Source organism: Paeniglutamicibacter cryotolerans (genome assembly GCF_014190875.1).
In the GTDB taxonomy this organism is placed as follows: Bacteria; Actinomycetota; Actinomycetes; order Actinomycetales; family Micrococcaceae; genus Paeniglutamicibacter; species Paeniglutamicibacter cryotolerans.
Genome location: NZ_JACHVS010000001.1, coordinates 1202130 through 1259800 on the forward strand (window position 1 = coordinate 1202130; position 57671 = coordinate 1259800).

Sequence of the window (57671 nt, forward strand, 5' to 3'; positions counted from 1 at the left end):
CGGAGTGGTGCCGTCCTCCAACCGCACCAGCCGGGTGCCGGCGACAACCGCACCAGCCGGGTGCCGGCGACAAGCGCGCCGGGCGTGTGTCCGGCGAAGCACGCGAATCCGAGCAGCCAGGGCAATGGCCACGCCCCACCCCGCGGCAGTGCCGTGGTGCATCAGCGCCCACGCGATTGGCATCCAGTGCACCTGCATGCCTTCGCTCCTGTCGGCGAAGGTCGAGACAACCTGGGGCGGTATCTGGCCATCGGGGCCTCGTCGGCAGGCGTCGGCTTCTTCGATGTCGGTGCGGGAGCAAGCGGGGGCATGCCAGCAAGTCTTACCTGGTGCCCGAGCGACCCGCTACGAGGCATGGGGTCGGCTCCCGGGGGTCAGGGGCGCCAGGTTCCGTTACGCAGTGAGGCGGTGCGGCGCGGGTTGATGCTCACGTGGAACCTGCGGATCCAGCCCGTGTCGAAGGATCCGTTGATTGCTACGCTGACCATCCATAAGGCTGCGAGCGGGACCATGATGGTGCGTTGGAACATCAGCCATCCGCCCCGCCAGAATCCGGGGGCCCGGCCGTTGCCGATCCGCACCAGGCGGGTTCCGCAGATCAGCGATCCGGGCGTATATCCACTGAAGCACAGGAAACCCAGCAGCCAGGGAACGCTGAGACCGGTGAGGGCGAGGAGGAGCCAGGCTTCGTCGTTGCCTACGGCCTGGGACGAGCTGGCGGCCCCCAGCAGCGCGACGGCGATGCCGAAAACGATGAGGGTGTCCACAAGCCAGGCCAGCGTGATCCAACCCCAGTGGGGTTGGAAGCCCCAGCTGCCGTCGGCGAATTGTGTTGGTTCCCCGGGGTGGTAACCGGCCATGGGGATGGCGGCCTTCCTCGCCTTGGGCTGCTTCGTCGATGTCGATGTCGACGGTGGTGGTGGTGGTGGTGGAGCAGGAAGGGAAGTCACTCGTTAAGTTTCGCACGACGTGGAGGTCCGGACCCACCCGCAACCATTTAGTCGAATTGATATTTAAAATTCGACCGGGTCGACGCCCGGAGCTGGGCCGATGCGGAAACTGTAGGCTTGAAACCATGAAATCCCGTCTTTTGGCCCTGGTCCTCGCAGCGGTTGCGCTGGCCTTGGCCGGCTGCTCCACCGAGGCCCAATGCGGCACCGGAGCCTCCAGCCCCCAACGTGCGGCCACGGAACTGGTGGCCGCGGCCTTGGCCGGCAACCAGGCCGAGGTCTGCAAGCTGACCAGTCCAGGGGGGCCCGAAGAGGTTGCGGCCGAATTCGGCCGGCTCACCGCGGAACTGAAGTCGGCCGGTGCGGACCGGGACTTCACCTTGAAGCAGGTTCCCGGCTCGGAGAAGGGGCGCTGGTCGAAACTGGAACTGAGCGGCCCCGGCCCCGGATCACCGCTGTCATTCGACGTGTTCCGGAACGGCGAGAACTACACGATCGGCTGGTTGGAATACCGCCAGTTGCCTCTGCCCTCGGCCACGTAGTGGCCTCGGCTGATCGTCAGCCCAGCTTCTCTCGCAGGAACCGGATCATCGTGTCCATGAGGACGGTGCTGTTCCAAGCGGCCTTCGGCGAACCGTGGCCGGCGTTCGGCAGCACATAGCGGGTACTGGGTACCCCGGCGGCAAGCAGCGCATCTTGCAGGATCCGGGTCTGGCTAGGGGACACCGTCTTGTCCTTGGCCCCATGGAACATCAGGAACGGAGGGTCCCCGGCGCTCGCGTAGGTCAGTGGGCTGGCCGCGGCCGCCGCTGCCGGGTCCTCGGCCAGCGCCTTGGTGCTTCCCGGTCCGAACAGCCACAGGGCGTGGGGGCTACCGGCCGCGCCCTTGACCGCCCGGGTTGCGGCATCGAAGTCGGCTGCCACCCGGGGCAAATCCGATGTGCCGTAGACGTCGATGACGGCGTCCACGCTGCTGTCCTGGTCCAGGTTCCCGCCCGCTTCGAAGCGTTCGACCCCACCGGTGGTTCCGGCCATGGCGGCCATGTAACCGCCGGCGGATTCGCCCCACACGGCCACCCGTTCCGGGTCGATGGACAGCTCCGCAGCATGGGCGCGCAAATAGCGGATGGCGGCCTTCACGTCCCTCACGCCCTCGAGATAGGAGGCGCCATCGGTCACAGTACGGTATTTGACGCTTGCCACCACGAATCCGGCCTCGGCCAGATAGGTCCGCCGGGGCAGCGCCGCCGTCCTATTCGCGTAGAGGAAGCCGCCGCCGGGAAGGTACACGACCAGCGGCTTGGGCCCGGGCGAGTCGGGTACCAGCAGGTCAAATTCCAGGTCGAACCGGCCGGCGGCACCGATCCCGGGGGAGGAGTAGACGATGTCGGTAAAGCTGCGCACCGGTGTCCTGCCGCAGGGCAGCGATGCCTTGGCCGAGGTGTCCGGGCACTGGATGCCCGCGGGGAGTTCCGAAGCGGTGGCCAGGGCGCTGGCGCTCAGCGGCAGGCTCAGTGCCAGTGCCACGGCCAGTGCCGCGGCTAGATGCCGGCGGATTCGCGCTCCTCGGGATCGGCCCAGGACAGCAGCCGGGCGGCGGCCGGGCGGCAGGCCCATTCCTCCACCCAATGGGAGCGGACGACCGCCTTGGATACGGCTTGGGCGGTGATGCCCAGCTCCGCGGCGACCAGCTTCTGCTGTCCGCGCACGTTGGGGGTCAGCAGGTCGAGGACGGCCCATTCGGCGTCGGTGCGCGTGGCAACGATCTGCGCGATCAGCCGCAGCACGGCCTCGGCCTCCTCCGCTGCCTGCGCATGGTCACCGGCCACCGCCAGCGGGACGCGGTCCCCGGTGTGCTGGGCCCGGGTTACGGCCCGCCTGGCATGGACCAGGGCCCGGCCCTGGGCGAATTCGACCTCGGTGGGCAGTGGCAGGTGCAGCGGTCCGACGCCGATGCCGACGTTCCAACGCCGCTCCCGCAGGGCGATCAGCACTGCGTTCACGGCGTCCACCGACCGGTCCACTACCCCGATGGCCTCGTCGCCCACGGAGCGCTGGAAATGGAGCAGGGTGGGAACCGGCTCGAGCAGGCCGATCAGTTCATCGACCCTGTCCCCGTATTCGCGGGTGTCCCGCTGGTTGATGGTCAGAACATACATCCCACCATTATTCCCCGAAACAATCACATGTGGTTGATCTGCACTGGCGGGTGGGCGGTGTCGTCGGTGTCCGAGGCGAATCCATGGTGACGATGCAGCGGCGCAGGAAGAATTGGGTGAGCGGGCCGATGGCCAGTGCGTAGGCAACGGTGCCGAGTCCCACGACGCCGCCCAGCAGCCAGCCGATGCCCAGCACCAGCACCTCGACCGATGTGCGGGCCAGTCGCAGGCTCACTCCGGTGCGCGCATGCAAACCGGTCATCAGCCCGTCCCGCGGGCCGGGGCCCAGCTGGCTGCCGATGTACAGGCCGCCGCCCAGCGCGTTGATCAACAGCGCACCGGCGAAGACGGCCAGTTGAGCCGGGAGCCCGTGGATCTCGGGGATCAGGGCCAGGGCGATGTCGGCGCTGATTCCCAGCCACACCACGTTGGCGATGGTTCCAAGGCCCGGCAGCTGCCGCAGCGGTATCCATAGCAGCAGCACGATGAACCCGAAGACGATCACCACGGTGCCCAGGCTCAGCCCGGTGCGCAGCGCCACTCCGTAGTGCAGCACGTCCCAGGGGGCGGTGCCCAGGCCGGCGCGGATGAACCCGGCCATGGCCACGCCGAAAAGCGTGAGGCCGAGGAATAGCTGGACCAGGCGGTGTGGCAGCCGGCCAGCCCGCAGCTGGGCCAGCGGCGAAAGATTGCTCAGTTCGGTGGTGCGTTGCTTCTTCATGACTCCATTCTGCGGGGTAATTGGCTTTGGGAAAAAGAGCCAATTGCGTGAGACTGGACCTCATGGGACCACCGCTGGCTCAACTGACCGCCCCCGGGCTGCGCACCATGCTGGGCGAAAATACCGGTGCGCGTCCGGCCTACGCCTGGCTCAGCGAGTCGATCCGGACGTTAGTGTCCAACGGCCGTGTGCTGCACGGAACCCGGCTGCCCAGCGAACGCGAACTCGTGCACGCGCTGGGCCTGAGCCGCACGACGGTCAGCCGGGCCTATGCCGAATTGCGCGAGCGCGGCTTCGCCGAGGCCAGGCGGGGCTCCGGCACCCAAATACGCATCCCGGGCGGGAGCGTCGGCGGCGGAGCAGAACCACTGGTCCCCGGCGGAACCGATGCCGTAGCCGGCGTCCTCGATCTCACCTGCGCCGCTCCGCTGGCCCCGGTCGGCCTGGCCGGATACTTCGAACGCGCACTGGATGAATTGCCCGGCTACATCAATGGGATGGGCTACTACCCGAACGGGCTGCCGGTGCTGCGCGAGGCCATCGCCGAGGATTATCGCCGCCGCGGCCTGCCCACCGTCCCGGAACAGGTCATCGTCACGGCCGGCGCCCTAGCCGGCATTGCCATCACCTCCCGCGCCCTGCTGGGCCCCGGTGCCCGGGTCGCCGTGGAAACGCCCACCTATCCGAACTCGGTTGCCTCACTGCGCCAGCACGGCTCACGCATCATCCCGGTCTCGCAGGTAACCGAGGGCAGCGACCTGCCCGGCATCGAAAAGGTCCTGGGCTCCAGGCAGGTGGCGGCCATGCTCGCCCTGCCCGATTTCCACAACCCCACCGGGACCTTGCTCGATGCCCCGGGGCGCGAACGCTGGGCCGCTGCGCTGCGGCGGAACTCGGTGCAGGGGATAGTCGACGAGACGAACGCCGAACTCTGGCTCGATGCCGATCCGGAACTTGCCCCGATGGCCGCCTGGAACCGGGACATCGTCACCGTTTCCAGCGCCAGCAAGACCTATTGGGGCGGGTTGCGCCTAGGTTGGATCCGGGCCCCGCACCGGGTGGCCACCGCCTTGGCCCGCGCCAAGTCGACGCTCGACCTCGGGGCTCCGGTGCTTGAACAACTCGTGCTCGCTGCCATGCTCAGGGCGCGTCCCGGGCTCGACCAGTCCACCCGGACCGGGATGCGCGAGGGCCGGGACCTGCTGCTGGCCGGACTGGCGGCCCGGCTGCCGGACTGGGAGGTGCGCCGCCCCGCCGGGGGACTCTCGCTCTGGGCCAACCTGCCGCTGCCGGCCTCGACCGCGCTGTCCCGCGAGGCCGAGGCCCGCGGCCTGCGCCTGGCCCCGGGGTCGGCCTTCGCCGTCGAATCGCACGGGCTGGAACACTGGGTGCGCATCCCCTATGCGTTGCAGGGCCCCGACCTGGAGCGGGCGCTGCCGCTGTTGGAATCGGCGTGGGCGGCCGCGGCGGCCGGGGAGCCGGCGCGGGGCCGGCCCAGGGCCTAAGCGAAAGGCCCGGCTCCGGCCCCACGAGGGGGATGGAACCGGGCCCGCCAAGGGCATGAACCGGATTCAGGGACTAGCCCTGGGCCTTGTGGCGTTCGATCGAGCGAACCAGCTCGGCCTCGGCGGCCTCGCGGCCCTCCCAGCCCTCGGCCTTGACCCACTTGCCCGGTTCCAGGTCCTTGTAGTGAAGGAAGAAGTGCTCGATTTCCTTGATCAGCCAGCCGTCGATGTCCTCGAGTTCCTGGATGTGGTCGAAGCGCTTGTCCGCAGGTACGCAGATCAGCTTGGCATCTCCACCGCCGTCATCGGTCATGTTGAACATCCCGATCGGGCGGGCATCGACGACGACGCCGGGAACCAGATCGACGCCCGGGATCCAGACCAGTGCGTCCAATGGATCGCCGTCTTCGCCCAAGGTGTCATCGAAGTAGCCGTAGTGGGTCGGGTACTGCATGGAGGTGAACAACACACGGTCCAGACGCAGGCGGTGCGTCTCGTGGTCGATCTCGTACTTGACGCGGGATCCGGTCGGGATCTCGATGGTGACATCGTGGATCATGGAGTCTCCTCGACTCTCGGGGCGAGCAGCGTACGGAACGAGGGGCATCCGAACGCCGTCTAATGTTATGGGTGCTGCGCTTAAGGTTATACGGCGTCGGCACCCAACAACGATTTCGGGGAAGAGCAATGAAGAAGTTTCCACGCGGACTGGCCGCGGTGCTGGCCGTCGTTGCCATCGGTACCGTCTTGGGCCTGCTCGCGTTGAACTTGATCCCGGTCTGGTTTGCGCCGGCCCCCGCACCGGACCCGGCTCCCATCGCGCGCCCGGAAATAGCGGTGGCGAAACCGACAGCATTGCCTCACCTTGAGCCCGATGCGCCGGCCCCCGACCCGGCCCGGCTCAAGGCGCTGCTTGACCAGGTGCTAAGGAAACCCGACGGCACCTCCTTCAGCGCAACCGTCATTGACGTGCTTGACGGGGCCACGCTGTATGAGCACGGAGGGGATCGGCCCGGCATTCCGGCCTCGAGCCTGAAGATCCTCACCGCGGTCGCCGCCACCACTGAACTGGGGCTGGAAAAGACGTTCGACACTTCGGTGGTGATGCCGGATGCCGGAACGCTCGTGCTGGTCGGCGGTGGCGACGTGCTGCTGGGCACCGGGGAATCGAGGCCCGAATCCACCGTCGGCCACGCCGGGGTCGGCACCTTGGCCAAGAAGGTCGCGGCCAAGCTCACCGAGGCACACGCCACCGGTGGCATCGACGACACGCTCAAGCTCGTGCTCGATGACTCGCTGTTCACCGGTCCGGGGCTGAACCCCGCATGGGACCAGTCGCTGATGGACACCTCGAACATCTCCGCTGTCCAGCCGCTGGCACTCTACGGCGCCCGCCGCGATGCCGGGCCCTCCTCCACGCGCGTCGATGACCCGGCGATGACGGCGGCGCAGGCCTTCGCCGACGCGCTGCGCTCAGAATTGGCGGCCACCACCGGTGCCCCGCAGCTTGCGGCGGGGATCACGCGCGGACAGTCGGACGCCGGGGACACGACGCTTGCTTCCGTCTCCTCGGCGCCACTGGGCGACACGTTGAGCTTCATGCTCCAGGTCTCGGACAACTACGTCGCCGAGGTCATGGGCCGGCTCGTGGCCATCAAGGCCGATGAACCGGGCAGCTACACCGGCGGGGCAAACGCCGTACGGCGCAGCATCGGCCGGCTGGGCATCGACATCACCGGCATGGAACTGGTCGATACCTCCGGCCTGGCCGCTACGAACCGCGTCGCCCCGCGCCAGCTGGCCCAAACGCTGGTGCTGGCAGCGACATCGGGCGTCCCGGCACTGCGTGAACTGAGCTATCAGCTGCCCCTGGCCGGTGCCACCGGAACGCTCTCGCACCGGCTGGGCGCCACCTCCACCCGCGGTCTGGTCCGGGCCAAGACCGGATCGCTGCTGGAAGTCAGCTCGCTATCCGGGCTCGTGGTGGCGGACGACGGACGACTGCTTGCCTTCTCGGTCTTCGCCAAGTCCCCGCAGCAGGTGATCGCGCCGCACAAGGACGTGCTCGATTCCTTCGCCACGGTGCTGGCAGGCTGCGGCTGCCGCTAGCGAACCCGCTTTCACTGCTGACGAAATACCGGGAAGCGTCCAGTGAAGCGTGATGTGATGGATTCCATGGACACCACATCCGCAGCACTGCGACTGATCAACTGGGACCTCGCGGCGGGCACCGCGGCCAAACTGGCCGGGGCCGGGCCGAAACTCACGTCCACCCAGATCGCACAGGTCGTCGCCGACCTGCGCATCAAGGCCGATGCATCGGTGGAACACGTCTACCGGATCACCCACCTTGAAGCCGCCAGGGACCTGCGCGACTCGGAGGTGCTAGTCGTCGACCGGGCCGGCTGGGCCCACGCGAACGTCCAGGGCTTCGAGGCCATGCTGGGCCCGGCCCTGCGCCGGCTGGCCGAGATCAAGGGGGACAAGGCGGTCGAGTCGGTTTCTGCCCTCGGCAGGGCCGTCACCGGCACGGAAATGGGTGCGATCCTGGCATTCCTCGCTTCCAAGGTGCTGGGCCAGTACGACCCCTTTGCTCCGCTGCTGCGCCCCGGGATCCCCGCCGGGGGCCGGCTGCTGCTGGTGGCGCCGAACATCGTGGAAATCGAGCGCGAACTCGCGGTGGACGCGGACGACTTCAGGCTCTGGGTCTGCCTGCATGAACAGACTCACCGCGTGCAATTCGCGGCGGCACCGTGGCTGCGCGAACACCTGCGCGACAACGTCGCCGAGCTGGTCGCCTCGATGATGGGCGGGAACGATTCGGCCTCGCTACTCGAGCGGATCAGGGACGCGGCACGAAGCCTCGGCGAGGCGCCCTCGGTGGAGGGCTCCGGCCCCGGGGACACCGGCGGGCTGCTGGCCAAGATCCAGGGACCGGAGGAGAAGGCCATTCTCAGCCATGTCACTGCCGTGATGAGCCTGCTCGAGGGGCACGCAAACGTGGTCATGGACGGGATCGACGCCTCCGTCGTACCCACGGTGCGGACCATCAGGCAGCGCTTCGGTGGCCGCGGAAAATCCCGCGGTGCAATCGAGAAGTGGTTCAGGAAGCTGTTGGGGCTCGATGCCAAGATGCGCCAGTACTCCGACGGCCAGGCCTTCGTGAACCAGGTGGTTGCGGAGATCGGCATGGAGGGCTTCAACGCAGTCTGGGAGAAGGCCGAGAACCTTCCTACCGAACACGAGCTGCACCACCCCTCGGACTGGGTCCGGCGCATGTCCGGTGCACCGGCCGACGCCGGCCTCTAGGGGCAACGGGGATGGGAGGACACCTGCCGGCGGCCCTTGCTGCAGCCCGCAACGCGATCAGGTCCGCCGTTCCGCGCGGTGCCAGCGTGCTGGTCGCCTGTTCCGGGGGCGCAGATTCGTTGGCGCTGGCCACTTCGGCGGCCTTCCTGGCCCGCAAGGGTTACCTGGACGCCGGTGCAGTCATCGTGGATCACGGGCTGCAGGAACAAAGCGCCGCAACTGCTGCCCGGGCGGCAGCACAATGCCGGACGCTGGGACTTGACCCGGTGATCATCGAACGGGCAGGGGAATGCTCGGGGACCGAGGCAGAGGCCCGTTTCGAACGCTATCTGGCCTTCGAACGGGCCCTGGAAGCCACCGGGGCCGGGCATGTGCTGCTCGGACATACCCTGGACGACCAGGCCGAACAGGTGCTGCTGGGACTGGCCCGCGGGTCGGGCACGCGCTCGCTGGCCGGCATGCCGGCCGTACGCGGGCCCTACGTGCGCCCGCTGCTCGGGCTGCGCAGGGCAGACACGGAGGCCATCTGCCACCACGAGTCGCTCGAGTACTGGCAGGATCCCACCAACGCCGAACGCCTCGCGCTGCGCAATCGGATCCGGCTTGACCTGCTGCCTGCCATGGACGCGATGCTGGGCCCGGGTCTCGCCTCGGCGTTGGCCCGCACGGCCGACTTGGCGGGTACCGACGCCGATTACCTCGACGGGCTGGCGGCTGCCGAACTGGCGAAGCTGGCCGTCCAGACGGGTCCGGATGCGCTGGAACTGGAGCTGCCGGCGCTGCGCGCCGTGCCCGAGGCGCTGCTCGGCCGGGTGCTGCGCATGGCAGTGGCGTCGCTGGGAGCCGGAGCTCCCGGATTCGAACGCCTGCTGGCGCTGCGCCTGCTGGTCGCCGGATCCGATTCCGCCGGTCCGATCCAGCTGGCCGGACACGTCACGGCCACCCGGCTCGGGGCCGCTCGGGGCCGCAAGATCACCGTGCTGCACCTTGGGCGCACGCCCATTAAGACCCCCTCCGGTGAGAATTAGCTCACACTGGCTCCGGCGCAGCCCCGTGCTCACGCCCGAAAGCCGAACCGGGCTCCCCACAACCACCGCCGCTATGGCACTCTTGATCTGAGCAGGTAAACCCCCCTCCCGGCCCGGCCGGGACCTCGACACAGGAGCCCTTCGTGGATTCGAACGACGTCAGCGGCGATCTCGCACACGTTCTCTATACCAAGGAACAGATCCAGGACAAGATCAATGAGCTGGCAGCTCGGATCGATGCCGACTACGAGGGCCGGGACATCCTGGTTGTCGGCGTGCTCAAGGGAGCGGTGATGGTCATGGCAGACCTCGTCCGGGCCCTTCACTCCCACGTGAGCATGGACTGGATGGCAGTGTCATCCTACGGCTCGGGCACCCAGTCCTCCGGCGTCGTACGGATCCTCAAGGACCTCGACACCGATCTGCTGGGCAAGCACGTGCTGATCGTCGAGGACATCATCGACTCTGGCCTGACCCTTTCCTGGCTCAAGGCCAACCTCATGTCCCGCGGCCCGGCCTCGGTGGAAATATGCACGCTGCTGCGCAAGCCGGCAGCCGCCAAGGTCGAAATCGATGTGAAGTACGTCGGCATGGAGATCCCCAGCGAATTCGTGGTCGGCTACGGACTGGACTTCGACGAGAAGTACCGGAACCTGGACTTCATCGGAACCCTGGCCCCGCACGTCTACGCCTAGCGGCAAAGCGGCGGAACAATGCGGCGGCCGTGACAGGAGGACCCGAGTGGATTCCCCTGTCACGGCCGCCATTTCGATTTAACCCGGTTCCGGTCGCCGGCCAAGACCCTGCGCCTGCTGACTTACGCCTAAAGGGGAACTTATCTCCTTAACTGTGCGTGGGAACAGGTGGAGCGTGTACTTGTTAACGTGTAGAAAAGGTGGCGTCGCCCAGGCGCCCGGACGCTGAATTCGTCCAAAAAACAGGAGGGACGGGGACGGGACCCCACATCATGACTGTCAAGAAGATTTTCAACAGCTGGATTATTTGGGTTCTGCTCGGCGTTGCGGCGCTGCTCATTTTCCTGCCCTCCCTGTTGGGCGGAAACAACGGCCAGATCGATACCAGCGTCGGCATGGGCCTGCTCAAGGATGACAAGGTCGCCGAAGCGAAGATCTTCGACGGCGAGCAGCGCGTAGACCTGACGCTGAAGACCCCGCTCGTGCTCGACGGGTCCGACAAGGGCACCAGCGTCTCCTTCTACTACACCAGCGCCCGCGCCCTGCAGGTCGTTGACGCCGTGGATAGCGGACAGCTCACCGGCTACACCGACCAGCCGGTGCAGAACAACTGGCTGCTCTCGATGCTCGGCGTGCTGATCCCGTTCATCCTGATCGCCGCGCTGTTCTGGTTCATCCTCTCGCGCTCCCAGGGTGGTGGATCCAAGGTCATGCAGTTCGGCAAGTCCAAGGCCAAGCTGATCACCAAGGACATGCCGCAGGTGACCTTCGCCGATGTCGCGGGTGCCGAAGAAGCGGTCGAGGAACTCCACGAGATCAAGGAATTCCTGCAGGAGCCGGGCAAGTTCAAGGCCGTCGGCGCCAAGATCCCCAAGGGCGTGCTGCTCTACGGCCCCCCGGGCACCGGCAAGACGCTGCTCGCCAAGGCGGTCGCCGGCGAGGCCTCGGTCCCGTTCTACTCCATCTCCGGTTCGGACTTCGTTGAAATGTTCGTCGGCGTCGGCGCTTCCCGCGTGCGCGACCTCTTCGAACAGGCCAAGACCAACTCCCCGGCGATCATCTTCGTCGACGAGATCGATGCGGTGGGCCGCCACCGTGGTGCCGGCATCGGCGGTGGCAACGACGAACGCGAGCAGACGCTGAACCAGCTGCTCGTCGAGATGGACGGCTTCGACGCCACCACCAACGTCATCCTCATCGCCGCGACCAACCGTCCGGACGTGCTCGACCCGGCGCTGCTGCGCCCGGGCCGTTTCGACCGCCAGATCCCCGTCGAGGCACCGGACATGGTCGGCCGCGAGCAGATCCTCAAGGTCCACGCGCAGGGCAAGCCGATGGCATCCAACGTCGACCTCAAGGCGGTCGCCAAGAAGACCCCGGGCTACACCGGCGCCGACCTGGCCAACGTGCTCAACGAGGCGGCGCTGCTGACAGCCCGCTCCAACGCCCAGCTGATCGATGACCGCGCCCTGGACGAGGCCATCGACCGCGTCATGGCCGGCCCGCAGAAGCGCTCGCGCCTGATGAAGGAGCACGAGCGCAAGATCACCGCCTACCACGAGGGTGGACACGCCCTGGTGGCGGCCGCCATGCGCCAGACCGCCCCGGTCACCAAGGTCACCATCCTGCCCCGTGGCCGCGCACTGGGCTACACCATGGTGGTCCCCGAGGACGACAAGTACTCGGTGACCCGCAACGAGCTGCTGGACCAGATGGCCTACGCCATGGGTGGGCGCGTCGCCGAGGAAATCATTTTCCACGACCCGTCCACCGGCGCCTCGAACGACATCGAGAAGGCCACGGCCACGGCGCGCGCCATGGTCACCGACTACGGCATGTCCGAACGCATCGGCGCCGTGAAGCTGGGCTCCGGCGGCGGCGACGCCATGTACGGCCAGTCCGCGTCCCGGGACTACTCCGATGCGATGGCCAACGTCGTCGACGAGGAGGTCCGCGCGCTGATCGATGCCGCCCACGACGAGGCCTATGCAGCGCTGATCGAGAACCGCCACGTGCTGGACCGCCTCGCCTTGGCCCTGCTGGAGCACGAGACGCTGAACCAGGCGGAGATCGAGGCGATCTTCCACGACCTGGTCAAGCGCCCCGAGCGCAAGGTCTGGCTGTCCAAGGACTCGCGCCCGGTCATGGAGGAAGGTCCGGTGCTCTCCCCGAAGGAGCGCGCCGAGGCCGCCGCCGTCGCAGCCCCGTCACTGGAGAAGGCCGAGCCCGCCTCTACCGACGATCAGGGTTCGCAGCCCACAGGCTAGGATCGGAACCGTGACGGAATTCGACGATGACACTGCAAACCTGACCATTGCCAACAGCGGCGTTGACCTGCCACGGATCGAGCGCGCCGTGCGCGAGATCCTGGAGGCCATCGGCGAGGACCCGGACCGGGACGGCCTGGTGGAGACCCCCAAGCGCGTAGCGAAGGCCTATGGCGAGTTCTTCGCCGGACTCCATGAGGATCCTGCGGAATTGCTGGCCACGACCTTCGACATCGACCATGACGAGCTGGTGCTGGTCAAGGACATCCCGTTCTACTCGACCTGCGAGCACCACCTGGTGCCGTTCCACGGTTCGGCGCACGTGGGCTACATCCCCGGTCCCGAGGGCAAGGTGACGGGACTGAGCAAACTGGCCCGCCTGGTCGAGGTCTATGCCCGCCGCCCGCAGGTCCAGGAGCGGCTGACGACCCAGATCGTCGAGGCGCTCATGGAGCACCTGAGTCCCCGCGGGGCAATGGTTGTCATTGAATGTGAACACATGTGCATGTCCATGCGGGGCGTGCGCAAACCGGGTGCCAAGACGGTCACCAGTGCCGTGCGCGGCCAGCTGCGCGAACCGGCAACCCGGGCCGAGGCCATGAGCCTCATACTCGGAAAGTAGGTCAATATGTCCCTCGGAGCCATTCCCGGAACCGGTCCGGCCACCAACCCGATGCCCGTGATCCGCAAGGTCAAGGTCCGCACCCTGGCCGACCTGCCCACCGACCGCACCCTGGTCATGGGCATCCTCAATGTCACTGAGGACTCGTTCAGCGACGGTGGCAAGTACGCCAAGACCGACGACGCGATCCAGCACGGCCTGCGCATGTTCTACGGCGGCGCCGACATCATCGACGTCGGCGGGGAATCGACCCGTCCCGGCGCCGCGCCGGTGGACCCGGCCCAGGAGGCAGCCCGGATCGTCCCGGTCATCGCCACGCTGGTCAAGGCCGGAGCCGTGGTTTCCGTGGACACCATGCACACCTCCACGGCACGGGCCGCGCTCGATGCCGGCGCGCACCTGGTTAACGATGTCTCCGGGCTTACCCACGAGGCCGACATGCCGGCGCTGATCGCCGAACGCGGCGTCCCCTACGTGCTGATGCACCGACGCGGCGACGCGACATCCATGACCACCGAGGCGGACTACGCCGATGTGCTCACCGAGGTCAAGGCCGAACTGCTCGCGCTGCGGGAATGCTTCATCGCCGCCGGGGTCAAGCCCGAACAGCTGATCTTGGATCCGGGACTCGGTTTCGCCAAGGAAGCAGGGCACAACTGGGAGCTGCTGCGCGGATTACAGACATTCACCGAGCTGGGCCACCGCGTCCTCGTGGGCACCTCGCGCAAGCGCTTCCTGGGCTCGCTGCTGCGGGTCGACGGCAAGGATGCGGAGCCCACGGCCCGCGATGCGGCCACGGCGGCCACCTCGGCGTTGGCGGGCGCCGCCGGTGTCTGGTGCGTACGCGTGCACGACGTCGGATCGAACTTGGACGCCGTCAAGACGGCAACGGCCTGGACGACGGCCCGGAAACCGGTGAAGGCCGGGGCATGATCCGCCACGATACGATCTCGCTGCGCGGGATCACCGCCACCGGATACCACGGGGTGTTCGATCATGAGAAGCGCGACGGCCAGCCGTTCGTCGTGGATATCGTCCTGCACACTGACATCCGCCCCGCCGCGGCGAGCGATGACGTGCTCGACACCGCACACTACGGCGAACTCGCCGAACTGGTGCAGGCCGAGATCATGGCCGGCCCCTATGACCTGATTGAGAAGCTCGCCGAGGTGATCGCCGCCGCGGTGCTGCGCGAGTTCGCCGTGGCGGCCGTCGAGGTCACGGTACATAAGCCGCAGGCACCGATCCCGGTGCCGTTCGGCGACGTGAGCATCGGTATCTACCGGGAGCGGGCATGAGCACCCCGGTCCGCTCGGTGCTTGCCCTGGGGTCCAACCTGGGCGAGCGCGAGGGCATCCTCGAACAGGCGGTCGCAGACCTTTCGGCACACCCGTTGGTGCGCCTGGTGCGCAGTTCCCCGATCGTGGCGACCAAATCCGTGGGCGGGCCCGCCGATTCCCCCGACTACCTGAACATGGTCATTGAGGTCGAAACCGGACTCGAGCCGCTTGCCTTGCTGGCCCACTGCCAGGACATCGAACAGCGTCACGATCGGGTCCGCGTGGTCCGCTGGGGTCCGCGCACCCTGGACGTCGACGTGATCACCTATGGCGACACCACATCCGAGGACCCGGTGCTGACCCTGCCGCACCCGCGCGCTGCGGGCCGGGCCTTCGTGCTGCAGCCGTGGGCCTGGATGGATCCTCATGCCACGCTGGGCGGTGCCCCGGTGGCCGGTCTTGCCGCCGTCGCGGCGGATCTCGCCGGACTGCGCCGGTACGAACAGGACCCCCGGCCATGAGCGTCCTGCGGCCGCTGCAGTTGCTGCTGTTCTTCATCGCGGCGGTGGTGCTCGGCTGGGCGGGGCAGCAGCTGGTGGTATCCGCCGGCCGCAGCGTCCCGGTGCTCAACTGGACCGCGCTTCCCACCATGGCCGGGGTCTCGGCGCTGACCTTGATCATGGGAATCCGCGTCCGCCGCTACACCCAGGGCAAGCTGAAGTCCCGGCTGGACCCCATCGCCGCCGCCCGCACGCTGATCCTCGCGCAGGCCAGCGCGTATGCCGGAACGCTGATCGGCGGCTGGCACGTGGGCATCCTGATCGAGCTGCTGCGCGTCACCGGGTTCGGCTCGGTCGCCGTAAGATCCGCCCTTTTGATGATCGTTGCCGCAGCGGTGATGGTTATCGTTGGATGGATCGTTGAACAATTCTGCAAAGTGCCGCCCGATGACCCTTCGTCGCCGGAAGCCGGCCACGAAGGTAAGGATGACACCGGATATGCCGCAGGAACCAATTGACCCGGAGGGGATCGCGTGGACGCGCGTTTCCCCGAAGTATGCGGCGGTGCGCACGGTCGGCTGGCTCGTTGGCGCGCTGATTACGGTGGCCGTGCTCGGCGTTCCACTGGTGCTTCGGCAGACTGGGGTGTGGCCCGGCTACCCGCTCTGGCTGGGGATCAGCGTCCCGGCAGCCGTGCTGCTCGCCGAACTGATCCGACTGGCACTGATCCCGCGCCAGGTGCGCGCCATCGGCTATGCCGAACGCGATGACGACCTGCTGGTGCGCCACGGGCTGATGTTCCAAAAGCTGCTCGTGGTCCCCTACGGCAGGATGCAGTACGTCGACGTGGCCGTGGGGCCGATCGACCGGATGCTCGGGCTGTGCAAGGTCAAGCTGCATACCGCCGCCCCCAATGCCATCGCCGAGATCCCCGGACTGCCGTTGGCCGAGGGGGCCCGCCTGCGTGAACAGCTCGCCGCCCGCGGCGAAACCCGGCTGGCCGGGCTGTGAGCGGGCGGAATCCGGTGGCCGGCGACGGCAGCTGGCGCCGCGTCCACCCGGTGTCGCCGCTGGTGCGCGGCTGGATCGCCGTGGTGGCCATCGCCTTCGTCTACGGACAGAACGCCTTCAACGGACTGCTGAACCCCGGCATGGAAGCGGATCCGGGCGGTGCATGGCTGGCCGAACGCGGCCCGCTTGCCGTGCTCATCGGACTTGGCGTCCTACTGCTGGTGGTGCTCGGCTTCGTCGCCTCCTGGTGGTTCACCCGCTACCAGATCACCGAGCACCACGTGAACGTCAACTCCGGGATCATCTTCCGCCAACAACGCCAGGCCCGGATCGATCGGGTGCAGGCCGTCGACATCGCCCAGCCGCTGCTGGCGCGGATCTTCGGGCTCGCCGAACTGAAGTTCGACGTGGCGGATTCCGGTCAGAGCGCGATGAGCCTGTCCTACGTGAAGCTGGCCGAGGCCAAGGAACTGCGAAACGAGATTCTGTTCCTCGCCTCCGGGCTGAAGCCCACAACGGTTCCACCCGCGCGGGCAACCGATACAGCGACGTCCGAACAGGCCCGCATTCCCGCGCTGGAAGCCACTGAATTCGTCGTGGCCTCAGTACCTCCGGGCCGGCTCGTCGGCTCGCTTCTGCTTCATCCGCTGGGCATCTCACTTGCGGTGTCCGTCATCGTGATCGTCGTACTGATGCTGAAGATCGAGGGTTTCGGCCCGTTCGTGCTGCTGCCGACGTTCCTGGGCCTAGGCGGAGCCCTTTGGAACGGCTTCAACCAAGGCTGGAACTTCAAGGCGGCCACCGGCGATGACGGGCTGCGCGTGAGCTACGGACTGCTCGATACCCGGCACCAGACGGTCCCGCCCGGCCGGGTGCAGGCGATCCGGATCTCCAGCCCGTGGCTCTGGCGGGCGCTGGGCTGGTACCGGGTCACGGTGAACGTTGCGGGATTCGGCCAGAACACGGATACCGCACAACGCTCCACGTTGCTTCCGGTGGGCAGGTACGACGATGTCATGGCGGTGCTCTCCGTGGTGCTCCCCGATCCGGGGACCGCCGATCCGGTGGAACTCTTCCGCGCCGGCATTTCCGGTTCCGGTCCGGACCACGGATTCACCGGATCCCCGCGCTCGGTGCGCCCGCTCTCCCCGCTGGCCTGGCGCCGGCAGGGATACGCCGTCACCGGCACGGCGCTGCTGGCCCGGTCCGGCGTGCTGCACCGCACCCTGGTCGTGGTCCCGCATGAACGCAGCCAGGGGCTGCTGCTGACCCAGGGTCCGCTGGCCCGCCGCTGCCGGGTGGCAAACGTGCACCTGGCCACCACGCCGGGACCCGTATCGCCGGTGGTCAAGCAGCTGGCCCTCGGCGATGCGCGCACTCTGTTCCTTGAACAGGCGGACCGAGCCGCGGCTGCACGGGCGCTGCACGATGCCAACCACTGGATTCAACCAGCCGCACGACAAACGCCATCCGGCCCGGACGGGCAGCGCCCGCCGGAACCAGCAACCACGAAGGACCCCTCATGAGCGGCAAACCAGGACGCCTGGGCGTCGGCATCATCTCCGCCGGACGTGTCGGTGCCGTGTTGGGCGCCGCACTGCGTGCCGCCGAACACGGAATCGTCGGTGTCCATGCGGTCTCGGAGGCCTCCCGGGACCGGGCCGAACTGCTGTTGCCCGGCGTCCCGGTGCTCGAGATCCCCGACATCGTCAGGCGCGCCGAACTCGTGTTGCTTGCCGTCCCCGACGACGCGCTGCCCGATCTGGTGGCCGGCATCGCCGCTGCCGGGCACTGGCAGGCCGGACAGCTGGTCGCCCACACCGCCGGCCGTTTCGGCACCTCGGTTCTGGATCCGATTCGCGCGGCCGGCGCCATCCCGCTGGCCATCCACCCGGCGATGACGTTCACCGGGATGTCCTTGGACCTGGTGCGTATCCAGGATGCCGCGTTCGGGGTCAGCGCCGACAAGATGATGCTGCCGATCGCTCAGGCGCTGGTGGTGGAGATGGGCGCCGAACCGGTGGTCATTGCCGAGGCCGACCGTCCGGCCTATCATGCGGCACTGGCCCATGCCTCGAACCACCTGGTCACCATCGCCGGGCAGAGCGCCGGGCTGCTGGCATCGCTGGGCGTCGAGCACCCCGAACGCGTCCTGGGTCCGCTCATGCGCGCCTCGCTGGAAAACGCGCTCGCCTCCGGGGAGGGCGCGCTGACCGGGCCCGTCGCGCGCGGCGATGCTGGAACGGTCCAAGCCCACCGGGCCGCCCTGTCCACGGCGGGAATCCCCGCCGATACCCGTCAGGCCTACCTGGCGATGTCCCGGGCCACGGCGATGCGGGCCCACGCACGCAAGCTCATCGGCGACGAAGCACTGGCCCGGATCCTCGACACCCTTGCCTGATCGGCTGTTTCCCAGCCGGGGGTGGGGAACGGGGTTAAAATCGGAGCGTGATGAATTCAGCGCAAACCACCTGGGCCGATACCCCGGAACCGGGGCTCCCCGGGACACCCGCCACTGAACCGCTGCTGGTGCGAACCGTGGCTGGGTTGAAGGCAGCCGTCGCAGCGGCACTGACGGCGGTGCCCGGCCGTGGCAACGCACCGCGGACCCTGGCCCTGGTCCCCACAATGGGTGCGCTGCATGAGGGCCATGCCACGCTGATCCGGCATGCCCGCGAGGAAAGCGACGTCGTCGTGGTGACGATCTTCGTCAACGAGCTGCAATTCAACGACGCGCAGGACTATGCCCGCTACCCGCGCACGCTCGATGCCGACCTGAGGTTGCTGGGCGGGGTGGGCGCGGATATCGTCTTCGCCCCCGAGGCCTCGGAGGTCTATCCGGATGGGGTTCCACTGGTGGCGCTGCGCAGCGGCCCGCTGGGCGAGGCCTTCGAGGGGGCAGCCCGCCCCGGCCACTTCGACGGGATGCTTGCCGTGGTCGCCAAGCTGCTGCACTACGGACAGCCTCCGCTGAGCCTGGGCCTACCGGTGGAATATCGGGCCTACTTCGGGCAGAAGGACGCCCAGCAGGTGGTATTGATCCGGCGCATGGTCAAGGACCTCGCCTATGAGGTGGATATCCGCTCGGTTCCAATCGTGCGCAATGCCCAGGGGCTGGCGCTCTCCAGCCGCAACGCGTTCCTCACCGGCCCCGAGGCTAAGGCGGCACTGGTCCTGTATGAGGCGCTGAGCCTGATCCGGCGCCGGGCCGAAAAGCACGAACAGCTGTACCTGGAAGATGCCGTTGCACTGGTCGGCCTTCAACCGCTGGTCCGGCTCGACTACTTCGAGCTCGTGGATCCGGACACACTGGCGCCGCTGGCCTTCAACTGCCAGGACACCCCCTTTACCGGGGAGGGCCTGTTGCTGTTGGCGGCCCAGGTCGGCGCCGTCCGGCTGATCGACAACGTGCCGCTCGGCACCTGAGCCCGATGCCGGCTACCGCTCAGGCCGTCCAGCGTCCGCTGGCCGCAGCTAGATGGGCGCGGAAGCCGGCGAGATCGGCCATGATCGACGCGGCGGATTCCCCGGTGCCGGACAGGCCGGCGGACTGGCCCGCGTAGACGGGGGCCGTATCGAGGTCCGCGTTCCTGCGGGCGTCTTCCATGGAATCGGTGATGCCGTGATCCCCTTCCACCGCAGCCTCGAGCTCTCCGATGCGTTCGGTCCACTGCTCACTGAAGCCATTGCGCAGTGCCCGGCCGCCATAGTGCCTGGGCCAGGGAATCTCTTGGGCGATGTCGAATGCGCGCGTATAGAGGGTGTCGTCGATGGATGCCCGTCCGATGGCCTCCTTGACCCGTACATGGCTCAGCGATTCCTTGGCGGCGGCGAAGCGGGTTCCCACCCAGACGGCCTGCGCACCACTGCCCAAGATGGCGGCAATGCCCCGGGCCGTGGCAATGCCGCCGGCCCCGATGACCGGCTTGTCCGTCTTCTCCAGGGCCAGCTGCAATAGGGGGAGTGTGGTGACCTCGTTGCGGCCGTGCCCGCCACCCTCGCTTCCACGGCAGATCACGACATCGATGTCCTCTCCCAGCGCACGCTCGAGCTCAGCGGCGTTACCCACCTGCATGCCTACCAGTGCGCCGGCGGAATGGGCGAGTTCAGCCGCGGGTCCCGGTTCACCGAAGCTCACGCAGATGAACCCCGGGCGGTGCTCAAGCAGAACCTTGAGCGGGTCCATTGACTCCTCCAAGACCCAGGCCATCAGCCCCGCGCCCCATGCCCCGCCGGGAGCCGAAGCAAGGGATGCCTGTTCGTGCAACCAGCCGGCCTTTGATCCGCTGCCGATGCCCAGCATCCCCAGGCCGCCAGCGGATGATACTGCTGCGGCCAGCGCCCCACCTGCAGCACCAGCCATGGACGCATTGAGGATTGGCTGCTCAAGCCCGAAACGGGAAGCGAAGTCCAGAGGGCCCCGGGAGGCAGAGCAAGCAGCGGATTCAGGGGAGGCGTTCATGCAATCGAGTCTATTGCCGAAGGACGTGCCTTCGTGTGACGCAGCACTCAAAGGTTCGAATGCCAGGGGGGCGCCTCCGATGGCACGGAAAAGCCCGGAACCACGGGGCCTGGAGGCACTTCGCCGTAGGTGTCCGTCGATTTGCCAGGGCGTCCGAACGCCTGTATTGTTTTCTAAGTCGCCGCGGCCAACACAGCAAGAAAGCCGCTGAAACAGCCGCCCGGCGACCGAATCTTCTAACAAACTCCCTTCGCATGGTTTTCCTGTCGCTGTCAGCGCGGAAAACCGGGAGGGAGTTGCGCCCCGGATTGCTGGTCAGGCCTTGAACGGCCGATTTGCTTCCGGGTGGCGGACACGGTAAGTTAGATAAGTTGCTCCAGAGCGAAGCGCCGGTGTTCCGGGTCGTGGAGGTTGGAAGCGTCTGTTGTTTGAGAACTCAATAGTGTGCCAAATTTGTTAACACCGATTTTATTATGTAATTGGTGAATGGTTTCGGGCTCCGCACCCCCGTGTGGAGGCTCGAGGCAATTTGCCGGGATTTTTTTACTTGGTGCAACCCGGTCGGCTTTTTCCAGTCGGCGTGTTGGTTGTGTCTGTATTTTTTTACGGAGAGTTTGATCCTGGCTCAGGATGAACGCTGGCGGCGTGCTTAACACATGCAAGTCGAACGATGAGGGGAGCTTGCTCTCCGATTAGTGGCGAACGGGTGAGTAACACGTGAGTAACCTGCCCTAGACTCTGGGATAAGCCCGGGAAACTGGGTCTAATACCGGATATGCACCGTAAGCCGCATGGTTTTTGGTGGAAAGATTTATCGGTCTGGGATGGACTCGCGGCCTATCAGCTTGTTGGTGAGGTAATGGCTCACCAAGGCGACGACGGGTAGCCGGCCTGAGAGGGTGACCGGCCACACTGGGACTGAGACACGGCCCAGACTCCTACGGGAGGCAGCAGTGGGGAATATTGCACAATGGGCGAAAGCCTGATGCAGCGACGCCGCGTGAGGGATGACGGCCTTCGGGTTGTAAACCTCTTTCAGTAGGGAAGAAGCGAAAGTGACGGTACCTGCAGAAGAAGCGCCGGCTAACTACGTGCCAGCAGCCGCGGTAATACGTAGGGCGCAAGCGTTATCCGGAATTATTGGGCGTAAAGAGCTCGTAGGCGGTTTGTCGCGTCTGCCGTGAAAGTCCGGGGCTCAACTCCGGATCTGCGGTGGGTACGGGCAGACTAGAGTGATGTAGGGGAGACTGGAATTCCTGGTGTAGCGGTGAAATGCGCAGATATCAGGAGGAACACCGATGGCGAAGGCAGGTCTCTGGGCATTAACTGACGCTGAGGAGCGAAAGCATGGGGAGCGAACAGGATTAGATACCCTGGTAGTCCATGCCGTAAACGTTGGGCACTAGGTGTGGGGGACATTCCACGTTTTCCGCGCCGTAGCTAACGCATTAAGTGCCCCGCCTGGGGAGTACGGCCGCAAGGCTAAAACTCAAAGGAATTGACGGGGGCCCGCACAAGCGGCGGAGCATGCGGATTAATTCGATGCAACGCGAAGAACCTTACCAAGGCTTGACATGTTCCGGATCGCCGTGGAAACACGGTTTCCCCTTTGGGGTCGGTTCACAGGTGGTGCATGGTTGTCGTCAGCTCGTGTCGTGAGATGTTGGGTTAAGTCCCGCAACGAGCGCAACCCTCGTTCTATGTTGCCAGCGGATTATGCCGGGGACTCATAGGAGACTGCCGGGGTCAACTCGGAGGAAGGTGGGGACGACGTCAAATCATCATGCCCCTTATGTCTTGGGCTTCACGCATGCTACAATGGCCGGTACAATGGGTTGCGATACTGTGAGGTGGAGCTAATCCCAAAAAGCCGGTCTCAGTTCGGATTGGGGTCTGCAACTCGACCCCATGAAGTCGGAGTCGCTAGTAATCGCAGATCAGCAACGCTGCGGTGAATACGTTCCCGGGCCTTGTACACACCGCCCGTCAAGTCACGAAAGTTGGTAACACCCGAAGCCGGTGGCCTAACCCCTTGTGGGAGGGAGCCGTCGAAGGTGGGACCGGCGATTGGGACTAAGTCGTAACAAGGTAGCCGTACCGGAAGGTGCGGCTGGATCACCTCCTTTCTAAGGAGCAACTAGCAGGTACGGTTCATCCACAGTGGTGTTCACGGCTTGTTCAGTGCTGCCCGTTTCCACCACTTGTGTTGGTGGACGGGTGCTCATGGGTGGAATGTTAACAGGTAATGGCCGGGTTTCTTCCTGGTTGGTTTTCCTAGTACGCCGCACTTGTGTGGTGGGAACGGGGAGCTGGTCGGTGGGGGGTTCGGTCTCTTGGCACACTGTTGGGTCCTGAGGCAACAGGACATGCATGTTTACTTGCTCGTCTCTCACCGTTGTGGTGGGGGGTGAGTGGTGGTGTGTGTGGGCTGTTTGTTTCTGGTTGTCCCCGCGCATGGCCTAAGCCGCGCCGAATCATCCCGTGACGGGGTGGTGGTGCTGGTGGTGGGTGTGATGGGGTTGTTGTTTGGGAACTGCATAGTGGACGCGAGCATCTTGTATGCCACGTATCGTTGATCGCCTGCTTCTTCGGGAGGGGGTGTGAGAGGGTCGTGGAGCATGCAAAATAGCAATTTCTTTGATGATAGAAGACCCTGGACCGCACCTCGTGTGTGGTTCCGTTGGTTTTCTCGATATAAGTTAGTGTCTTTTTGATTTGACCTGTTTGTGGTCAAGTTTTTAAGGGCGCACGGTGAATGCCTTGGCATTGGGAGCCGAAGAAGGACGTGGGAATCTGCGATAAGCCTGGCGGAGTCGATAACCGGACGTTGATGCCAGGATTTCCGAATGGGGAAACCCCGTGCGGCGTCATGCCGCATGACCCGCAGCTGAACACATAGGCTGCGTGGAGGGAACGGGGGGAAGTGAAACATCTCAGTACCCCCAGGAAGAGAAAACAAAAGTGATTCCGTGAGTAGTGGCGAGCGAAAGCGGATGGGGCTAAACCGGTCCATGTGTGATAGCCGGCGGGCGTTGCATGGTCGGGGTTGTGGGACTATCCATGCCAGTGCTGCCGCACTGGCGGGGTGAGGTGCGAACATATAGGAGAACCTGTTTGAATGCAGGACCATAGGGGGTGAAAGTCCCGTATCCGTAATGTGTTTCGCCGCCCTGTGATGGTATCCCAAGTAGTACGGGGCCCGAGAAATCCCGTATGAATCTGTCAGGACCACCTGATAAGCCTAAATACTACCCAATGACCGATAGCGGAAAAGTACCGTGAGGGAAAGGTGAAAAGTACCCCGGGAGGGGAGTGAAATAGTACCTGAAACCGTGCGCTTACAATCCGTTGGAGCCTCCTTGTTGGGGTGACAGCGTGCCTTTTGAAGAATGAGCCTGCGAGTTAGTGTTACGTCGCGAGGTTAACCCGTGTGGGGAAGCCGTAGCGAAAGCGAGTCTGAATAGGGCGAGTTAGTGGCGTGATCTAGACCCGAAGCGAAGTGATCTACCCATGGCCAGGTTGAAGCGCGTGTAAGAGCGCGTGGAGGACCGAACCCACTTCAGTTGAAAATGGAGGGGATGAGCTGTGGGTAGGGGTGAAAGGCCAATCAAACTTCGTGATAGCTGGTTCTCCCCGAAATGCATTTAGGTGCAGCGTTGCGTGTTTCTTACCGGAGGTAGAGCTACTGGATGGCTAATGGGCCCTACAAGGTTACTGACGTCAGCCAAACTCCGAATGCCGGTAAGTGAGAGCGCAGCAGTGAGACTGTGGGGGATAAGCTTCATAGTCGAGAGGGAAACAGCCCAGAGCGCCAACTAAGGCCCCTAAGCGTGTGCTAAGTGGAAAAGGATGTGGAGTTGCGAAGACAACCAGGAGGTTGGCTTAGAAGCAGCCATCCTTGAAAGAGTGCGTAATAGCTCACTGGTCAAGTGATTCCGCGCCGACAATGTAGCGGGGCTCAAGCACACCGCCGAAGTTGCGTCATTCAGGTATGTGGTAGGCCTTCGTGGTCCAGCCGCCTGGATGGGTAGGGGAGCGTCGTGTGGGCAGTGAAGTCGCGGTGTAAACCAGCGGTGGAGCCCACACGAGTGAGAATGCAGGCATGAGTAGCGAAAGACGGGTGAGAAACCCGTCCGCCGAATGATCAAGGGTTCCAGGGTCAAGCTAATCTGCCCTGGGTAAGTCGGGACCTAAGGCGAGGCCGACAGGCGTAGTCGATGGACAACGGGTTGATATTCCCGTACCGGTAAAAAACCGCCCATACTAAGCCGGCGATGCTAACCGCCCCGAGCACCCACCAGATGACCTTCGGGTCATCTACCGGGTGTAAGGCGCGGGACCCGAGCCGGGGAGGTAAGCGTATTAACAGGTGTGACGCAGGAAGGTAGCCGAGCCAGGCAATGGAATTGACCTGGTCCAAGGATGTAGGGCGAGTCGTAGGCAAATCCGCGACTCATCTAAGCCTGAGACCCGATAGGCGCCCCCCTCGGGGGGTGATTCGGTGATCCTATGCTGCCAAGAAAAGCATCGACGCGAGGTTTTAGCCGCCCGTACCCCAAACCGACACAGGTGATCAGGTAGAGAATACTAAGGCGATCGAGAGAATCATGGTTAAGGAACTCGGCAAAATGCCCCCGTAACTTCGGGAGAAGGGGGGCCCCAACCTTGATGGAACTTCGCGTTCCGGAGGGGATCGGGGCCGCAGAGACCAGGGGGAAGCGACTGTTTACTAAAAACACAGGTCCGTGCGAAGTCGCAAGACGATGTATACGGACTGACTCCTGCCCGGTGCTGGAAGGTTAAGAGGACCGGTTAGCCGCAAGGCGAAGCTGAGAATTTAAGCCCCAGTAAACGGCGGTGGTAACTATAACCATCCTAAGGTAGCGAAATTCCTTGTCGGGTAAGTTCCGACCTGCACGAATGGAGTAACGACTTCCCCGCTGTCTCAACCATGAACTCGGCGAAATTGCACTACGAGTAAAGATGCTCGTTACGCGCAGCAGGACGGAAAGACCCCGAGACCTTTACTATAGTTTGGTATTGGTGTTCGGTGCAGCTTGTGTAGGATAGGTGGGAGACTGTGAAGCCGCAACGCTAGTTGTGGTGGAGTCATCGTTGAAATACCACTCTGGCTGTACCGGTCACCTAACTTCGGCCCATGATCTGGGTCAGGGACAGTGCCTGATGGGTAGTTTAACTGGGGCGGTTGCCTCCTAAAAAGTAACGGAGGCGCCCAAAGGTTCCCTCAGCCTGGTTGGCAATCAGGTGTCGAGTGTAAGTGCACAAGGGAGCTTGACTGTGAGAGCGACAGCTCGAGCAGGGACGAAAGTCGGGACTAGTGATCCGGCGGCACGTTGTGGAACGGCCGTCGCTCAACGGATAAAAGGTACCTCGGGGATAACAGGCTGATCTTGCCCAAGAGTCCATATCGACGGCATGGTTTGGCACCTCGATGTCGGCTCGTCGCATCCTGGGGCTGGAGTAGGTCCCAAGGGTTGGGCTGTTCGCCCATTAAAGCGGTACGCGAGCTGGGTTTAGAACGTCGTGAGACAGTTCGGTCCCTATCCGCTGCGCGCGCAGGAAATTTGAGAAGAGCTGTCCTTAGTACGAGAGGACCGGGACGGACGAACCTCTGGTGTGTCAGTTGTACTGCCAAGTGCACCGCTGATTGGCTACGTTCGGAAGGGATAACCGCTGAAAGCATCTAAGCGGGAAGCCCACTTCGAGATGAGATTTCCACGCACAATTTGTGTGAGAGGCCCCCAGCAGACCACTGGGTTGATAGGCGGGACGTGGAAGCGGGGACCAAAGACCCGTGAAGCCGACCCGTACTAATAGGCCGATGACTTACACCACAAACACCACCCTTCATGGGTGGCAAGATACGCTGCGTCCACTATGCGGTCCCGAGACAACAACCGTCTTGCAGGACTGAAAACACCGTACCGGTGCACACCCTCCCCTTCACGGGCAGGTGCGCACGCGGTATGAGCAACCACAGCATGACTGTGACCATGATTTTCCCCACCCGGGTCCCCCGGGTGCGTGGAGCACGGGTTACGGCGGTCATAGCGTGGGGGAAACGCCCGGTCCCATACCGAACCCGGAAGCTAAGCCCCACTGCGCCGATGGTACTGCACTCGGGAGGGTGTGGGAGAGTAGGACACCGCCGAACATCTTTTCAGAGCCCATCCCCGGACCACCAGGTCCGGGGATGGCGCCGTTTAACCAGAAAACCACACCCCGCGCCCCACCCCGGCCAAAAACACGAACCAGACTGCAGCCGCAGGCTATTCCAATGGATATTATCCTGGGCGTCGGGCCCGAACCGCCGAGCAGTTTTTGCTCTGGAAGCCGGTAACGGTGGGCTATTGGTCTAGAGCAACAAAACTGTTGACCCGTGGCTAACGCTGACCGGTCAGATTGGGTTAGTAGGCAGAACAAGGCAATTCAGATGTAGCTGGATTCCTATCGGATTGCCCTTTCGAGCTAGGCAGTCAAGCTTGTTTAGACGGAGCTTTTGGTAGCACGTGCGTAACGATCCGGTAGCACGCGTGTAAGCAACCGGTAGCGCTTCGGGACGTTCAAAGTCAGGATTGCTTTCACCCACGACACCAGGTCGGGGACAGTGAAAGGAAGACTGACGGTAATGGCTGACTACAGACACATCATGGCCCTGCTGGTGCAGGGCCATTCGTACCGACAGGTCCAAGGCAGGGCAGGCTGCTCGCACCGCACGATCGCCAAGGCCAGCCGGGTCCTTGCCGATCAAAAGCTGACCACCCGTGAGCAGATCGACGCGCTCACCGATGAGGACCTCGACCGGCTGTTCGACGACGGCCGCAAGGCCGTGAGCGGTGAGTTCGTCCCCGTCAATGTCGAGGCCGTGGTGAAGGCACGCATCGGTCGGAAGAAGCCACCGTTGAAAGTCTTGTGGGCCCGCTACCTGGACACCGCGCACACAGACTCCGCCCGGTTTTACGGCTATGAGCGGTTCTGCCAGATTATTGCCGAGCACGTCAAGGTCAACGACCTGACCAGCCCGCTGTCCCACGAACCCGGACACACGATGCAGGTCGACTGGGCCGGCACCAAGATGCAGCTGACCGATCCGATCACCCAGGAAACCACGAAGGTCTCGCTCTTCGTGGCGTCCTTACCGTATTCGGGAATGATCTTCGCCTACGGGTCCCTGGATGAGAAGCTTCCCGCCTGGTGCCAGCTGCACCGGAAGGCCTTTGAATACTTTGAGGGTGTCAGCCAGCTGGTCATTCCCGATAACGCCTCGACCGCATCGAACCAGATCAGCCGGTATGAAAAGGCCCGGGATGTGAACCAATCCTATGAGGCCTTCCTTGAGTACTATCAAACCGCGGCAGTCCCGACCGGCGCGTATAAGCCGCAGGAGAAAGGCAACGTCGAGGCGGGGGTTAAGGTCTCGACCAATTGGATCATCCACTACCTGCAGGGGCGGCGTTTCGCGGGTCTGGATGAGCTGAACGAGGCCGTGGCCGAACAGGTGGAGATGATCAATGACCGCACGCCCTTTCGCGGGGAGAACCGCTCCCGACGCGATTGGTTCCAGGATGCTGAACGCCACGAACTCATCGGCCTCCCGGCCGAGCCGTGGCAGCAGGTTTACTGGCGCAAGGCGAAAGTCTCCAGGGACTGGCACGTGCAGGTCGACACGGTTAAATATTCGGTTCCGCACCAGCTCGCCGGGCAGATCCTGGACGTGCGGATCGTGGGTGAGCAGGTCACCGTGCTTGCCGGTGGGCTCGTGGTTGCTTCGCACCGGCGTGGTGCGCAGCGTCATTCCTACGTCACCGATCCCGAACATGCGCCGCACGGGTATGAGGACATCTCACTGCTCTGGACCCGTGCCTATTTCATCCGGCAAGCAACAAAGGTCGGCCCCTACACGGTTCAGGCGCTGGCTCGGTTGCTGGATCGGAAAAAGATCGAAGCGCAGGGCTACCGCTCCTGCATGAACATCCTGGCACTGGGCAAGGGCAACAACCGCGCCCTGCTGGAGCAGGCCTGCCATGACCTCTGCGTGCAAGACGAGCGGAACCCTGTCAGTTATACCGCGCTCAAACATCGCATCACCGCCCTGCGGGCGGCCTACGCCGGGCGTCCGGGCGTGAGCGCACCGGCATCGCCGCAGTCCGGCGCGGGGCCGGTGACCGCGGGTGCCAGGGATACCAGCAGCGCCCATCTGGGCGGGATCTCGCAGTTCAGTCTCGAGGCCTTGAGAAGCACCGCCGCAACTGAGTATTTGACTCTTTGAGAGCCACCAATATTGCCGTTCAGAGCCACCCCGCCAAAAGACGAATATTCTCTTTCAGAGCCACCCATAGTGCGCTTGAGAGCCATCAAATAAGCTCCTCCCACCATGTGACAGAACATGGTAGAAGGAGCAAGACCAATGGTACGAAAAATCAATGCGAAGGTGATACTCCAGCTTCGTGCCGAGGGAATGTCCGGGCGCAATATTGCCACCACGCAAAGCATCTCCAGGAACAGCGTTTCCAACGTCCTTGATGCTGCATCAAACGCCGGAATCAGCTGGACGGATATCCAAGACAAAACAGAGAATGCTGTTTATGCTTTGGTGTTCCCCGGTCGCGGGGACCACCAAAGCGTTTTCGCCCAGCCAGACTGGGGCGTTGTCCATAAGCAACTGGCGAAAGTCGGAGTGACGCTCAAGCTCCTGCACGGCGAATACGTTGACGAAGAATCCGTCAAAGGCCAGGCCACCATGGGCTACGACAGGTTCTGCAAGACATATCACCGCTACGTCCTGGAACACAGCGCAACGTCCAGGGTCGAGCACAAGGCCGGGATGAGCGTCGAGGTCGACTGGTCCGGTCCAACCATGACCTTGCATGATCCAAACACCGGCACGAAGCAGACGGTCTATCTGTTTGTGGCGTGCCTGCCCTTTAGCCGGCTGGGCTTTGTCGAGGCCTGTCTGGATATGAAGCAAGCCAGTTGGCTGCGTGCCCACGTTTCCATGTTTGAGGCCTTGGGTGGTTCTGTTCCACGCATCATCCCGGACAACCTCAAAACCGGGGTCATCAAACATCCTGCCGAGGGCGAGATCGTGCTCAATGATTCTTACCGGCATCTGGCTGGCCACTATGTGGCAGCAGTGTTGCCTGGCCGTGTCCGGAAGCCAAAAGATAAATCTAGTGTAGAAAATACGGTGGGCCACGTGGCGACCTGGATCATTGCCGGACTGCGCGATACCCAGTTCACCTCGTTGCCTCAGCTTCGTACGGCGATCCGTGAACGGGTCCAGGCGTATAACGATGAGCCATTCCAGAAGCGGGCGGGCTCCCGGTTGAGCGTTTTTCGGGAAGAAGAGCAGCCGTTGCTTCGCCCCTTGCCGGCGGTGCCGTATGAAATCAGCGAGTGGGTCTATCGGCGTAAGGTCGCGAAGAACAGCTACGTGACGTGGAAGCGGAACTTCTACTCGGTTCCGCTGGTCAATGTCGGGGCAAGCGTTGACCTGCGCATCACGGAAACAATGCTTGAGGTCTACCGGAACCAGGAGCGGCTGACCAGCCATCAGTTACTTCCCGCCTCCGCGATCAATCAGTATCGCACCAATGATTCGGATATCCCGGCCGAACAGCAGTGGAAGCAGTGGGAACCGAAAAGGGTCAGGGGCTGGGCGAGTCGCATCGGACCAAACGCGGTGGAAGTCGTGGATCGGATCTTCGCGTCGGTTCCGCTCGCTGAGCAGGGCCTGAACGCAGCACTGGCGGTGTTGAGGCTGTCGAAGAGGTTCGGCCCGGAACGGCTGGAAGCGGCGTGCCTCCTGGCGCTGCAGAGCCAGGTACGTTCGCCGCGGTATGCGCATATCCGGCCGATCTTGGACACCGGTCAAGACCGGGCCAATACCTGGAATGATTCCCTTCCAGAGCCTGAACCGGGCGGATACGTGCGCGGCAGCGATTACTATTCTGGCGGTGCCCGATGACCTCGATGGATACGGAAACCAAAAGGAAATTGCGGGAAATGTCCGCCGGCGCCTTGCTCGAGGCCGTGGAGTCCCAGGACGAGGTCCTCAGCATGGGGCTGACGTTTGAGGAGCGTTTGCGGCTAGCCGTGGACCATGCGTACGCGTCCTTCACCCATTCGAAGGTCAGCGGTCTGATCAGGCGTGCTGGGTTGCGTTACCCCAACGCCGATCTGAGGCAGGTGGATCTGTTGGAGGAACGTGGGCTGAACAGGATGACACTTACTGAGCTGTCGAGCTGCGCCTTCGTTGACCAGTTCCACAATGTCGTCTTTCAGGGATTCACCGGATCGGGGAAGTCGTACCTGGGCTGCGCCCTGGCGAAGCAGGCATGTTTGAAGCTGATCCGCACGCATTACGTGCGCATGCCGGATCTGGAAGAGGAATGGCGGCAAGCCGAAGACAAACCCCTGGGGCAGAACAAGTTCCTGAAAAAGTATGGGTCCTTCAGCATGCTGGTCGTCGATGAGTGGTTGTTGGATCCTCCGAAGGGAGCGTTCTTGCGGATGTTGTTGGAGTTGATGGAGCGTCGGTACGGATCGACGGCAACGGTGTTCTGCACCCAGTACAAGCAGTCGGACTGGCATGCCAGGCTCGGGTCCGGGGTTCACGCGGACGCGATCATGGATCGGATCGTTCACAACACGATCTGGGTCGAGACCGGTAGCTACAACATGAGGGAGAAGACCGCGCTGGGGATGAGCTAAGAGATGTTGCTGAGAGCCGGTGGCTCCCGTCCGGGGAGGTACCGGCTCTCAACGGCAATATTGCTGGCTCTGAACGGCGATATCCGGTGGCTCCCAAACCTACGAATATTCAGCAACCGAGGAAACGAAGGAGGAGGACCATGCTTGATCATCATCTGACCGACGATGACATGGGGCTGTTTACCGGGTTGCGGATGACAGCGTTCGGCCAAAGCGTCATCGACATCGCCAACGACTCGGCCTATGACGAATGGACGTTTTCGCGCAAGGTCCGTCATGCACTGGATCAGGAGATCGCGGCCCGGGCCCAGCGTCGGGTGGTGAAGCTGCTCAAGGAATCGAAAACGCCGAACCCTGCTGCCTGTGTTGAAGACATCCACTACCTGCCGGACCGGAGCCTGAACCGGGAGGTCGTGGCACGGCTCGCGTCCTGCCAGTGGATCGAGCACACCACGAACCTGGTGATCCTGGGCAAATCAAGCGTCGGCAAATCGTATTTGGCCCAAGCCCTGGTCAACGCGGCCTGCCGGCACGACTACACGGCTCGCTACTTCCGACTTGATGACCTGGCGAACAAGCTCGCGGTTTATCGTCGGGGTGATGCCGAACGGCTGACGTTCCTGGGCAGCCTGCACGACTGCGATGTTCTGGTCCTGGATGACTTCTTGACCACGCCGATTAGCCCGGAGACCGCGAGCGAACTGCTCAATATCCTGGCGGGGCGCGAACACCGTGGCGCCACGGTGGTGACTTCTCAGTTCGATCCCGAGGACTGGTACAAGTCGCTGCATGATGCGGTGATCGCCGAATCGATCCTCAACCGCATCGTTTCCAGCAGTGAGTTGGTCCAGCTTGATGGGCCCAATATGCGTCGGCGTAAGCATACGGGTCCGGGAGATGAGCCGGTGAGCTGAAGCGATCGGTGCTGGCGCGAGGGCTCGGTGCTACCGGGTCCTCGCACCGGTGCTACCGTTTCGCTCCACATGCGCTACCGAAAGCTCCGTCTATACAGTCAAGCTTTCGGACACCGTGAAATTCGCTTCTGTTTTGTTTCGGATCTCCTCAAGACCCACACCCGGAGCTAGGCGGACCAGTACCAGCGGAGAAACACCGCTGCTGTTGGCCTTATCCAGATCGAATACGGCGAGATCTGTGACGATTCGATCCACTACTCGCACACCGGTAAGCGGCAAGGAGCATTCGGAAACAAGCTTGGGTGATCCGTCCTTGGCAACGTGCTCGGTGAGGACTATGACACGGGGCGTGCCGGCTACAAGGTCCATGGCCCCGCCCATTCCCTTGACCATTTTCCCCGGGATGGTCCAATTGGCGAGGTCTCCGGATTCCGATACCTGCATGGCACCCAGGATGGCGACCTTCACATGCCCACCGCGGATCATCCCGAAACTGGTGGCCGAGTCGAAAATGGATCCGCCGGGGAGCAGCGTGACGGTCTGCTTCCCAGCGTTGATTAGGTCGGCGTCTTCTTCGCCCTCGTATGGAAACGGGCCCATGCCCAGTATCCCGTTTTCACTCTGGAGCGTCACTCGGATGCCATCGGGGAGGTTGTTCGCCACCAGGGTGGGGATGCCAATGCCGAGGTTGACGTAGTCACCGTCGTTGAGCTCCATGGCGGCAATGGCCGCCATCTCGTCTCGTGTCCATGCCATGATTGTGCTCCTTGGGTTCAGTGGGCTTAGGCGACGACGGCGACCGGCTGTGGTCGGACCGACCGCTGTTCGATGTCCTTGATGCGGTTTGATGCCTGAACCAAGCGCTGTATGTAGACGCCTGGTGTCACCACGTGATTTGGGTCGATCTGACCAAGGCCGACGATGATCTCCGCCTCGGCGATGGTCACACGCCCTGCTGTGGCAACAACCGGGTTGAAGTTGCGGGCTGTGTACCGGTAAACGAGGTTGCCATCGGTGTCGGCTGTGTGGGCATGAACGAGGGACAGGTCCGCCACAATCGCACGTTCGCGAACATAGAGTTCGCCATCGAACTCTTCATGATCTTTTCCCTCCGCTATCAGGGTGCCTACCCCTGTCTTTGTGTAGAACGCGGGGATTCCGGACCCGCCGGCACGCAGTCGTTCCGCCAGGGTTCCCTGCGGGGTGAACTCTACCTCCAGTGCACCGGCGAGATACTGCTCTGCAAAGAGCTTGTTTTCACCGACGTATGAGGCGATGACCTTGCGGACTTGGCCGTTCTCGATGAGCACGCCCAGACCCTTGCCGTCCACGCCCATGTTGTTGGACACGATGGTCAAGTCTTTGACATTGGAATCACGAACTGCTTCGATCAGGTCGGCCGGGATGCCGCTGAGGCCGAAGCCTCCTACTGCGATCGTCATGCCGTCAGCGAGCACTCTATTGAGTGCTGCTGCGGGATCTGCGCTGAGCTTTGACATGTGGCCCATTCTCCTGAGGTTTCCGCCGGGGCAGGAAATCTGAAATTAAACAGTTTCGTCCACCTCATGGACAGGCGGAATAACTTGGACACTATCCGAGGGCTTGCGAGAGCGTCAATAGCCCTGATTTACTTATATTCATACTATGGACGAGCCTCATTCAGGTGTCCATATTGTGGAATATGGAGTTTTGAATGCAAAGCGAAACGCAAAATAAGGTGCAGGGGGCGCAAGTCGTTGGACGTGTTGCTGAGTTGTTGCGCATCGTTGGCCGTGCCCCCGACAGGGGCGCTGTGCTCTCTGAAATCGTGACGGCCTCCGGCCTCACCCGGCCCACGGTTTACCGGCTGCTGAATTCCTTGGCCATCGAGGGCCTGCTGGACCATGACAAGGCAACAAACACCTGGCATCTAGGCCCAGAGATGTATGTGATGGGTGCCGTGGCAGCGAACCGGTATGCGATCGAGGACATCGCGCGTCCGAGCCTGCGGCGCCTCGCCGAGGAGACTGGAGAAAGCGCCTTTCTTTCCATCCGCAGGGGAGCCGAGACTGTTTGTCTCATGCGGGTGGAAGGCAGCTTCCCCGTTCGTTCGTTCGTGTTGCACGAGGGCGTGCGGTTTCCACTGGGAGTCGCATCGGCGGGTTTGGCTATTCTGGCTTTCCTGCCGGCCTTGGAAATAGAGCGACTGCTTGACGGCGAGGAATCGCGAGCTCGGGCCTTTGGCTCAGGTCATACTTCGCGGGCAATTCTTGAGAACCTGCACAGCATCAGGGAAACCGGATATTCGGTGAATCCAGGATTGATTCTCGAGGGCAGCTGGGGAATGGGTGCGGCAGTATTCGATCCACGTGGAGACCCGGCGTGGGCACTGTCCCTGACTGGGATCGAGCAGCGCTTCCGGCCGGAGCGTCAGCAACAACTCGGGCGTCTATTACTCGAGGAGGCGCACCGGATAACCCGGGAACTAGGTGCCGGACCCCGTCGGCATGCGTTGGAGAAGTGACGGCAGCCCGGCTGATAGATGCGCTCGGACCACTGTCATTTCGAATCCAGCGCCGTGGCTGCAACGCGCTCAAAGCCAGGTGAACTGCATCCAAGGTTGCTAGTCCATCAACGGCATCGTCGGAGTCGTTGATGGCCATGGCACTCCGCTGGGTCCACCGAGGGCGTTGCTGAGTGTCGCTGTTCATTCAGGCAAAGGCGTTTCGCAGAACATGTCGCGCTCGTCAGAACGCTGAGATACGTATAGATCATCGCCGATGGTATCGCCGTAGTGATCCCAGATATAGGCCATGAGCCGGCTGGGCAGTCTAAATCGCGTCAGTATGGCTGATTTCACGGTGAGTGCATCCCGGTGTTCAACGGTGATGAGGTGATTGGCCTCAGCCTCGGCCGCACACATCGTTGGGGTAGGGCCGCGCAAGTCATACGCGTTGAGCGGATCAACCCCGAAAGCTCGGCCGCACGGGTTAATGGCACCGCCGATTCTGTTGCCACCATGCGATTCTTTACCGTGGGCATCTGGTTCAAGCTCAGTGATTACATCAGTGACAAGAAAGCCGTCAGGTGTTGCTACGTAGATCACCACAATGTCCTGGTCCTTTCGGCACCAGTGAATTTCCTCAAGCACGCCAGCTGGCAGGTGGATGACATCGATGATGCCTGACGTGGGGAGAATGCCATGTTGGAGAACAATCCCAAAAGTTATATTCAGGACCTTGGGCGCCACCACGCGGGGTTGAATTTCTTCTGGTAACTCAAGGCCGGCCGGCAACTTCCCCGAGCACTACTCTGACATGGCCTGTATTCCCGAAAGCGAAATCTGGAAGCCCGAAGTCTGCGAAGGCGCGCAGGGTCTGTTCAGCTGGCGCCGCCACGCTGCCACCGTCCCTGGAACTCGATGACCTAGCGGCACTCGTGACCAGCACCCACTCACCCTCGAATGCCTAGCAAGGCAGGAGAATGTTAGTGTGTCGCTTCCAGCTAGACGGTGCAGGCAGAAGAGCTTGCCCGCCAGCGTCCCGGATGCATCTACTGGCTCAAAGCGGCGATTGCCCGGGGCTGATTGAGGTAGCCGGCTCGAAGACCACCATGGAAAGCGGAATTCTATTGACAAATCAATTGGAGCTCGTTTCCTTGGAAGAGCCAGCTGGACCATGGTCGCTACCGTATCCACAACGTGGCAACGCACTTGATCGTGGAATTCGATGCCACGATGATCCGCTGTCGGCAAGAGGCTAGCTGCATGATTATCGAGGCGTCGACCCAACTCGCCGAAGGGCCTGCGAAAGCGCAAAGACGGGACGATGCGCTGCTGTGCAACGGGAATGCACCGACCTGTCCCGCTCAGCTGTGGCCCTATCCGGGGTGTTGAGCGGGGTAGGCCGGTGCCGCCGAAGTGGTCTGGCAAGGTAATCGGGGGCGAGACTTGCGCCAACAAGAACAAGAACAAGAACAAGTCAGTGTTCGGGCTCACATTAATGGTTTCGGGCGATGCGTGGTCCCGGGACGGTGGCAGGCCCGTCGTTTGCCCCGGCTTTCCGGGGTTTTTACCCGGTCCGAGCGGTGGGAGTGCCCCCGTTTGGACAATCACGCCAAATGCGCCTATAGTTATTTATCGCGCCGCACACCGGATCGCAGCCCGAAAGGGAGATGCGAACGGACGGCGCGAAGATTTTCTCCTTCTTCTCCCGGATCATCGATTTGACCGGGACAGGGATTGGGACTAAGCTAGAAAAGTTGCTCCAGAGCGAAGCGCCGGTGTTCCGGGTCGTGGAGGTTGGAAGCGTCTGTTGTTTGAGAACTCAATAGTGTGCCAAATTTGTTAACACCGATTTTATTATGTAATTGGTGAATGGTTTCGGGCTCCGCACCCCCGTGTGGAGGCTCGAGGCAATTTGCCGGGATTTTTTTACTTGGTGCAACCCGGTCGGCTTTTTCCAGTCGGCGTGTTGGTTGTGTCTGTATTTTTTTACGGAGAGTTTGATCCTGGCTCAGGATGAACGCTGGCGGCGTGCTTAACACATGCAAGTCGAACGATGAGGGGAGCTTGCTCTCCGATTAGTGGCGAACGGGTGAGTAACACGTGAGTAACCTGCCCTAGACTCTGGGATAAGCCCGGGAAACTGGGTCTAATACCGGATATGCACCGTAAGCCGCATGGTTTTTGGTGGAAAGATTTATCGGTCTGGGATGGACTCGCGGCCTATCAGCTTGTTGGTGAGGTAATGGCTCACCAAGGCGACGACGGGTAGCCGGCCTGAGAGGGTGACCGGCCACACTGGGACTGAGACACGGCCCAGACTCCTACGGGAGGCAGCAGTGGGGAATATTGCACAATGGGCGAAAGCCTGATGCAGCGACGCCGCGTGAGGGATGACGGCCTTCGGGTTGTAAACCTCTTTCAGTAGGGAAGAAGCGAAAGTGACGGTACCTGCAGAAGAAGCGCCGGCTAACTACGTGCCAGCAGCCGCGGTAATACGTAGGGCGCAAGCGTTATCCGGAATTATTGGGCGTAAAGAGCTCGTAGGCGGTTTGTCGCGTCTGCCGTGAAAGTCCGGGGCTCAACTCCGGATCTGCGGTGGGTACGGGCAGACTAGAGTGATGTAGGGGAGACTGGAATTCCTGGTGTAGCGGTGAAATGCGCAGATATCAGGAGGAACACCGATGGCGAAGGCAGGTCTCTGGGCATTAACTGACGCTGAGGAGCGAAAGCATGGGGAGCGAACAGGATTAGATACCCTGGTAGTCCATGCCGTAAACGTTGGGCACTAGGTGTGGGGGACATTCCACGTTTTCCGCGCCGTAGCTAACGCATTAAGTGCCCCGCCTGGGGAGTACGGCCGCAAGGCTAAAACTCAAAGGAATTGACGGGGGCCCGCACAAGCGGCGGAGCATGCGGATTAATTCGATGCAACGCGAAGAACCTTACCAAGGCTTGACATGTTCCGGATCGCCGTGGAAACACGGTTTCCCCTTTGGGGTCGGTTCACAGGTGGTGCATGGTTGTCGTCAGCTCGTGTCGTGAGATGTTGGGTTAAGTCCCGCAACGAGCGCAACCCTCGTTCTATGTTGCCAGCGGATTATGCCGGGGACTCATAGGAGACTGCCGGGGTCAACTCGGAGGAAGGTGGGGACGACGTCAAATCATCATGCCCCTTATGTCTTGGGCTTCACGCATGCTACAATGGCCGGTACAATGGGTTGCGATACTGTGAGGTGGAGCTAATCCCAAAAAGCCGGTCTCAGTTCGGATTGGGGTCTGCAACTCGACCCCATGAAGTCGGAGTCGCTAGTAATCGCAGATCAGCAACGCTGCGGTGAATACGTTCCCGGGCCTTGTACACACCGCCCGTCAAGTCACGAAAGTTGGTAACACCCGAAGCCGGTGGCCTAACCCCTTGTGGGAGGGAGCCGTCGAAGGTGGGACCGGCGATTGGGACTAAGTCGTAACAAGGTAGCCGTACCGGAAGGTGCGGCTGGATCACCTCCTTTCTAAGGAGCAACTAGCAGGTACGGTTCATCCACAGTGGTGTTCACGGCTTGTTCAGTGCTGCCCGTTTCCACCACTTGTGTTGGTGGACGGGTGCTCATGGGTGGAATGTTAACAGGTAATGGCCGGGTTTCTTCCTGGTTGGTTTTCCTAGTACGCCGCACTTGTGTGGTGGGAACGGGGAGCTGGTCGGTGGGGGGTTCGGTCTCTTGGCACACTGTTGGGTCCTGAGGCAACAGGACATGCATGTTTACTTGCTCGTCTCTCACCGTTGTGGTGGGGGGTGAGTGGTGGTGTGTGTGGGCTGTTTGTTTCTGGTTGTCCCCGCGCATGGCCTAAGCCGCGCCGAATCATCCCGTGACGGGGTGGTGGTGCTGGTGGTGGGTGTGATGGGGTTGTTGTTTGGGAACTGCATAGTGGACGCGAGCATCTTGTATGCCACGTATCGTTGATCGCCTGCTTCTTCGGGAGGGGGTGTGAGAGGGTCGTGGAGCATGCAAAATAGCAATTTCTTTGATGATAGAAGACCCTGGACCGCACCTCGTGTGTGGTTCCGTTGGTTTTCTCGATATAAGTTAGTGTCTTTTTGATTTGACCTGTTTGTGGTCAAGTTTTTAAGGGCGCACGGTGAATGCCTTGGCATTGGGAGCCGAAGAAGGACGTGGGAATCTGCGATAAGCCTGGCGGAGTCGATAACCGGACGTTGATGCCAGGATTTCCGAATGGGGAAACCCCGTGCGGCGTCATGCCGCATGACCCGCAGCTGAACACATAGGCTGCGTGGAGGGAACGGGGGGAAGTGAAACATCTCAGTACCCCCAGGAAGAGAAAACAAAAGTGATTCCGTGAGTAGTGGCGAGCGAAAGCGGATGGGGCTAAACCGGTCCATGTGTGATAGCCGGCGGGCGTTGCATGGTCGGGGTTGTGGGACTATCCATGCCAGTGCTGCCGCACTGGCGGGGTGAGGTGCGAACATATAGGAGAACCTGTTTGAATGCAGGACCATAGGGGGTGAAAGTCCCGTATCCGTAATGTGTTTCGCCGCCCTGTGATGGTATCCCAAGTAGTACGGGGCCCGAGAAATCCCGTATGAATCTGTCAGGACCACCTGATAAGCCTAAATACTACCCAATGACCGATAGCGGAAAAGTACCGTGAGGGAAAGGTGAAAAGTACCCCGGGAGGGGAGTGAAATAGTACCTGAAACCGTGCGCTTACAATCCGTTGGAGCCTCCTTGTTGGGGTGACAGCGTGCCTTTTGAAGAATGAGCCTGCGAGTTAGTGTTACGTCGCGAGGTTAACCCGTGTGGGGAAGCCGTAGCGAAAGCGAGTCTGAATAGGGCGAGTTAGTGGCGTGATCTAGACCCGAAGCGAAGTGATCTACCCATGGCCAGGTTGAAGCGCGTGTAAGAGCGCGTGGAGGACCGAACCCACTTCAGTTGAAAATGGAGGGGATGAGCTGTGGGTAGGGGTGAAAGGCCAATCAAACTTCGTGATAGCTGGTTCTCCCCGAAATGCATTTAGGTGCAGCGTTGCGTGTTTCTTACCGGAGGTAGAGCTACTGGATGGCTAATGGGCCCTACAAGGTTACTGACGTCAGCCAAACTCCGAATGCCGGTAAGTGAGAGCGCAGCAGTGAGACTGTGGGGGATAAGCTTCATAGTCGAGAGGGAAACAGCCCAGAGCGCCAACTAAGGCCCCTAAGCGTGTGCTAAGTGGAAAAGGATGTGGAGTTGCGAAGACAACCAGGAGGTTGGCTTAGAAGCAGCCATCCTTGAAAGAGTGCGTAATAGCTCACTGGTCAAGTGATTCCGCGCCGACAATGTAGCGGGGCTCAAGCACACCGCCGAAGTTGCGTCATTCAGGTATGTGGTAGGCCTTCGTGGTCCAGCCGCCTGGATGGGTAGGGGAGCGTCGTGTGGGCAGTGAAGTCGCGGTGTAAACCAGCGGTGGAGCCCACACGAGTGAGAATGCAGGCATGAGTAGCGAAAGACGGGTGAGAAACCCGTCCGCCGAATGATCAAGGGTTCCAGGGTCAAGCTAATCTGCCCTGGGTAAGTCGGGACCTAAGGCGAGGCCGACAGGCGTAGTCGATGGACAACGGGTTGATATTCCCGTACCGGTAAAAAACCGCCCATACTAAGCCGGCGATGCTAACCGCCCCGAGCACCCACCAGATGACCTTCGGGTCATCTACCGGGTGTAAGGCGCGGGACCCGAGCCGGGGAGGTAAGCGTATTAACAGGTGTGACGCAGGAAGGTAGCCGAGCCAGGCAATGGAATTGACCTGGTCCAAGGATGTAGGGCGAGTCGTAGGCAAATCCGCGACTCATCTAAGCCTGAGACCCGATAGGCGCCCCCCTCGGGGGGTGATTCGGTGATCCTATGCTGCCAAGAAAAGCATCGACGCGAGGTTTTAGCCGCCCGTACCCCAAACCGACACAGGTGATCAGGTAGAGAATACTAAGGCGATCGAGAGAATCATGGTTAAGGAACTCGGCAAAATGCCCCCGTAACTTCGGGAGAAGGGGGGCCCCAACCTTGATGGAACTTCGCGTTCCGGAGGGGATCGGGGCCGCAGAGACCAGGGGGAAGCGACTGTTTACTAAAAACACAGGTCCGTGCGAAGTCGCAAGACGATGTATACGGACTGACTCCTGCCCGGTGCTGGAAGGTTAAGAGGACCGGTTAGCCGCAAGGCGAAGCTGAGAATTTAAGCCCCAGTAAACGGCGGTGGTAACTATAACCATCCTAAGGTAGCGAAATTCCTTGTCGGGTAAGTTCCGACCTGCACGAATGGAGTAACGACTTCCCCGCTGTCTCAACCATGAACTCGGCGAAATTGCACTACGAGTAAAGATGCTCGTTACGCGCAGCAGGACGGAAAGACCCCGAGACCTTTACTATAGTTTGGTATTGGTGTTCGGTGCAGCTTGTGTAGGATAGGTGGGAGACTGTGAAGCCGCAACGCTAGTTGTGGTGGAGTCATCGTTGAAATACCACTCTGGCTGTACCGGTCACCTAACTTCGGCCCATGATCTGGGTCAGGGACAGTGCCTGATGGGTAGTTTAACTGGGGCGGTTGCCTCCTAAAAAGTAACGGAGGCGCCCAAAGGTTCCCTCAGCCTGGTTGGCAATCAGGTGTCGAGTGTAAGTGCACAAGGGAGCTTGACTGTGAGAGCGACAGCTCGAGCAGGGACGAAAGTCGGGACTAGTGATCCGGCGGCACGTTGTGGAACGGCCGTCGCTCAACGGATAAAAGGTACCTCGGGGATAACAGGCTGATCTTGCCCAAGAGTCCATATCGACGGCATGGTTTGGCACCTCGATGTCGGCTCGTCGCATCCTGGGGCTGGAGTAGGTCCCAAGGGTTGGGCTGTTCGCCCATTAAAGCGGTACGCGAGCTGGGTTTAGAACGTCGTGAGACAGTTCGGTCCCTATCCGCTGCGCGCGCAGGAAATTTGAGAAGAGCTGTCCTTAGTACGAGAGGACCGGGACGGACGAACCTCTGGTGTGTCAGTTGTACTGCCAAGTGCACCGCTGATTGGCTACGTTCGGAAGGGATAACCGCTGAAAGCATCTAAGCGGGAAGCCCACTTCGAGATGAGATTTCCACGCACAATTTGTGTGAGAGGCCCCCAGCAGACCACTGGGTTGATAGGCGGGACGTGGAAGCGGGGACCAAAGACCCGTGAAGCCGACCCGTACTAATAGGCCGATGACTTACACCACAAACACCACCCTTCATGGGTGGCAAGATACGCTGCGTCCACTATGCGGTCCCGAGACAACAACCGTCTCGCAGGACTGAAAACACCGTACCGGTGCACACCCTCCCCTTCACGGGCAGGTGCGCACGCGGTATGAGCAACCACAGCATGACTGTGACCATGATTTTCCCCACCCGGGTCCCCCGGGTGCGTGGAGCACGGGTTACGGCGGTCATAGCGTGGGGGAAACGCCCGGTCCCATACCGAACCCGGAAGCTAAGCCCCACTGCGCCGATGGTACTGCACTCGGGAGGGTGTGGGAGAGTAGGACACCGCCGAACATCTTTTCAGAGCCCATCCCCGGACCACCAGGTCCGGGGATGGCGCCGTTTAACCAGAAAACCACACCCCGCGCCCCACCCCGGCCAAAAACACGAACCGAAGTAGGCTCTGGCTTTCCATTGGGGTTCCGAGAGGCAGAAGATCTTTCCGTGAGAGTCTTGCAGGACATCCCCGGCGAATCGACTTATGTTCTGATGGTCTAACAGGGTTGCCCGGCGTCCATCAGTTTCTTGACTAAGGGCTCCGGGACGCCTTCCCAGGTTGCCGGCATCGTATCGAGATGAATGCGGTTCTCGCCCGGTGGGGAATCCTCGACGAGCTGGAAGGTTAGCTGAATCGGAAAACCGGGTCAGCACACGATGCCGAGGAAACCCTCGTTTTCCTGAGCTTCGCTTCCACTCAATTGCTCAACCTTCGGAGATGAACGCCCAAGGCATCGATCGTGTTGAAAGCTATGCCTCCCAAGGTCGGCTTATTGATGATCCTTTGGATTTGGTGGCGCGCGGCGGCGGCATCAGCATGACTCCATGGCCTCATCCCCCTGCCCGGTCAACCAGTTCGCGGTGAGAAGAACGGGGCACGGGGTACTGGGGACGGCCGGAGTTCAGGCGTACAGTAAGTGCTTCAGAGTGTCTTTCTCATCACTCCAACGCGCCTGTCGTTGGAACACACCAGAACACGGGGAGCCATGACCGTCGAATCCACTGCAGCCAACGCCCAGCCCACAAGGGCATCAAACGCTGCGAGTCACCGGGACGATTCCGTTCGACCTCAGGACGACCTCTACCGCAATGCAAATGGTGGATGGTTGCGCACCGCCCAGATCCCAGGTGATCAGGGAAGCTTCGGATCTTTCATGCAATTGCGCGATGATTCGGAAGCCGCGGTGTTTGCCATTATCAAGGCGGCACAAGCCGACCATCTGCTCCCTGACGGCACTCCAGACGATCGCAAGGTACGGATCGGCAACCTTTACACCAGCTTCATGGACGAAGAGGGCATCGAGGCTCGGGGCATGGACCCGATTCGCGCGGATCTTGCTGCCGTCTTTGCGACCACCAGCATTGCCGAGCTGGTCGCGCTGACCGGACGCTTCCAACGTCAGGGTGTTAGTGGTTTTGTCTCGGTGGGAGTCAGCAGCGATGCAGGACAGCCGGACCGGAACCTGCTGACCTTCCTGCAAGGTGGGCTCGGACTTCCCGATGAGTCCTACTACCGTGAGGAGCAGTTCGCTGAGCTATACACCGAATACGGCACGCATCTGGGTCGGCTGCTGGCGTTGGCGGGAATTGAGAATCCAGAGGCTGCGGCAGCCATGGTTCTTGATTTGGAAACAGCACTGGCGGCGCACCACTGGGACCGGGTGAAATGCCGGGATGCACAGGCCCGCTATAACCTGCTGACATCGGCACAGCTCTTCGAGACCATGCCATCGATGGTCGGCTGGCTCGCGGGAGCCGGCATCGGCGAAGGGCACTTTTCCGAGGTTGACGTCTGGCAGCCCAGCTACCTCGCGGGCCTTGAAGCAGTTCTTACATCCCAGCCGCTGGCCAGCTGGCAGAACTGGTTGGCAGTGCAACTGGTCCGAAGCAATGCCGCATACATGTCCAAGGCCTTCGTGATGGAGAACTTCTCCTTCTACTCGATGAAGCTAGCCGGCACCAAGGAGCTCAAGGAGCGTTGGAAGCGGGGAGTGGCCTTCACCGAGGGCGCGGTCGGCGAGGACATCGGACAGCTTTACGTGCGGGAGCACTTCCCACAACGAAGCAAGGACCTGATGGAGGGCCTGGTTAAGCAACTCATCGAGGCGTACCGCCAGTCGATTTCGGTGCTGCCTTGGATGGGAGCGGAAACGATCGAAAAGGCGCTGGAGAAGCTCTCCTTGTTCCGGACGAAGATCGGATATCCGAACCAGTGGATCGACTATTCTGCCGTCAGCACCGTTCCGGATGACGTCATAGCGAACGTGGCGAGCGCCAACGCGTTCGAGTTTGCCCGTGAGCTGAAGAAGATAGACGATGGCGTGGACCGCGAACTGTGGTTCATGTACCCACAAACGGTTAACGCCTACTATCACCCGCTCCTCAATGAGATCGCGTTCCCGGCGGGTATCCTGCGGTCACCGTTCTTCGCCGCCGACCGAGATGCGGCCTCTAATTTCGGGGCCATTGGAGCCGTCATCGGCCACGAGATCGGCCACGGGTTCGATGACCAGGGCTCGCAGTTCGACGGAACGGGTGAACTGCGGAACTGGTGGACCGACGAGGACCGGGCGGCCTTCGAGGAACTCACCGGGAAGCTAGTCGCGCAGTATGACGCACTGGTTCCTCCGGAGGCTCCCGAATACAAGGTCAACGGCAAACTGACCCTGGGCGAGAACATCGGGGACCTGGGCGGCTTGGGAATCGCCTACAAGGCCTACCGGTTGGACCTGGCAGACCGTGGCTTGGCAGAGGACGAAGTAGTGGACGGGCTCACCGGTGACCAACGCTTCTTCTATGCGTGGGCTGAGTGCTGGCGGACCCTGACCCGTCCGGAAACCATGGTCACCCGGATCACCACCGACCCGCACTCCCCGGGGGAATTCCGTTGCAACCAGGTGCCCAAGAACATGGAGGCCTTCCACCGGGCCTTTGATACCAAGCCCGGTGACGGAATGTGGCTCGACCCTGCCGACCGGGTAGAAATCTGGTAGCACCCCATAAGCAATGGCGGCGACCCCCTCAACATGGGGTCGCCGCCATTGCCTTAACGAGACACGCAGCGCATGATTCCCTTTGGAATCGTGCGCTGGGTGTCTCCGAAGGAGCATTTGCGCAAGCTTCTCCCAGCGGTTTCGTCGATCCGGACGGGTCGGAGGGGAGCCGGAGTGGTGGTACCCGCCACCATCAGACCCGGGATCCGGTTTGGCCACGTAGAATTGATTCTTGTGACTGCCGACGAAATTACTCCCATTGCCAAGACCGTGGATACCAGCGACCAGCGCCAGGTGCGCATGGACAAGCGCGCCGAGCTCCTAGCCCGCGGTATCGAGGCTTACCCGGTGGGCGTAGCCCGCACCCATTCGCTGAACGAGGTCCGCCAGAACTGGGCCCACCTCGAAGACGGCCAAGAGACCGAGGATCAAGCCTCCGTTGTCGGCCGCATTGTCTTCATGCGCAATACCGGCAAGCTCTGCTTCGCTACGCTCCAGGAATCCGGGGAGAACGGCAAGGCAGTGCGCCTGCAGGTCATGCTTTCCCTTGCCAATGTCGGTGAGGAGTCACTGGCCGATTGGAAGCATCTGGTCGACCTCGGTGACCACGTGGCTATCCAAGGCACAGTGATTTCCTCGCGCCGCGGCGAGCTCTCGATCATGGCCACGGAATGGCAGATGGCATCCAAGGCCCTGCGCCCGATGCCGATGCTGCACGCCGACCTCAACGAGGAAACCCGCGTCCGCCAGCGCTACGCCGACTTGATCGTGCGAGACGAGGCCCGCGAAATGATCTATAAGCGCGACGCCATCACCCGCGCGGTGCGCGAGACCCTGTACGGCCACGACTACGTCGAGGTGGAAACCCCGATGATGCAGTTGGTCCACGGTGGAGCCCTGGCCCGTCCGTTCCATACGCACCTGAATGCGTTCAATCAGGACATGACGCTGCGCATTGCCACCGAGCTCTACCTCAAGCGCACCGTAGTCGGCGGGATCCCGCGCGTCTTCGAAATCGGGCGCCTGTTCCGCAACGAGGGCGTGGACTCCACCCACTCGCCGGAATTCACCACCCTGGAATGCTATGAGGTCTATGCAGACCAGTTCATCATGGCCGAACGCATCCAGCAGATCATCCTCAATGCGGCAGACGCCATCGGCGCAGGCCGCGTTCTGGAAACCAGTCGCGGAACGATCAACCTCGATGGCGAATGGGCCTGGCTCAGCGTCTACCCCGCGTTGTCCGAAGCCGTGGGCATGGAGATCACCCCGGAGACCGATGCAGCTGTCCTGCGCGGCATCGCCGAAAAGCACGGGGTGAAGATCAACCCGACGTGGGGCTCGGAGAAGCTGGTGATCGAGCTCTTCGGCGAAATCGTCGAGCCGACGCTGATCAACCCGACTTTCGTCTACGACTACCCTCCGGCCGCACAGCCACTGGCCCGTCCGCACCGTTCCAAGCCGGGCATCATCGAGGCCTGGGACCTGATCATCGGCGGCATGGAGCGCGGTACCGCGTTCTCCGAGCTGATCGACCCTGTGGTACAGCGAGAACGCCTCACCGAGCAGTCGCTGCTGGCATCCGGCGGCGACGACGAGGCAATGCAGCTGGACGAGGACTTCCTGCGCGCGCTCGAGTACGGCGCGCCGCCCATGGGCGGCATCGGGCTTGGCATAGACCGCCTGGTCATGCTTTTCACCGATGTTGGAATCCGCGAAACAATCCTATTCCCCCTCCTGAAGCCCGAGGCATAAACAATGCAGTATGTGGAAGTGCTGGCTCCGTCCATTGTCATCGCTCTGATTTTCTGGTTTGTGATCAAAGCGGTGAGCAATGTGGACCGCTCCGAACGTCGCGCAGAAGCTGAGGCGGATCGGGCCCGCTCCGAACACCTGGCGAACAAAGCCGGACGGAAAGCCAATAATCCCGAAACTGGGAATTCCCTTTAGGTATTCCCTATAGCTTGTCGCCGGTAGTGTGAATGTGTTTAGAATGGTTATGACGATAAAGCCTGCATGAATGTAGTGGGCGTGTATCGCACAGTAAACCACCTATGCCCAGGAGCAGCTCATGGCACGCAAGGTAGAAATTTCTTTGGTAGATGATTTGGATGGTGGCGTCGCCACTGAAAGCATTGTTTTCGGTATTGACGGCGAGCATTACGAAATCGATCTCGGCGAGAAGAATGCCGCAAAGTTCCGTGAGGTGCTGAAGCCTTACATCAAGGCGGGCCAGCCTTCGTCGCAGTTCTCCGCAAAGGAGGCTCCGGCGATCCGCGCTTGGGCCAAGGCGCAGGGCCTTGAGGTCAGCGCCCGCGGCCGCCTCAATGCAGAGGTCATTGCGGCATATCGCGAAGCCAACAAGTAAGCACATCCGCGCCCCCTGGCGCGATGTGTGCGGCCGGAGGCCCTCCCGCAGGAGGGCATCTCCGGCCGTTCCCGTTTAACGCCCGATCTGTCCCCGGCGGCGTGTGATGGGGGCGCGGCCTTCCACGCTGCTGGTGAACAGGGTTATCCCTTGGGCGAACACGCCCCACGGCACCGCTTTTGATGCGTAGCATCGAAGATACGTGTTAGCTAGGAGTGTGCCGCATGTTTGAGAGATTTACCGACCGTGCCCGTCGCGTTGTCGTGCTCGCCCAAGAAGAGGCGCGCATGCTCAACCACAACTACATCGGAACCGAGCACGTTTTGCTCGGCCTCATTCATGAGGGCGAGGGTGTTGCCGCCAAGGCCCTCGAGTCCCTGAACATTTCCCTGGGCGCCGTGCGCGAACAGGTGCAGGAGATCATCGGGCAGGGCCAACAGGCCCCCTCCGGTCACATCCCCTTCACCCCGCGGGCGAAGAAGGTCCTGGAGCTCTCGCTGCGCGAGGCCTTGCAGTTGGGACACAACTACATCGGCACCGAGCACATCCTGCTCGGTCTGATCCGTGAGGGCGAGGGTGTTGCCGCCCAGGTCCTGGTGAAGCTCGGAGCCGACCTCTCGCGCGTGCGCCAGCAGGTCATCCAGCTGCTCTCGGGCTACCAGGGCGGCAAGGAAACCACCGGTGCAGGAGTCAGCTCCGGAGGTCAGGCGGAGGGTACCCCTGCCGGCTCTGCAGTACTGGACCAGTTTGGGCGAAACCTCACCGCGGCAGCCCGCGAAGGCAAGCTCGACCCGGTCATCGGCCGCGAGTTCGAGATGGAACGCGTGATGCAAGTCCTCTCGCGACGTACTAAAAACAACCCGGTGCTAATCGGTGAGCCGGGCGTTGGCAAGACGGCTGTCGTCGAGGGCTTGGCCCAGGCGATCGTGCGCGGCGACGTACCCGAAACCATCAAGGACAAGCAGCTGTACACCCTGGACCTTGGGTCCCTGGTGGCAGGATCACGCTACCGCGGTGACTTCGAAGAGCGCCTGAAGAAGGTACTCAAGGAGATCCGCACCCGTGGCGACATCATCTTGTTCATCGACGAGATCCATACCCTCGTTGGTGCCGGTGCAGCCGAGGGCGCCATCGATGCCGCATCGATCCTGAAGCCGATGCTGGCCCGCGGTGAACTGCAGACCATCGGGGCCACCACGCTTGACGAGTACCGCAAGCACATCGAGAAGGACGCCGCGCTCGAGCGCCGCTTCCAGCCGATCCAGGTCAAGGAACCCTCCGTGGAACACACCACGGAGATCCTGCGCGGCCTGCGCGACCGCTACGAGGCCCACCACCGCGTGTCCATCACCGATGGTGCACTCGTGGCGGCGGCGCAGCTGGCCCACCGCTACATCTCGGACCGCTTCCTGCCGGACAAGGCCATAGACCTGATCGATGAGGCGGGCGCGCGCCTGCGCATCCGCCGCATGACCGCTCCTCCGGCACTCAAGGAAATGGACGTTGAAATCGCCAATGTCCGCCGCGAGAAGGAAGCCGCGATCGACGCCCAGGACTTCGAGGGTGCGGCTGCGCTGCGTGATAAGGAATCCAAGCTGCAGGATGCCCGCGCCGTGAAGGAAAAGGCGTGGAAGAACGGCGACATGGATGAGATCGCCGAGGTCGATGAGGAACTCATCGCCGAGGTCCTCGCCAACTCCACCGGCATCCCTGTCGTGAAGCTGACCGAAGAGGAATCCAGCCGGTTGCTCAACATGGAAGACGAGCTGCACAAGCGGGTCATCGGCCAGAACGAAGCAATCAAGGCCATCAGCCAGGCCATCCGCCGTACCCGTGCCGGCCTGAAAGATCCGAACCGCCCCGGCGGCTCGTTCATCTTCGCTGGCCCGACCGGCGTCGGCAAGACGGAGCTGGCCAAGGCGCTTGCCGAGTTCCTGTTCGGCGAGGAAGACGCGCTGATCACCTTGGACATGTCCGAGTACTCGGAAAAGCACACGGTGTCGCGTCTCTTCGGTGCCCCTCCGGGGTACGTCGGTTACGAAGAAGGCGGACAGCTCACCGAAAAGGTGCGTCGTCGCCCGTTCTCCGTGGTCCTCTTCGACGAGGTCGAGAAGGCACACGCAGACCTGTTCAACTCGCTGCTGCAGATCCTGGAAGACGGCCGGCTGACCGACTCCCAGGGCCGCGTGGTCGACTTCAAGAACACGGTGATCATCATGACCACCAACCTCGGCACCCGGGACATCTCCAAGGGCGTCATGACCGGCTTCCAGTCGGCCACTGACACACGCACCGGCTACAACCGGATGCAGGCTAAGGTCCAAGAGGAACTGCGCCAGCACTTCCGTCCCGAGTTCCTGAACCGCGTCGATGACGTGGTGGTCTTCCCGCAGCTGACCCAGGACGAAATCGTTCAGATCGTGGACCTGTTCTTGGACCGCCTCAAGAAGCGCCTGGTGGACCGCAACATGACCATCGAGCTGTCCCCGGCGGCCCGCATCCTGCTGGCTACCCGCGGCTATGATCCGTCGATGGGCGCCCGCCCGCTGCGCCGCGTCATGCAGCGCGAGATCGAGGACCAGCTCTCCGAGAAGATCCTCTTCGGCGAACTGACCTCCGGCCAGCACATCAAGGTCGACGTCGAGGGCGAAGGTGACGAGGCGACGTTCACGTTCACCGGCGAGGGTGGAACCCCCGAGCTCGAGGGCGAACCGGCACCGGTGGCCATCGAGGGCTAAACGCTCGGCCAGCTAGCCAGGGAAGTCCCCGGCAGCAACTTCGGTTGCAGCCGGGGACTTCCCTTTTTCATGTCGTGAAACGAATCCCGGACAGCATGTGGGGCGGGCATAGGATACTGACATGAGCTCTTTCACTATCCGCCGTGCCCGCACCCCCGACGTCCCCGGGATCCGCGAACTCGTCAAACCGCTGGCCGACCGGCGCGTGCTGCTGGAGAAGGAAGCAGTCGCCTACTACGAGAACCTGCAGGAATTCCTCGTCGCCGAGGATTCTGAGGGAAACCTGATCGGCTGCGGCGGGCTGCACGTGATGTGGGAAGACATTGCGGAGGTGCGCACTCTTGCCACATCCGAGGCGTGGCGCGGCAAGGGCGTCGGCCGCGTCCTGTTGCAGAGGCTGATCGACGAGGCCCGCGACCTGGGCGTGGACAGGGTCTTCTGCCTGACTTTCGAGGTCGGCTTCTTCGAACGCAACGGCTTCAAGGCCATGGCCGAACAAAGCGCCGTCGATCCAGAGGTCTATTCGGAGCTACTACGCTCCACCGATGAGGGCGTCGCGGAATTCCTGGACCTGGCCCGGGTGAAGCCCAATACGCTCGGCAACACCCGGATGATCATCAGCGTCTAACCTGCCGTCGTGTTGATCCCGGCAGCTGTGATGCGCAGCGTGGTTTGGAAGGCGCTCTGGACGCACGCTCCGACGCCCGTGGACGCCTCGAGCCCGGTGACCGTACCCCGGTAGGGGCCGAATCCCGGCGCGGAGGCCTCGAATGTGATCGGTCCGGTGGAGAATTCGACCGTTGACCAGTGCCCGAGCAAGCTTCCGTCCGGCGACGCGGAGGCCGAACACTGGGCATCACCTGGATTGGAACCGGGGGACGGAGCGCCGCAGCCAAGGTCAATGGTCTTGGAACCCGGGGTCAAAGGAAGCGTGGTTTCACGGCAGATGCCATCCTGGCAGGCAGAAAGCGTCAGTTCTTCGAGACCGTTGGCGGGAACCGCGGTCGCCTCGACCTCGACCGGGAAGCCGACGAGCAGTGCGGGTTCGGCACAGCCGGACTCCGGCTGCGCCGTGCAGGCAGTCAGCAACAATGCGGCGGCAAAATGCGCGGACAAAAGCTGAGCAGGAACTCTCATGCCCCAGCTTAACCCGTGATTTAGGCAGGCAGTCCGACCCCTGCTGTCGTTTCACGGGCCAGCCCGTCGCCGATCAGCCCGGCAAGGCAGCGCTCGCGTTGCTCGGCATCGGCCGCCAGCGCATAGAGCACCACCCAGGCCTCGTGGGCCTCGGAGCCAGTCTCGGAGCCGAGTTCCAGTTGCATGTCTGATAGTGGGCGCAGCAGGTCGATGCCGCCGACCAGCGCCGTCCGGCCCACCGGTCCCGGGGTATGGCGCAGCACTGCCATCATCGAACCGCGCACCTGCCTGTCCGTTCCGGCCCAGGCCTGCCCCTTGGGCACGTAATGCGGCGCGGGCCTACCGGCAGCCACCCAGGCGCAGAGGTCCTGGACCGGACAGTCGCCACACCGGGGATTGCGGGCCGTGCAGATCAGCGCTCCGAGCTCCATCACCGAGATGTTCCATGCATTGGCCAGCGGGTGCAATTCCTCCGGATCGGCGGGGTGGGCCGGCATCAGCCGTTCGGCCAGTGCAGCCTCCTTCGCCGTATACGAGGGCTCGGGCAGCGCACATCCCTTGACCAGCCGGGCATGGACGCGTCGAATATTGGTGTCCACCACGGTGGCCGGGATGCCGAAGGCAAAGCTTGCCACGGCAGCCGCTGTGTAGGTGCCGACTCCGGGCAGGGCGAGCAGTTCCTTCTCGGTGCGCGGCACCTGCCCACCGTGGAGTTCCACGATGTGCTGGGCCGTGGCATGCAGGCGCAGGGCCCGGCGTGGATAGCCCAGCCGACCCCAGGCGCGGACCACCTCGCTGGCGGGTTCGGCCGCCAGGTCCGCCGCTTCGGGCCAGCGTTGCATCCATTGTTCCCAGACCGGTTGCACACGGACCACGGGGGTCTGTTGCAGCATGAATTCGCTGACCAGAATCGACCAGGGGCTCGCATCGGGCGCGCGCCAAGGTAGTTCCCGGGCGGAGGCGGCGTACCACTGGGTGATGCGGTGGTGGAGCAGGGCAAACTTGCGGTTCGTCACGGGTGTCCTTCGGGTGTGGCAACGGGCATCTTTAGCCTAGCTGCGGCGTGGGGGCAGCGGTGAACGCCCGGGAGTTCGTAGTCTGATGGAATGGCAGAAAAGCAGTCCCGTCCAGCCCCGCGACCCGGCCCCCGGCCCAGCCCGGCCGTCTACCGGCGACGTCGGCTCGTGAGCCTGATCGGGATGCTGTTGGCGGTCGGGCTCCTTGTCTGGGGCGGCGCCACCCTAGCCGCGCTGTTTTCCGGCACCGGTAAGCCCGATCCCGGAACCGCGGGCTCGGCCAATCCGGTTGCCGCCGATGCCGTTCCCTCCTCTCCCTCGCCGTCGGGGGCCTGTTTACCCGGTTCCATCGTGGTGGCGGCCTCGACGGAGAAAGCCTCCTATGGCGCCGAGGAAAATCCGGTGCTGGTGATGCGGATCGAGAACCAGGGGGCCACCCCTTGCGAGCTCAATGTAGGTACGAGTGTGCAGGAATTCACCGTGATGAGCGGTTCGGACCGGATCTTCTCCACCAGTGACTGCCGGGCCGATGCAAAGGACTACTTGCTCATGATGGCCCCGGGCAGCGCCGAAAGCGCCAGGTTCACCTGGCTGCGCGACCGCAGCGCCCCGGGGTGCGGAAGCATCGCGGCCAAACCGCGGCCCGGAACCTATGTCTTTACGGCCAAACTGGGCGATGTGGCCAGCAACAAGGTCCCGTTCCTGCTGAAGTAGGGACGCCCCGCACGGATCGGCTAGATGAAGCGGTCGAGCAGGCTCGACTCGGCGATGCGCGAGAGGCCCTCGCGCACCGTCCGTGCGCGCTGGTCGCCGATCCCGTCCACGGCCATCAGGTCCTCGATGCTGGCCGCCATCAGGTTCTGCAGGCCGCCGAACGATGCCACCAGCCGGTCCGCCACGGCGCGCGGAACCGATTTGATCCCGGCCAGCATGCGGTAGCCCGGTGGGTGGACGACGGCATCGAGCGAATCGATGCCCGGGGTGACGCCGAGGATCGCGGCGATCTTGCCCAGGTCGATCATTTCGGTGCTGTCCAGGGCGCGGATCTGGGCCAGCGCCTCCTCGGTGTCCAGCTCAGTCCGGCCGAGATTGGCGTAGTCCTTGATGATCATCTCGCTGCCCGGGCCCAGACCCGCGCTCAGCTCGTCCATCTGCAGGGCCAGGAGGCGGCCGTCGGCGCCGAGCTCCAGCACGTACTGGGCGATTTCCTCGGAGATGCGGCGCACCATTTCCTGGCGCTGCAGCACTACGGCGACATCGCGCACCGTCACGACCGCCTCGATTTCCAGGGCGGAGAGCGAGCTGGTGACTTGGTCAAGGCGCGAACGGTAGCGCTCAAGCGTGGCTAGAGCCTGGTTGCCGCGGGCGAGTACCGGCTCGGAACCCTCGAGTACATGCCGGATGCCCTGCACGTAGAGCGCAATGATGTGCATCGACTGCGAGACCGAGATGACCGGGAAGCCGGTCTGTATCGCCACGCGTTCGGCGGTACGGTGCCGGGTTCCGGATTCCAGGGTGGGGATGGTGTGGTCGGGAACCAGCTGGACGCCGGCGCGCAGGATGTGCGAACCGTCCTTGTCGCAAACGATGGCACCGTCCATCTTGGCCAGCTCGCGCAGCCGGGTCGGGAAGAAATCGATGTTGATGTCGAAGCCGCCCGAACAGATGGAATCGACGACCTTGTCGTACCCCAGCACGATCAGGGCTCCGGTGCGTCCGCGCAGGATGCGCTCGAGCCCGTCGCGGAGTTCGGTTCCCGGGGCGACGCGCGCCAGGGTGGTCCTGAGCGCGTCTTCGGGGCTCTTTGACATGGGTGGTTCCTTCCGGTGCTTTATTCCATCGTAGGGCCAGCCGGAGGCCGGACGGTCGCCGGGAAGAGTCGGCGGGGATACCGGTATGGCTTTGTTACGTGACGACCGCTTGGCGCAGCCTCAGGCCGCCCACGGCGCCGGCTGAACGGAGGCCCGGACTAGTTCTTGGCGCGCTGCTCGAAGGCGATGTCCAGCGCCTCGAAGACCGAAGAAACGGTGAATACCCTGATGGCGTCGGGAATGTTCTTGGGAGGGTGCGGTGATGCGGGGACCATGGCGAACTTGAAGCCAAGGCGTTCGGCCTCGATGATGCGACGTCCGATCTCCGGCACCGGGCGGACCTCCCCGGCCAGGCCGACCTCGCCGAAGGCGACGAATTGCGGCGGCAGCGGGTGGTTGTGCATGGAGGAGGCCAGGGCCAGGATGGTGGCCAGGTCGGTGGCGGGCTCGCTGAGCTTCACCCCGCCGACGGTGGCGACATAGGAGTCGAGTCCGGAGAGGTCCATCTTCGCCCGGGACTGCAGCACGGCCAGGATCATCGCGGTGCGCGGGGCATCGAGCCCGCTGGTGGCCCGGCGTGGTTGCGCGTTGGTGGTCTTGGAGAGCAGCGTCTGCACCTCGGCGACCAATGGGCGGCGGCCCTCGAGCGTGACGGTGATGCAGGTGCCGGCCACGGGGTCCTTGGTCCGGGTGACAAACAGTCCGCTGGGATCGGCAAGGCCCTCGATGCCTGCCTCGGTCAGGTCGAAGCAGCCGACCTCGTCCGTGGGCCCGTAGCGGTTCTTGATGGCACGCAGCAGCCGCAGCCGGGAGTGGCGCTCGCCGTCGAACTGGCAGACCACATCGACCAGGTGCTCGAGCAGCCGGGGTCCGGCAATGGAGCCGTCCTTGGTCACGTGCCCGACCAGCAGGGTGGCCATGTTGCGGCGCTTTGCCACGTTGATCAGGGAGGCCGCGACCTCGCGGACCTGGGTGACACCGCCCGCGGCACCCTCGACCTCGCCCGAGGCGAGCGTCTGCACCGAGTCGACGATCAGCAGGTCCGGTTCGATCTTCTCGATCTGGCCCAAGGCCAGGCCGAGATCGTTTTCGGCGGTCAGGAACAGGGTGTCGGCGATGCCGTTGATGCGTTCGGCCCGGACCTTGACCTGTGCCGCCGATTCCTCGCCCGTCACGTACAGCACGCGCATCCCGGTACGGGCGGTGCGTGCCGCGACGTCGAGCAACAGGGTGGACTTGCCGACGCCCGGCTCTCCTGCGAGCAGGATCACGGCGCCGGGAACCAGCCCGCCGCCCAGGACCCGGTCCAGTTCCCCGACCCCGGAGGGCCGGTAGCCGGCTGCGGTGGCATCGATCTCGGCAATGGGCAGCGCGGGGGAGGCAATGGAGGTGGCAGCGGTGGTCTTGGCCGTGACCTGGCCAAGCTCCTCCACGGTGCCCCAGGCCTGGCATTCGCCGCAGCGGCCCACCCATTTGACGGTCGCCCAGCCGCACTCTCCGCAGCGGTAGGCGGGAGTGGATTTCGAACGGGTTGTCTTGGTGGCCATGTTCCGATGTTATCCGGTGGATCCGATGGTTTGCCGCAGCATGGATCCTGCCGACCTGGCCCCTGTTATAACCGGGCGAGCATGGCCGAGGCGTCCTCATGGCTGGAGCCGGCGGCCTCCAGCAGGTCCACCACCAGCGGGCGCAGCAGCAGCACCAGCCCCTCGCCCTGCAACCCGGAGATGTCCAGTGCCTCGGGGTCCAGGGTGCCGGCGCAGTGGCCCAGTTCGATGCGGACCCGGGCCATTGCCTTTTCGCGGCCGGTGTCGGTGGGTTCGGCGACGGCTCGGGCCAGCGCATCGGCCGCCTCGGCCAGCTCCACGAGCACCGCCGATACGGCCTCCACGCCGCGGTCGGTGAGCGAGGCGTGCGTGATCACCGTGGCCATCCGGCGGGCGAAGACGCGTGAGTTGCGCACCGCAAGGTCGCTCTTCTCGGCGAGCAGGCGCAGCGATTCGAGTTCCGGCCGGTGGCGCCGGTGGACCGGGGCGAGCATCGCCACCTCGGCTGCCCCGGCGAGCAGGCCGGGAATCTTGTCCATCAACGGCTGGGTGGCCCGGGCACGGATCAGCGCGTGCCAGGCCCGGGTCGAATCCGATTCGCGCAGCGCCATCGAACATTCATGGAGCACCTGTGAAAGTTCATGCAGAAGCCTGCCCAGTTCGGCGATCGGTTCGCGGCGCGGATCCCGTGGCACCACCATGGTGATCAGGATGGCCAGCACGCCGCCGACCACGGCATCGAGGCTGCGCGCGAAGGGGCCGGACTCCGAAACCGGCAACAGCACCACCAGCAGGGACTGCAGTCCGAGCTGGGTGCTGAAGATCGGACCATTGTCCAGGTATCGAGCGATGACCAAGGACAGGAAGAGGACGAGCGCGGCCTGCCAGATCCCGGTGCCCAGCAGGGAGAGCAGCGCATCGCCCAGCGCGATACCCAGGGTGCAGCCGATGGCCACCTCCAGGGTCCGGCGTACCCGGGTGTTCCCACCGAAGCCCAGGGCGATCATGGCGCTGGTGGCGGCGAAGATCGGACCCTCGTGGCCGAGCACCTTCTCGGCGAACCAGTAGGCGGCGACGGCACAGAAGGTCATTTGCAGGATCTTGGGCATCGAGGAGGCGACCCTACGGAAACCGACCGTGTTACGTCGGCGCAAGAAGGTCCAGGTCCGTTGCAGCGGGCTGGTTGCTGGCATGGCACCAGTTTGGCACGCGCGCGCCACGGAGGGTGAATGGGAGCGCGCCGGGGAGTGCGTGGGGCAGCCCACATGAGGACCGGGAGTTGTTCACCTTCCGTTCACCTCGGCCCGGGATTCCCGTTACTTCGGGGGCATAGCTTTTGTTATGGAGATGGAAATGCAGAGCATTTCCCCCTGACAGGACTCGGCCCATTTCAACCCGAGCCACTCCCATAAAGTTTGAAAGAGGAAAAACGTGAAGGTTCTTCGTTACGGCCAGGCCGCTGCAGTGCTCTCCATCGCCGCGCTGGCGCTGACGGCCTGCGGTTCCGACAGCCCGACGGCCGGCGCCGCGGGCCAGCCCACCGGGGCAGGCGCCTCGAGCGGAGTCAGCGGGACGCTGACCGGCATCGGTGCCTCCTCGCAGAAATCGGCCATGGAAGCCTGGACGGCCGGCTTCGAGTCGGTCCACCCGGGCACCACGATCCAGTACTCTCCGGACGGCTCCGGAGCCGGCCGCAAGGCCTTCCTGGCCGGCGGCGCGCAGTTTGCCGGTTCCGACGCGTACCTCAGCGACGAGGAGCTGGAGGCCTCGAAGCAGGTCTGCGGCCCGGACGGGGCCTTCGACATCCCGGCCTACGTCTCCCCGATTGCGGTGGCGTTCAACCTGGGCGATGTCAAGGAACTGAACCTCGACGCACCGACCATCGCCAAGATCTTCAAGCTGGAGATCACCAACTGGAACGACCCGGCGATCGCCGACCAGAACCCGGGCATCACGTTGCCGGACCAGGCCATCACCGTGGTGCACCGCAACGACGAGTCGGGCACCACCGAGAACTTCGTCGACTACCTGCACACCGCGGCCAAGGACGTGTGGAGCTACGACGTCTCCGGCACCTGGCCCTCGGACCTGCAATCGGAAAACGCCAAGGGCACCTCCGGCGTCGTGGCCACCACCTCCTCCACCCTGGGTGCCATCA

General features: G+C 63.0%; 44 protein-coding genes and 6 rRNA genes (2 of these 50 cut by a window edge). 35 read left to right on the plus strand and 15 right to left on the minus strand.

Features of this window, described 5'->3' with window-relative positions; genetic code table 11:
- Together E9229_RS05730 and E9229_RS05735 are read right to left on the minus strand one after the other, a co-directional pair.
- Positions 1-183, minus strand: the start of a protein-coding gene (locus tag E9229_RS05730) for a hypothetical protein (RefSeq protein WP_183510313.1). 216 nt of this gene lie to the left of the window's left edge; 183 of the gene's 399 nt are visible here — the first part of the coding sequence; its start codon is at positions 181-183; its stop codon lies off the left edge, out of view.
- A 191-nt stretch (positions 184-374) separates the two neighbouring features.
- Positions 375-860: an RDD family protein gene (locus E9229_RS05735; protein WP_183510314.1), complete on the minus strand. Its 486-nt coding sequence runs from the start codon at positions 858-860 to the stop codon at positions 375-377.
- A 215-nt stretch (positions 861-1075) separates the two neighbouring features.
- Here E9229_RS05735 and E9229_RS05740 point away from each other — a divergent pair, with 215 nt between their 5' ends.
- Positions 1076-1492, plus strand: coding sequence for a hypothetical protein (locus tag E9229_RS05740; protein ID WP_183510315.1), 417 nt, complete (start codon positions 1076-1078; stop codon positions 1490-1492).
- Positions 1493-1508: 16 nt separating this feature from the next.
- On the opposite strand, the gene E9229_RS05745 is transcribed toward E9229_RS05740, so the two are convergent.
- The 3 genes from E9229_RS05745 to yczE are packed head-to-tail and all read right to left on the minus strand — an operon-like array spanning position 1509 to position 3830.
- Entirely contained in the window at positions 1509-2567 is a 1059-nt protein-coding gene (locus tag E9229_RS05745; RefSeq protein ID WP_183510316.1) for an alpha/beta hydrolase, read from the minus strand.
- Positions 2492-3109 carry a hypothetical protein gene (locus E9229_RS05750; RefSeq protein WP_183510317.1) on the minus strand — a complete coding sequence of 206 codons (618 nt, stop codon included), beginning with the start codon at positions 3107-3109 and terminating at the stop codon, positions 2492-2494. The genes E9229_RS05745 and E9229_RS05750 overlap by 76 nt, the downstream gene beginning before the upstream one ends.
- A 7-nt stretch (positions 3110-3116) precedes the next feature.
- A complete protein-coding gene (yczE, locus tag E9229_RS05755; protein ID WP_183510318.1) occupies positions 3117-3830 on the minus strand; it encodes a membrane protein YczE in 714 nt (237 codons plus the stop codon).
- Positions 3831-3877: 47 nt separating this feature from the next.
- Between yczE and yczR the strand changes: the two genes are divergently transcribed.
- Positions 3878-5335, plus strand: coding sequence for a MocR-like transcription factor YczR (yczR, locus tag E9229_RS05760; RefSeq protein WP_183510319.1), 1458 nt, complete (start codon positions 3878-3880; stop codon positions 5333-5335).
- Between the two features lie 73 nt (positions 5336-5408).
- Here the strand turns inward: yczR and E9229_RS05765 are convergent, their stop codons facing one another.
- Positions 5409-5894 carry an inorganic diphosphatase gene (locus E9229_RS05765; RefSeq protein ID WP_183510320.1) on the minus strand — a complete coding sequence of 162 codons (486 nt, stop codon included), beginning with the start codon at positions 5892-5894 and terminating at the stop codon, positions 5409-5411.
- Positions 5895-6022: 128 nt separating this feature from the next.
- Between E9229_RS05765 and dacB the strand changes: the two genes are divergently transcribed.
- The 14 genes from dacB (at position 6023) to panC (ending at position 19473) form a co-directional block, all read left to right on the plus strand.
- Positions 6023-7444 (plus strand): D-alanyl-D-alanine carboxypeptidase/D-alanyl-D-alanine endopeptidase, encoded by a 1422-nt coding sequence (dacB, locus tag E9229_RS05770; protein ID WP_183510321.1) that lies wholly within the window; start codon positions 6023-6025, stop codon positions 7442-7444.
- 66 nt (positions 7445-7510) lie between these two features.
- The gene (locus tag E9229_RS05775) at positions 7511-8644 is read left to right on the plus strand and encodes a zinc-dependent metalloprotease (protein WP_407671326.1); all 1134 of its coding nucleotides are present in this window, start codon (positions 7511-7513) and stop codon (positions 8642-8644) included.
- Between the two features lie 11 nt (positions 8645-8655).
- Positions 8656-9672: a tRNA lysidine(34) synthetase TilS gene (gene tilS / locus E9229_RS05780; RefSeq protein ID WP_183510323.1), complete on the plus strand. Its 1017-nt coding sequence runs from the start codon at positions 8656-8658 to the stop codon at positions 9670-9672.
- Between the two features lie 143 nt (positions 9673-9815).
- Positions 9816-10367 (plus strand): hypoxanthine phosphoribosyltransferase, encoded by a 552-nt coding sequence (hpt, locus tag E9229_RS05785; RefSeq protein ID WP_183510324.1) that lies wholly within the window; start codon positions 9816-9818, stop codon positions 10365-10367.
- A gap of 272 nt (positions 10368-10639) precedes the next feature.
- On the plus strand, positions 10640-12634 hold the full coding sequence (ftsH, locus tag E9229_RS05790; protein WP_246380376.1) for an ATP-dependent zinc metalloprotease FtsH: 1995 nt from the start codon (positions 10640-10642) through the stop codon (positions 12632-12634).
- 10 nt (positions 12635-12644) lie between these two features.
- A complete protein-coding gene (folE, locus tag E9229_RS05795; protein ID WP_183510325.1) occupies positions 12645-13256 on the plus strand; it encodes a GTP cyclohydrolase I FolE in 612 nt (203 codons plus the stop codon).
- Positions 13257-13262: 6 nt separating this feature from the next.
- The gene (gene folP, locus E9229_RS05800; protein ID WP_183510326.1) at positions 13263-14189 is read left to right on the plus strand and encodes a dihydropteroate synthase; all 927 of its coding nucleotides are present in this window, start codon (positions 13263-13265) and stop codon (positions 14187-14189) included.
- The gene (gene folB, locus E9229_RS05805) at positions 14186-14554 is read left to right on the plus strand and encodes a dihydroneopterin aldolase (protein ID WP_183510327.1); all 369 of its coding nucleotides are present in this window, start codon (positions 14186-14188) and stop codon (positions 14552-14554) included. Before folP ends, folB begins: the two co-directional genes overlap by 4 nt.
- Positions 14551-15057, plus strand: a complete 507-nt coding sequence (gene folK / locus E9229_RS05810; RefSeq protein WP_183510328.1) for a 2-amino-4-hydroxy-6-hydroxymethyldihydropteridine diphosphokinase — start codon at positions 14551-14553, stop codon at positions 15055-15057. Before folB ends, folK begins: the two co-directional genes overlap by 4 nt.
- A complete protein-coding gene (locus E9229_RS05815; protein ID WP_183510329.1) occupies positions 15054-15554 on the plus strand; it encodes a DUF3180 domain-containing protein in 501 nt (166 codons plus the stop codon). Before folK ends, E9229_RS05815 begins: the two co-directional genes overlap by 4 nt.
- Positions 15535-16047: a PH domain-containing protein gene (locus tag E9229_RS05820; RefSeq protein ID WP_183510330.1), complete on the plus strand. Its 513-nt coding sequence runs from the start codon at positions 15535-15537 to the stop codon at positions 16045-16047. Before E9229_RS05815 ends, E9229_RS05820 begins: the two co-directional genes overlap by 20 nt.
- Entirely contained in the window at positions 16044-17573 is a 1530-nt protein-coding gene (locus tag E9229_RS05825; protein WP_183510331.1) for a PH domain-containing protein, read from the plus strand. The genes E9229_RS05820 and E9229_RS05825 overlap by 4 nt, the downstream gene beginning before the upstream one ends.
- On the plus strand, positions 17570-18448 hold the full coding sequence (locus tag E9229_RS05830; RefSeq protein WP_183510332.1) for a Rossmann-like and DUF2520 domain-containing protein: 879 nt from the start codon (positions 17570-17572) through the stop codon (positions 18446-18448). Before E9229_RS05825 ends, E9229_RS05830 begins: the two co-directional genes overlap by 4 nt.
- A 50-nt stretch (positions 18449-18498) precedes the next feature.
- Positions 18499-19473, plus strand: a complete 975-nt coding sequence (panC, locus tag E9229_RS05835; RefSeq protein WP_183511902.1) for a pantoate--beta-alanine ligase — start codon at positions 18499-18501, stop codon at positions 19471-19473.
- A gap of 19 nt (positions 19474-19492) precedes the next feature.
- Here the strand turns inward: panC and E9229_RS05840 are convergent, their stop codons facing one another.
- Positions 19493-20509 (minus strand): NAD(P)H-dependent flavin oxidoreductase, encoded by a 1017-nt coding sequence (locus tag E9229_RS05840; RefSeq protein ID WP_183510333.1) that lies wholly within the window; start codon positions 20507-20509, stop codon positions 19493-19495.
- A 602-nt stretch (positions 20510-21111) separates the two neighbouring features.
- Here E9229_RS05840 and E9229_RS05845 point away from each other — a divergent pair.
- From E9229_RS05845 to E9229_RS05875, 7 genes are all read left to right on the plus strand, one after another.
- Positions 21112-22635 (plus strand): 16S ribosomal RNA (locus E9229_RS05845).
- Between the two features lie 602 nt (positions 22636-23237).
- A 23S ribosomal RNA gene (locus E9229_RS05850) occupies positions 23238-26365 on the plus strand.
- 202 nt (positions 26366-26567) lie between these two features.
- Positions 26568-26684, plus strand: a 5S ribosomal RNA gene (gene rrf / locus E9229_RS05855).
- Together the 16S, 23S and 5S rRNA genes form the textbook arrangement of a ribosomal RNA operon.
- Positions 26685-27158: 474 nt before the next feature.
- Entirely contained in the window at positions 27159-28799 is a 1641-nt protein-coding gene (istA, locus tag E9229_RS05860; RefSeq protein ID WP_183510334.1) for an IS21 family transposase, read from the plus strand.
- Positions 28800-28937: 138 nt separating this feature from the next.
- On the plus strand, positions 28938-30497 hold the full coding sequence (gene istA / locus E9229_RS05865; RefSeq protein ID WP_183510335.1) for an IS21 family transposase: 1560 nt from the start codon (positions 28938-28940) through the stop codon (positions 30495-30497).
- Positions 30494-31243, plus strand: a complete 750-nt coding sequence (locus E9229_RS05870; protein ID WP_183510336.1) for an ATP-binding protein — start codon at positions 30494-30496, stop codon at positions 31241-31243. Before istA (E9229_RS05865) ends, E9229_RS05870 begins: the two co-directional genes overlap by 4 nt.
- Positions 31244-31383: 140 nt before the next feature.
- Complete coding sequence (locus tag E9229_RS05875; protein ID WP_183510337.1) at positions 31384-32157, plus strand: ATP-binding protein; 774 nt, start codon at positions 31384-31386, stop codon at positions 32155-32157.
- A 90-nt stretch (positions 32158-32247) separates the two neighbouring features.
- Here E9229_RS05875 and E9229_RS05880 read toward each other — a convergent pair whose 3' ends face one another.
- Both E9229_RS05880 and E9229_RS05885 read right to left on the minus strand, forming a co-directional pair.
- Entirely contained in the window at positions 32248-32913 is a 666-nt protein-coding gene (locus E9229_RS05880) for a CoA transferase subunit B (RefSeq protein WP_183510338.1), read from the minus strand.
- 26 nt (positions 32914-32939) lie between these two features.
- Complete coding sequence (locus E9229_RS05885; RefSeq protein ID WP_183510339.1) at positions 32940-33656, minus strand: CoA transferase subunit A; 717 nt, start codon at positions 33654-33656, stop codon at positions 32940-32942.
- A gap of 194 nt (positions 33657-33850) precedes the next feature.
- Here E9229_RS05885 and E9229_RS05890 point away from each other — a divergent pair, with 194 nt between their 5' ends.
- Positions 33851-34660, plus strand: a complete 810-nt coding sequence (locus E9229_RS05890; protein ID WP_183510340.1) for an IclR family transcriptional regulator — start codon at positions 33851-33853, stop codon at positions 34658-34660.
- Positions 34661-34843: 183 nt separating this feature from the next.
- On the opposite strand, the gene E9229_RS05895 is transcribed toward E9229_RS05890, so the two are convergent.
- Positions 34844-35389 (minus strand): hypothetical protein, encoded by a 546-nt coding sequence (locus tag E9229_RS05895; RefSeq protein ID WP_183510341.1) that lies wholly within the window; start codon positions 35387-35389, stop codon positions 34844-34846.
- Positions 35390-36627: 1238 nt separating this feature from the next.
- Here E9229_RS05895 and E9229_RS05900 point away from each other — a divergent pair.
- The 9 genes from E9229_RS05900 to E9229_RS05940 all read left to right on the plus strand — a co-directional run bounded on the left by E9229_RS05900 (position 36628) and on the right by E9229_RS05940 (position 50630).
- Positions 36628-38151 (plus strand): 16S ribosomal RNA (locus E9229_RS05900).
- A 602-nt stretch (positions 38152-38753) separates the two neighbouring features.
- Positions 38754-41881, plus strand: a 23S ribosomal RNA gene (locus tag E9229_RS05905).
- 202 nt (positions 41882-42083) lie between these two features.
- Positions 42084-42200: ribosomal RNA gene (gene rrf, locus E9229_RS05910) — 5S ribosomal RNA — on the plus strand.
- Between the two features lie 689 nt (positions 42201-42889).
- A complete protein-coding gene (locus tag E9229_RS05915) occupies positions 42890-44896 on the plus strand; it encodes a M13 family metallopeptidase (RefSeq protein ID WP_183510343.1) in 2007 nt (668 codons plus the stop codon).
- A 234-nt stretch (positions 44897-45130) separates the two neighbouring features.
- Entirely contained in the window at positions 45131-46651 is a 1521-nt protein-coding gene (gene lysS / locus E9229_RS05920) for a lysine--tRNA ligase (RefSeq protein WP_183510344.1), read from the plus strand.
- Positions 46652-46654: 3 nt separating this feature from the next.
- Positions 46655-46846 carry a hypothetical protein gene (locus E9229_RS05925; RefSeq protein ID WP_183510345.1) on the plus strand — a complete coding sequence of 64 codons (192 nt, stop codon included), beginning with the start codon at positions 46655-46657 and terminating at the stop codon, positions 46844-46846.
- Between the two features lie 121 nt (positions 46847-46967).
- Positions 46968-47264 (plus strand): histone-like nucleoid-structuring protein Lsr2, encoded by a 297-nt coding sequence (locus E9229_RS05930; protein ID WP_183510347.1) that lies wholly within the window; start codon positions 46968-46970, stop codon positions 47262-47264.
- A gap of 224 nt (positions 47265-47488) precedes the next feature.
- Positions 47489-50002 carry an ATP-dependent Clp protease ATP-binding subunit gene (locus tag E9229_RS05935; protein ID WP_183510348.1) on the plus strand — a complete coding sequence of 838 codons (2514 nt, stop codon included), beginning with the start codon at positions 47489-47491 and terminating at the stop codon, positions 50000-50002.
- 121 nt (positions 50003-50123) lie between these two features.
- Positions 50124-50630, plus strand: a complete 507-nt coding sequence (locus E9229_RS05940) for an amino-acid N-acetyltransferase (RefSeq protein WP_183510349.1) — start codon at positions 50124-50126, stop codon at positions 50628-50630.
- Here the strand turns inward: E9229_RS05940 and E9229_RS05945 are convergent.
- Both E9229_RS05945 and E9229_RS05950 read right to left on the minus strand, forming a co-directional pair.
- On the minus strand, positions 50627-51139 hold the full coding sequence (locus E9229_RS05945) for a hypothetical protein (RefSeq protein WP_183510351.1): 513 nt from the start codon (positions 51137-51139) through the stop codon (positions 50627-50629). The two genes, E9229_RS05940 and E9229_RS05945, sit on opposite strands and share 4 nt — an antisense overlap.
- A 20-nt stretch (positions 51140-51159) precedes the next feature.
- On the minus strand, positions 51160-52155 hold the full coding sequence (locus tag E9229_RS05950; protein ID WP_312855611.1) for an HhH-GPD family protein: 996 nt from the start codon (positions 52153-52155) through the stop codon (positions 51160-51162).
- A gap of 90 nt (positions 52156-52245) precedes the next feature.
- Here E9229_RS05950 and E9229_RS05955 point away from each other — a divergent pair, with 90 nt between their 5' ends.
- Positions 52246-52869, plus strand: coding sequence for a hypothetical protein (locus E9229_RS05955; protein ID WP_183510352.1), 624 nt, complete (start codon positions 52246-52248; stop codon positions 52867-52869).
- A 20-nt stretch (positions 52870-52889) separates the two neighbouring features.
- Here E9229_RS05955 and disA read toward each other — a convergent pair whose 3' ends face one another.
- From disA to E9229_RS05970, 3 genes are all read right to left on the minus strand, one after another.
- Entirely contained in the window at positions 52890-53966 is a 1077-nt protein-coding gene (disA, locus tag E9229_RS05960; RefSeq protein ID WP_183510353.1) for a DNA integrity scanning diadenylate cyclase DisA, read from the minus strand.
- Positions 53967-54124: 158 nt separating this feature from the next.
- Positions 54125-55513, minus strand: coding sequence for a DNA repair protein RadA (radA, locus tag E9229_RS05965; RefSeq protein WP_183510354.1), 1389 nt, complete (start codon positions 55511-55513; stop codon positions 54125-54127).
- Positions 55514-55578: 65 nt separating this feature from the next.
- Complete coding sequence (locus E9229_RS05970; protein ID WP_183510356.1) at positions 55579-56706, minus strand: FUSC family protein; 1128 nt, start codon at positions 56704-56706, stop codon at positions 55579-55581.
- Positions 56707-56944: 238 nt separating this feature from the next.
- On the opposite strand from E9229_RS05970, the gene pstS reads away from it, so the two are divergent.
- Positions 56945-57671 carry the 5' portion of a phosphate ABC transporter substrate-binding protein PstS gene (gene pstS / locus E9229_RS05975; protein WP_183510357.1) on the plus strand. It continues 389 nt past the right edge of the window, so only the first 727 of its 1116 coding nucleotides appear in the window; the start codon lies at positions 56945-56947; the stop codon falls past the right edge of the window.

Excerpts from the sequence above, each read along its gene's own strand:
- E9229_RS05750 (WP_183510317.1), bottom strand. The coding sequence starts at position 3,109 with ATGTATGTTCTGACCATCAACCAGCGGGACACCCGCGAATACGGGGAC.
- istA (WP_183510334.1), top strand. The coding sequence starts at position 27,159 with ATGGCTGACTACAGACACATCATGGCCCTGCTGGTGCAGGGCCATTCG.
- E9229_RS05820 (WP_183510330.1), top strand. The coding sequence starts at position 15,535 with ATGCCGCAGGAACCAATTGACCCGGAGGGGATCGCGTGGACGCGCGTT.
- E9229_RS05885 (WP_183510339.1), bottom strand. The coding sequence starts at position 33,656 with ATGTCAAAGCTCAGCGCAGATCCCGCAGCAGCACTCAATAGAGTGCTC.
- istA (WP_183510335.1), top strand. The coding sequence starts at position 28,938 with ATGGTACGAAAAATCAATGCGAAGGTGATACTCCAGCTTCGTGCCGAG.
- radA (WP_183510354.1), bottom strand. The coding sequence starts at position 55,513 with ATGGCCACCAAGACAACCCGTTCGAAATCCACTCCCGCCTACCGCTGC.
- E9229_RS05940 (WP_183510349.1), top strand. The coding sequence starts at position 50,124 with ATGAGCTCTTTCACTATCCGCCGTGCCCGCACCCCCGACGTCCCCGGG.
- ftsH (WP_246380376.1), top strand. The coding sequence starts at position 10,640 with ATGACTGTCAAGAAGATTTTCAACAGCTGGATTATTTGGGTTCTGCTC.
- E9229_RS05880 (WP_183510338.1), bottom strand. The coding sequence starts at position 32,913 with ATGGCATGGACACGAGACGAGATGGCGGCCATTGCCGCCATGGAGCTC.
- E9229_RS05915 (WP_183510343.1), top strand. The coding sequence starts at position 42,890 with ATGACCGTCGAATCCACTGCAGCCAACGCCCAGCCCACAAGGGCATCA.
- E9229_RS05870 (WP_183510336.1), top strand. The coding sequence starts at position 30,494 with ATGACCTCGATGGATACGGAAACCAAAAGGAAATTGCGGGAAATGTCC.
- E9229_RS05775 (WP_407671326.1), top strand. The coding sequence starts at position 7,511 with ATGGACACCACATCCGCAGCACTGCGACTGATCAACTGGGACCTCGCG.
- disA (WP_183510353.1), bottom strand. The coding sequence starts at position 53,966 with ATGTCAAAGAGCCCCGAAGACGCGCTCAGGACCACCCTGGCGCGCGTC.
- tilS (WP_183510323.1), top strand. The coding sequence starts at position 8,656 with ATGGGAGGACACCTGCCGGCGGCCCTTGCTGCAGCCCGCAACGCGATC.
- E9229_RS05925 (WP_183510345.1), top strand. The coding sequence starts at position 46,655 with ATGCAGTATGTGGAAGTGCTGGCTCCGTCCATTGTCATCGCTCTGATT.
- E9229_RS05970 (WP_183510356.1), bottom strand. The coding sequence starts at position 56,706 with ATGCCAGCAACCAGCCCGCTGCAACGGACCTGGACCTTCTTGCGCCGA.
- E9229_RS05735 (WP_183510314.1), bottom strand. The coding sequence starts at position 860 with ATGGCCGGTTACCACCCCGGGGAACCAACACAATTCGCCGACGGCAGC.
- E9229_RS05875 (WP_183510337.1), top strand. The coding sequence starts at position 31,384 with ATGCTTGATCATCATCTGACCGACGATGACATGGGGCTGTTTACCGGG.
- E9229_RS05945 (WP_183510351.1), bottom strand. The coding sequence starts at position 51,139 with ATGAGAGTTCCTGCTCAGCTTTTGTCCGCGCATTTTGCCGCCGCATTG.
- E9229_RS05740 (WP_183510315.1), top strand. The coding sequence starts at position 1,076 with ATGAAATCCCGTCTTTTGGCCCTGGTCCTCGCAGCGGTTGCGCTGGCC.
- E9229_RS05840 (WP_183510333.1), bottom strand. The coding sequence starts at position 20,509 with ATGAACGCCTCCCCTGAATCCGCTGCTTGCTCTGCCTCCCGGGGCCCT.
- E9229_RS05955 (WP_183510352.1), top strand. The coding sequence starts at position 52,246 with ATGGCAGAAAAGCAGTCCCGTCCAGCCCCGCGACCCGGCCCCCGGCCC.
- yczE (WP_183510318.1), bottom strand. The coding sequence starts at position 3,830 with ATGAAGAAGCAACGCACCACCGAACTGAGCAATCTTTCGCCGCTGGCC.
- E9229_RS05930 (WP_183510347.1), top strand. The coding sequence starts at position 46,968 with ATGGCACGCAAGGTAGAAATTTCTTTGGTAGATGATTTGGATGGTGGC.
- dacB (WP_183510321.1), top strand. The coding sequence starts at position 6,023 with ATGAAGAAGTTTCCACGCGGACTGGCCGCGGTGCTGGCCGTCGTTGCC.
- E9229_RS05815 (WP_183510329.1), top strand. The coding sequence starts at position 15,054 with ATGAGCGTCCTGCGGCCGCTGCAGTTGCTGCTGTTCTTCATCGCGGCG.
- E9229_RS05890 (WP_183510340.1), top strand. The coding sequence starts at position 33,851 with ATGCAAAGCGAAACGCAAAATAAGGTGCAGGGGGCGCAAGTCGTTGGA.
- folK (WP_183510328.1), top strand. The coding sequence starts at position 14,551 with ATGAGCACCCCGGTCCGCTCGGTGCTTGCCCTGGGGTCCAACCTGGGC.
- folP (WP_183510326.1), top strand. The coding sequence starts at position 13,263 with ATGTCCCTCGGAGCCATTCCCGGAACCGGTCCGGCCACCAACCCGATG.
- E9229_RS05765 (WP_183510320.1), bottom strand. The coding sequence starts at position 5,894 with ATGATCCACGATGTCACCATCGAGATCCCGACCGGATCCCGCGTCAAG.
- panC (WP_183511902.1), top strand. The coding sequence starts at position 18,499 with ATGAATTCAGCGCAAACCACCTGGGCCGATACCCCGGAACCGGGGCTC.
- E9229_RS05830 (WP_183510332.1), top strand. The coding sequence starts at position 17,570 with ATGAGCGGCAAACCAGGACGCCTGGGCGTCGGCATCATCTCCGCCGGA.
- E9229_RS05745 (WP_183510316.1), bottom strand. The coding sequence starts at position 2,567 with ATGGGCCTGCCGCCCGGCCGCCGCCCGGCTGCTGTCCTGGGCCGATCC.
- E9229_RS05935 (WP_183510348.1), top strand. The coding sequence starts at position 47,489 with ATGTTTGAGAGATTTACCGACCGTGCCCGTCGCGTTGTCGTGCTCGCC.
- folB (WP_183510327.1), top strand. The coding sequence starts at position 14,186 with ATGATCCGCCACGATACGATCTCGCTGCGCGGGATCACCGCCACCGGA.